We start from the raw sequence: 54,025 nt of genomic DNA, 5'->3' as shown, positions 1-54,025 counted from the left end.
TTGCGCTCGGATTTCGGCCATGCAGTCCAGAAGTCCTCAAACCGTCCACAGCCCCCGCTGGGGGTTGGGGGTTTCTTTCTCTTCTTCTCTTCTCTACTCTTCTCTTCTCTGTCGTCACGCTGTGACGTCACAGTGACGTCACGCGCTTCGTCACTCTCTGCGTCACTTTTCGTCACGCTGGCCTGTTCCTGTTTCTTGCGCTCCCGGTACTCCTTGGTTCGCTCTGCACCTGACTTCGAAGTTAGCGAGCGCTCCTTCTGCGGGCTGTTGTGTTCGTCGAAGTTTACGAAGCGAACACCATCTCCGCCGGGCAACTCCTGCAGCCAGTCGACCGCTAGCAAGGCGCGACCGAAACCCGGAACACCGGCCGAAATATCGAAGTCGTGTGACGACGCGTGACGAATCACGCCGTCACGTCCCGCCGTGTCATTGACCGCTGACCAGGTCGGAACAAGGGCCCCGACGACGATGCGTGTGACGACCTCAATGTCACGCGTCGTCACGTGTGACGTCACGCTTTCGTCACACGTGTCACAGCCTCGCAGCCCACCGATCCACTCCCTGAACCCGTGATCGGCCAGCAGCACCCGCGCCATCCTGACCACCTTCGGGTTGGTGACCAGGCTGCTGCGCATCTTGATCCAGTCGGCCATCAGCGCAGACCCCTCTCGGCGTCCATGCGGGCGATCGTCTCTGGCGTGCGCATCAGCACCAGCTGGCGCACCACCTTGAAGGCCTCGCGCGCCGGCTCGTTTCGCCCGCACAAGTGATGGAACTCGACCAGATCGCCCTGGGCCTTGATGGCCGCTTCGAGTTGGTCGGGCGTGTGGTTCTCGGCGTTGGCCAGGATGTAATCGGCCTGGGGCGCGAGGATCTGGTCGCGCCGCGGCGTGGCGGCGTTTGTGGGGAACGTCCAGTCGCTCATGCCGGCCTCCCGATCACGCGGCGCAGGGCCTGCACCTCCTCGCGCAGCAACCGGTTCTCGCGCTCGACGTCGGTTTCGCGCCGGCGCAGGCTGTTGAGGTCGTAGCCACGCTGGTACAGCATCCACAGCACCGGGGCGTCGTTGCCGCAGCGATCCATCAGGGCGTTGAACTTGGACCATTGCACGCCCTCCTGGCCGCTGAGCCAGCGTGAGAACTGGGCCTTGTCGACCCCAAGGTCCTGCTGCAGGGTCTTGTCGAGCGAGTAGCCGCCTAGCTCGGCACAGAGTTCGATCGCGCCGCCCAGGCTCTGCTTGCGCATCACCTCCTCGGGCCGCACGTCGACGGGAATGGAGAGTTGGTTCATTGAGCCTCGCAACTTTGTTGAGAGCGGTTGAGCACCTTGGGGAAGCCCAGCGGAACGACGATTCGCGGCATGACGAATCGCCCTTCTCTGGTGGTGTGGTCAGGCCCCGGCGGCGGCGGCCTGGGGTGTTGCGCTGGCGGCTGCGGGTTCTGCCTGCATACGCAGGACGTCCCAGGCGACATCGGGGCGCAGGCGCTCGCAGCGGACGCCGGTCTCGCGCTCGATCGCCGGGCAGTGCTCGGCAGGGACACGTCCGCGGGACTTCCACATGCTCGGAGCGCTCGCCGCGACGTTGATGCGGGCGGCCAGCGCGGCAACGCTCCCGGCCTTCTGGATGGCTTCGTCAAGGGCTTCCATGTCGATCCTTGGTTATCACGTTCGTGATTGTGCATTGAACACCAACGTGATGCAAGTCCCCGGCCTAATCACGGTCGTGAACACGCTTGCAGAACGACTGAGGTGGGCCCGCGATCAGCGGGGGTTGACGCAGGGCCAGCTGGCGAAGCGGGCCGGCGTGTCCCAGGGAACCATCGGCAACGCCGAGTCCGGGATCAGGGACAAGCCGCGCGAGCTACTCAAGATCGCCCGCGCACTGCAGGCGTCTCCGGACTGGCTGGAGTCGGGCCGTGGGGATTGGCAGGCCGAGGAGGTGAACTTCGAGGAGGTGGCGATGAAGCGCCGCGTGCCGCTCATCTCTTGGGTGCGCGCCGGCCTATGGGGCGCCGTGGAGGATCACTTCCACCCCGGAGACGCCGACGAATGGGCCGAGGCCTACGACACTCGCCCCGGTGAGAACGCTTTCGCCCTTCGCGTGACTGGCGACAGCATGACCAGCCCCATACCGGGAGACCGCACCTTCCCCGAGGGCACGATCATCATCGTGGACCCCGGCAAGGCAGCCGGTGCGGGGGATTTCGTGATCGCGAAGGACGTGGCCACCCAGAAGGCCACCTTCAAGCGGCTTGTGTCCGATGGCGGCCGGTGGTTCCTCAAACCGTTGAATCCTTCATACCCGACCGTCGAGATCGACGACCCGAACATCCGGGTTGTCGGTAAAGTGGTTGAGTACCAAATGCGGGGCAAGTTGTAAGCAGAAGGGGGCCAGACCATGCGCTGGATGTTGATTCTGATCATTACCGCTCTGGCGGCGACCCAGTCGTGGGCCCAGGCCGTGCAACTGGACGCTGACCGACAAGAGCGCGTGGCCAAAGTACTGACCCTGGCGAATCAATCGCCAGGCGACCCGAAAGCTGCGCTCGCCGCGAAGGATGCCTACCTGCAGTCACTCGCCCCCGAGTTGGCCCTACAGACCGAGTTGGACATTCTCGAAATGGCGGTCAGGGATGGCGTGGTAGATCGACAAGGGCCAGTCTTCTCGCGCGAGAACTTGCGACTGGTTGACAAGTACGGCGCCCGCAGCGATCCAAACCACGATGCCATCCGCGACTATTGGGCCTACCGCGTCATGATCGATACCCAGCTGTCAAAGGGGTCTATCGCTCCGGAAGAGCACGAATACTTGGCTTCGAAAAAGCACATGGAGATGCGCCGGCACATGGATGAGACGGCGAACCGCGAACGGGCCTCAGTGCTGGAAGCCGAACAGCGCATGCGCCAGGAGCGCGACCAGCAAGCGGCGCAGGCAGCAGCCTACGAGCGCGAGGTGGAGTTGCAACGTACCCAGATCATGGTTGACTCGATGCGGCGCAGCCTGCAGAGCATTCAACGTCCGGCGCCCACGATCTGCCGATCGGTCAGGACCGGCTACAGCACGCAGACCATCTGCAACTAGCGACACCTCGACGACCTATCAGCCCGCCTTGAGCGGGCTTTTTTGCGCCTGCCGTTCGTCGGCTCTAATCACGTTCGTGTTGACGCACTGAATCACGTTCGTGATACTTCATCCATCGCAACCCACCCGATGGAGGAAGCAGATGGACACCCAAGAAGACGACCGCGGCATGCAGATGCTGGCCGGCCTGATCGTGTGTGTCGGCACCCTGGGCGTGCTGGCTGTCATCGCCCTGGCCTCGAGGCTCGCATGAACCGCTGGCTCGACAGTGAGGACGTCGCCCCCATGACCGCGGCCGCGATTGCCGTCGCCGCCGTCATCGCCCTGGCCTTCGGGGGCTGGCTGCCGTGATCACCCTGCGCCTCTTCCGCTTCTACCGACGCGGCGGCCTGCCCTTCTGGGCGGCCCTGCGCCGCGCCATTGCCGTCGCCCGGCGCCCCTACTGACCACCACCACCGAGAGGACTCATGAGTACCGCACTTGTAACCCTGACCGCCAAGCTGGCGAAGCGCCTGGACCTGGGCGACGGCTCCAGCCTGGTCGAAACCCTCAAGGCCACGGCCTTCCGCCAGCGCGGCAACGAGGTCGTGACCGACGCGCAGATGGAGGCTCTGCTGATCGTCGCCGAGCAGTACCGGCTCAACCCGTTCACCAAGGAACTGTTCGCGTTCAGCGACAAGGGGGCCATCGTGCCCGTGGTGTCGGTGGACGGCTGGTCGCGAATCATCAACGAGCACTCGCAGTTCGACGGCCTGGAGTTCCGCTATTCCGAGGACATCGTGACGCCAGCCCGCGGCAAGCCCTGCCCCGAGTGGTGTGAGGTCACGCTGTACCGCAAGGATCGCAGCCGCCCGACCGTGGTGCGTGAATACCTCGATGAGGTCTACCAGGCGCCGCGCGGCCAGAACGGCGGATACGACGGCCCGTGGCAGACCCACACCAAGCGGTTCCTGCGACACAAGACGCTGATCCAGGGCGCGCGCATCGCCTTCGGCTTCGCCGGCATCTATGACGAGGACGAGGCTCGCAGAATCATCGACGCCGGCCTGATCGACGCGGCCACCGGGGAGGTGGTTCAGCCGCAAAAGCAGCCGGTGGTGAATGCCCTGCCGGCCCTGCCCGCCGAGAAGTTCCGCAAGCAGATGCCCGCCTGGTCGAAGCCGATCAAGGACGGCACCCACTCGGTGGACGACCTTCTGGCGTTCCTGGACGCGAAATACACCCTGAGCGACGAGCAGCGCGCCGAGGTCGAGAAGTTGCGCCAGCGGCCCGATCAGCCGGCCGCCGAGGAAGCGGAAGGAGCCGCGGCATGAAACTGCACAACGTCATCCAGGGCAGCGAGCAGTGGCTCGCGCTGCGCGCCGGCTTCTTCACCGCCAGCGACGCGCCTGCCATGATGGGCGTCAGCCCCTACGCCACCCGCGCCGACCTGCTGCGCCGCAAGCACACCGGCATCGTGGAGGAGGTCGATGAGGCGACGCAGCGCCGCTTTGACGCTGGCCACCAGACCGAGGCCGCATTCCGGCCCATCGCCGAGGAGATCCTCGACGGCGAGGATCTGGCCGCCGTCACCGGTTCGATCGAGATCGACGGCATGCAGTTGCTGGCCAGCTTCGACGGCCTGACCTTCGACCGCTCCACGGGCTACGAACACAAGCTGTTCAACGCCTCGCTGGCGCGCACGATCGAAGCCGACGGCGAGCCAGGCCCGGCCTACTACTGGCAGATGGAGCACCAGCTGCTGGTCTCCGGCGCGCAGCGCATCCTGTTCGTCACCAGCGATGGCTCGCGCGACTGCATGGCGCACTGCTTCTACGAGAGCAAGCCCGAGCGCCGCGCCAAGCTGATTGCCGGATGGAAGCAGTTCGCAGAGGACCTCGCCGCCTACGAGCCCGAGCCGGCACCCGCCGCCCAAGCCGTGGGCCGCACGCCGGATAACCTGCCAGCGCTCCACATCGAGATCCGGGGCGAGGTGCGCGCCAGCAACCTTGTGTCATTCCACGAGCACGCCATGTCGGTGTTGGGCAGCATCAATCGCACGCTCACCACTGATCAGCAGTTCGCCGACGCGGAAAAGGCGGTGAAGTGGTGCGAGCGAGTCGAGAGGGATCTCGACTTCGCCAAGAAGCAGGCGCTCAGCCAGACCGCCAGCATCGAGCAGCTGTTCCGCACGATCGACGACGTGAAGGCCGAGACGCGCACCGTGCGCCTAGAGCTGTTCAACCTGGTCAAGGCACGCAAGGAAGCCATCCGCGAGGAGATCGTGGCCGACGGCATCAAGCGCCTGCGCGACCACGTGCAAAAGCTCAACACCAGCCTGGGCCGCCAGCTGCTTCCGACGATCCCGGCAGACTTCGGCGGCGCGATCAAGGGCAAGAAGACGATCCAGAGCATGCGCGATGCGGTCGACCAGGTGCTGGCCGACGCCAAGCTGCTTGCCAGCGACTTCGGCGCCCGGATCGCACAGAACCTGCGCACGATCGACCAGCACCAGGACCTCGCGCACCTGTTCCCAGACCAGGCGACCCTGGTGCTCAAGATGCCGGAGGACCTGCAGGCGGTGGTGGCCAACCGCGTGGCCGAGCACCAGCGCAAGGAAGCCGAGCGGCTGGAGGCCGAGCGCGAGCGCATCCGCCGCGAAGAGCAGGAACGCGCAGACCGCGAGGCGCGCGAGCGCCAGGCCGCCGCTGATGCCGAAGTTGAGCGACAGGCCAAGGCCGCCATTGCCGCGGCCGCTACCCCCGCCCCAGCTGTTGTGGCTCAGCCTCAGCCGTCAACGCCGGTAGTGGCTCAGAAGCCGGCCGTGGTGAGCGACAACGCGGCGCGCATCAAGCTGGGCCAGATCAACGACCGGCTCGCACCACTGTCCATCACCGCCGACGGTCTGGCCGAGTTGGGTTTCGAGCCCGTGGCCACCGAACGCGCCAGCAAGCTGTACCGCGAAACCGACTTTCAGGCCATCTGCGCGGCCATCGTCGAGCGCGTGCGCATGGCCGCAGCACTGCAGGCCGCCTGACCAGTTTCCCCGGGCCGATCGCGCTGGTGCATCTCCTCCTCCCTCCCTGAAACCTTGCCAGCGACGCGGCCCCTTTTCTTTCCCCCACCACCTGGAGTTCCCCATGACCACGAACCCACCCGCCATCACCCTCTCCCCTTGCGAGTCGTCGCAGATCGTCGCCTTCGGCTATGACCCGGCCACCCAGACGCTGGCCATCCAGTTCCCAGGCCGCGGTGTGAAAGCCGGCGACACCTACCACTACGCCGAGGTGCCACCGAAGGTCTACCAGGACATGGTGGACGCCGAGAGCAAGGGCAAGTTCTTCGGCTCGCAGATCCGCGGCCGCTACGCCTACGCGAAGCAGCCCGATCCGGAGACCGGCATCGCCTTCGGCCTGGCCACCGCTCAGGAACCCAAGTACACGTGCGCCACCGCCACCGGCCGCCTCACCGTGCGCGCAACCGGCAAGCCCATCCCAGACGATGAGCCGGTGTTCGTGCTGCGCGCGCAGGACGTGCACGCCGTCAACGCCCTGCTGGGCTACTCGGTGCTGCTGGACAACCCCGAGCACCGCGCAGCGGTCGAGCAGCGCATCAAGGACTTCGAAGCCTTCCGCGACGCGAACCCCGACCGCATGAAGTTCCCCGACACGGCCGCCGCCTGATCACCCACCCACCACCGGAGAAACGTCCATGCGCCTCGAGTTCATCGGCAAGACCAAAGCCACCTTCACCGCCATCGACATCCAGTCGCTCAAGATGGGCCAGACCGATGTGGTGCCCGCCGTGTGCGTGCACCTCAAGATCACCCAGGCCAACAGCACGCTCAAGATGCTGGACAAGAACCTGCTGGGCATGCTGTTCCAGAAGGGCGCAGCGCCGAACCAGCAGGCCCTGGACGGCATCCCGGTGGTGTCGGACTGGCCGGCGCTCTCCAACATCGCCGAGCGCCTGGGCGCCTTGAACTGGGACGGCGAGCAGACCGGCGCCACGCTCAAGATCTACCAGGGCGTGACCGGTGACCAGGACATCACCCTGCAGGACTGCACGGTGCGCAAGGTCAAGATCGACCCGAAGGAAGGCGGCGCGGTGGACTACCACCTGCAGGTCTGGACGTCGGACGTCGACCAAGACGTGATCGGAGCGCTGGGCGTGCTCAAGAGCCTGGACCGCGATATCGAGCTCATCGCCGCCGAGCCGGTCAAGCAGAAGAAGATCGACGACAAGGGCGAGAAGAACACGCCAGAGAAGGCCCTGGCCGGCGCGGTGGGGGGCTGACCTTGACCTACGAGGAGTTCCTGCGCGGCAAGGTGAAGCTGGCCAGCTTCAACGGGTTCGACGTGCCCACGGATGCCGTGAACCCTGCGCTCAAGCCGCACACCCGCGACATCGTGCGCTGGGCCGTGAAGGGCGGCAACCGCGCTGTGTTCGCGAGCTTCGGCCTGCACAAGACAGCCACTCAGCTTGAGATCCTGCGAATCATCGGCCAGCACCGCCCAGGCCTGCGCCTGCAGGTCCTGCCGTTGGGCGTGCGCCAGGAGTTCTTCCGCGAGGTGGCCGAGCGCTTCATAGGCGACTTCGCCATGGACCTGCGATTCATCCGCAGCGACAGCGAGATCGCCGACGAGCGCACGGTCTACCTGACCAACTACGAGAGCGTGCGCGAGGGCAAGGTCACGCCGGGCCTGTTCCGCGCCACCAGCTTGGATGAGGCGAGCATCCTGCGAAGCTTTGGCAGCAAGACCTACCAGGAGTTCCTGCCAGCCTTCGCGCCGGTCGAGTTCAAGTTCGTAGCCACGGCCACGCCGGACCCGAACCGCTACAAGGAGCTGATCCACTACGCTGGCTACCTCGGCGTGATGGACACCGGTCAGGCCCTGACCCGCTTCTTCCAGCGCGACAGCGAGAAGGCCGGCAACCTGACGCTGTACCCGCACAAAGAGCAGGAGTTCTGGCTTTGGGTGGCGAGCTGGGCGGTGTTCATCACCAAGCCCAGCGACCTAGGCCACAGCGACGATGGATACATCCTGCCCGAGCTCGACGTGCGCTGGCATGAGGTACCCAGCGACTACGCTGCCGCTGGCAACGAGAAGAACGGCCAGGGCCTGCTGATCCCCGACGTGGCCATGGGCCTGTCCGCCGCGGCGCGCGAGAAGCGAGACAGCCTGCCGGCGCGGGTGGCCATGGTGCGCGACCTGGTGGCTGCGGATCCTGCCGACCACTTCGTCATCTGGCACGACCTCGAAGACGAGCGCCACGCTCTGCAGGATTCCATCCCCGAGGCGGTGAGCGTGTGGGGTTCTCAGGACCTGGACGAGCGCGAGCAGCGCATCATCGATTTCAGCGACGGCCGCCACCGGGTGCTGTCCACCAAGCCAGTGATCGCCGGCAGCGGCTGCAACTTCCAGCGGCACTGCCACCGCGAGGTGTTCGCCGGCATCGGCTTCAAGTTCAACGACTTCATCCAGGCCGTGCACCGCACGTTCCGCTTCGGGCAGACCAAGCGCGTGCGCATCGACATCGTGCACACAGAAGCCGAACGCGAGATCAAGGCCGACCTGCTGGCCAAGTGGCGCCGCCACGACGAGCAGCAGCAACGCATGGCCGAACTGGTGCGCGCCTACGGCCTGGACCAGCTGGCCATGCAGGACACGCTGGCCAGGACCATCGGCGTGCAGCGCCAGGTGGTGCGCGGCGAGCGCTTCGAGGTGGCGAACAACGACTGTGTGCTCGAGGCGCGCGAGCAGGCCGAGAACTCGGTCGATCTGATCGTCACCAGCATCCCGTTCGCCAACCACTACGAGTACACGCCCAGCTACAACGACTTCGGCCACACCGAGGGCAACGATCACTTCTGGGCGCAGATGGACTTTCTCACGCCCGAGCTGCTGCGGATCCTGCGGCCCGGCCGGATCTATGCCTGCCACGTGAAGGACCGGATCAACTTCGGCAACGTGACCGGTGCCGGCATCCCGACCGTGAGCCCTTTCCACGCCGAAGCGCTGTTCCATGGGCTCAAGCACGGCTTCGACTACATGGGCATGGTGACGGTGGTCACCGACGTGGTGCGGGAGAACAACCAGACCTACCGCCTGGGCTACACCGAGATGCGCAAGGACGGCACCAAGATGGGTGTCGGCTCGCCCGAGTACATCCTGCTGTTCCACAAGCCCCAGAGCGACCGCAGCCGCGGCTACGCTGATGAGCCCGTGCGCAAGACCATCGAGGACTACAGCCTGGCGCGCTGGCAGGTCGATGCGCACGCCTTCTGGCGCTCCAGCGGCAACCGTCTGCTGACCGCCGAGGAGATGGCGGCCATGGGTCCGGCCAAGCTGGCCAAGTACTTCACCGAGGACAGCCTGCGCCGGGTGTACGACTACCAGCACCACGTGAGCATCGGCGAGCAGCTGCAGGAGCGCAACGCCCTGCCGTCGACGTTCATGAGCTTGGCGCCGGGCAGCCACCACCCGGACGTGTGGCACGACATCAACCGCATGCGCACGCTCAACGGCGAGCAGACCACGCGCGCGGTCGAGAAGCACGTCTGCCCGCTGCAGTTCGACATCGTGGACCGCCTGATCGAGCGCTACAGCAACCCAGGGGAGACGGTCTACGACCCGTTCCATGGCCTGGGCACGGTGGGCGTGCGCGCCATCAAGCTGGGGCGCAGGGCCCGGGGTTCCGAGCTGAGCGCCGCCTACTTCGCCGACCAAGTGCACTACCTGCGCGCCGCCGAGCGCGAGATGGCCATGCCCTCCCTGTTCGACAGCATCGAAGCCGAGCCGGAGGCCGCATGACACCCGCAGTCGGAACCTTCCTGCGCCCGGTCGGCTTGGCACCGATGTACGCCTATTGCGGAGAGGTGTGCCATGTCTGGCCACCGAGCGAAGACGATATCCGCGAGGTGATCAGGATGCGCCGGCACGCCATGGATCGGCAACACCAACCATTTGACGACGGCCACCGCGGCGAGTTCTTCCTGTCCGGCCTCCGCAGTGTGCGCGACGGTGTGTGGAAGGACGAAAACCCATGGTGGGGAAGCCCGCGCTACTGGGTGCAGATGCAGAACGAACAACCCGGACAACTGGAGCTTTTCTGATGACCGACAGCATCGACACCAGCGAGCGCGAGGCCGAAGACCCGCGCGAACCGATCAGCCTGCCCGTGCGCGAGATGCGCGACGAGCCGGTACCGCACCAGCCTGCTGACCCGCTGCGCGCGGCGCTGCAGCTCGCGCTCGAAGCCACGCCCGAGGAACTACCGGCGGCGCTCAACGCGCTGCGCGAGCAGCTGGGCATGGAGGTGTGGGAGCCGGTGGCCGCGCGCTACGACTTCGACGGCTACGGCTGGCTCTACATCGACGAGGGCAGCGGCAGCGACTGGATGACCAGGAAGGCCGGCGCCGAACTGGTGTACGTGCCGCGCGGAGGTGCTGCATGCTGACCAACCTCAGCCCCATCTGCGAGCTGGCCACCTGCCAGCACCAGGCTTGCAAGAACGCCGGCGGCTGCAAGGGCGTGGAGTGGCGCGAGCGCTTCGCCGCCGACAGCCTGACCAACCGCGCGCAGCGGCTCATGGCCGACGCCGCGGATCTCGGCTTCGTGATCACGATCGAGCAGCGCCCGCTGCAGCCGCTGGCCATGGGCAACTACGAGAGCGTGCTCGGCATCAGGAGGGCGCGACATGGCCGCTGATTCGAAGATCGAATGGACCGACCACACGTTCAACCCGTGGATCGGCTGCACCAAGGTCAGCCCGGCCTGCGACCACTGCTACGCCGAGGTCAGCACACCGTCGCGCACGCTGGGCGTGGTGTGGGGGCCGGGCCAGCCGAGGCGCCGTACGTCGCCAGGAAACTGGCTGCAGCCGCTGCGCTGGAACGCCCAGGCCGACGCCTTCCGGGCCCAGCACGGCCGCCGCCAGCGCGTGTTCTGCGCGAGCCTGGCCGACGTGTTCGACAACGAAGTGCCGGACTTCTGGCGCGCCGACCTGTTCGACCTGATCGAAGCCACGCCGAACCTGGACTGGCTGCTGCTGACGAAACGCATCGGGAACGTGCCCGACATGATGCGCCGCATCCTGCGGCCGGGCACGCTGCCGCCGCACGTCTGGCTGGGCGCCACCATCTGCAACCAGCCAGAGGCTGACCGCGACATCACCAAGCTGCTGGCCGTCGATGCGCGCGTGCGCTTCCTGAGCATGGAGCCGCTGCTGGGGCCGGTGGACTTGGGCGCGATCCCGTGGCGCGGACTTCGCACCGATGTTCTGCGTGGATGGAGCAGCCCTGAGCACGGGCTGCATTGGGTCATCGTCGGCGGCGAGAGCGGCCCCCAGGCGCGGCCGATGCACCCTGAGTGGGCGCGCAGCCTGCGCGATCAGTGCCAGGCCGCGGGCGTGCCGTTCCTGTTCAAGCAGTGGGGCGAGTGGCTGCCGCTGTCGCACCAGACGGGCGGCGCGGACCCTGAGCAGCGCCAGTGCCATGTCTGGCCCGACGGCCGCGCCTACGACGGCGAGCGCGAGGAAATGACACCAGCCTGCGCTCAATTGTCACGCGTCGGCAAAAAGGCCGCCGGGCGCGAGCTGGACGGCCGCACGTGGGACGAGGTGCCGGGATGAGGAACATGAGCTTCGCCCTCACCGTCGACCAGATCATGGACGGCAGTAAGGACGTGACGCGCCGACTGGGCTGGCTGCAGCTCAAGCCGGGCGACCTGATCCGCCCGGTGAGGAAGTGCATGGGCCTGCGGCCGGGCGAGAAGATCCAAGTCCTGCGCGACCCGCTGCGCATCGTGAGCGTGCGCCGCGAGCCCCTGGACATGATGACCACCGACACCGAGTACGGCTTCGAGGAGGTGCGTCGCGAGGGCTTCGCCTGGCACCCCGTCTACCGCTTCCCGAGCACTTGGGTGGCGATGTTCTGCGCCACGCACAAAGGCTGCACGCCCAGCACGATCGTGACCCGGATCGAGTTCGCCTACGGAGAACTTCCATGAGCCGCCGCTTCCGCTGGACCCGCGAGCGCTACTACCGCGCCCATCACCTGAGTCGCCTTCTGCTGCGCCTGAACGGCTACAGCTACGAGCCGCCATCTCTGGTGCAGCGGTTGATGGACCTGTACGCGCTTCACCCGAGCAACGGCGATCCGCTGACCGTTCCCATCGGATGGCGATACGACCGATGCGACATCCCGTTCTGAAAGGCAGCCAATGTTGACCGGCATGACCCGCTCCGCCAGCCTCTCGAAGTGCGGCGCTTACCGTTGGACCCTTACCCGTACGTGGGACGGCCGCCCGAAGCTGCTGGTGTGCATGTTCAACCCCAGCACGGCCAACCACCTCGAGGACGATCCGACCATCACCCTGCTCTGCCAGATCGCCAGCCACAACGGCTACGGCGGCATCGTGGTGGTGAACGGCATCCCGCTGCGCAGCCCGAAGCCGGCCGAGGCCATCGACATGGTCAACACCTGGGACAAGCGCCAGGCCTGGTACGAGCGCGACGCCCTGCACTTCAACCTGGCCGAGATCCAGAAGCAGGTAGAGCGCGCCGGCGCGGTGCTGCTGGCATGGGGCGCACTGGCCGGCCGCTGCTACTTCTGGTTCGACAACGTGCTGGAAGAGATCGAGGCCGCGCTGCCGGATGGCGTGCCGCTCTACTGCCTGGGCAAGACCGCCGGCGGCTACCCGAAACACCCGCTCGCGCGCGGCAAGCACAAGGTGCGCAAGGACGCGCCGCTGATCCCATGGAGGAGTGCGTGACCGAAACCCTCGACTCCGCTGCCTGCGCCGAGCTGCTGCTCTGCTCGGTCGACCAGGTCGAAGAGTTGGCCCGCGCCGGCGAGATCCCGGGCGTGAAGATCGGCCGCGGCTGGCTGTTCGTGCGCGCCGACCTGCTGGCCTACCTGGCCGAGCGCGGCCGCAGGGAAGCCGAGGAGCGGCGCGCGGCCCGCTCTCCTTCCGCGCCCACGCCGATCAAGCGCGCGAAGCCCCAGCGCCGCGCCGCCCCGGCGCTGCCGGTTCCTCACTGACCCACAGCCGCTGCGCGAGATCCGAGCCCCGGAAGCTCGCGTACCGCTGGGCCATGGTCGAGTTGGCCGTCCAGCCCATGATGCGGTTGACCTCCTCGAGGCGGAACATCCACTGCCCGCGCGCATCCTTGAGCTCGAGCCAGCGGCATGTGGCCTCGTGCCGCAGATCGTGCTCGCGCAGGTCCCGGCACCCCGCGTACTCGAAGGCGATCCGGTAGCGCGCAGAGAGACGGCCCGAGCACTTCGCCAGCGGGATGCCGTCATCCTCATCGAGGAACGGGAACAGGTAGGCCGCGGGCAGCAGGTGGCGCGTGGCCAGGTAGTCCACCAGCGCACGGTGCACCTCCGGGCGCATGGGCACCTCGCGGAACGTGACCTTGCCGCGCCACTGCTTGCTGTTCTGCACGTGCAGCACCTTGCCCTCCAGGTCGACCTGGCTGCGCCGCAGAGTGTAGGCCTCACGTAGCCGCAGCCCCGAGTTCACGATCAGCAGGAACATGGTCAGCAGCGCATTGCCGCCGATCAGCATCAGCCCGCGCTCGCGGTCGGGCCGCTGCCAGCCGGAGAGCGCGCGCACGATGGCCTCCTCCTCGCCCGGCTTGAGCCTGCGATCGCGCGCCACGTCGCGCTTGACCTTCTTGTCGGCGGCCACAACCAGCTTCTGGTCGACGTCGTTGTAGGCGCTGTAGCCCTTGGGTAGCAGGCGCACGGGGTTCTGCATCACCACGTCGGGGTTGTGCCGCAGGAACTCGTCGATCGCGCGGCCCAGGGCCTGGATGCGGTGCCGGATGCTGTTCGGCGAGAGGTTGCGCCCGACCTTCAGCGACTGGACATAGCTGGCCAGCCAGGCGTAGTTCGCGTCTCGCAACTTCACGGCGCCGACCTCGCGGATCAGGGCGCTCAGCGTGATCTGCTGGCTTGGCGCGGCGTGGCCGCTGTTGGCCCACAGGCGGACCAGGTAGCCCAGCGACTCGCCGCGCTCCACGGGCTTGAGCAGCTCTGCGGGCGGCTCGATGCCGGCCAGCTTCATCAGGCGCCACTGCTCGGCGTAGGCGTTGGCCTCGGCCTCGGTGTCGAAGGTGAAGTACCTGCGCCCCTGTGGCAGCGACGGGTGACGCAACCCGATCTCCCACTTCCCCGAGGGCTTCATGCGCGCTCTGGCCATTGCCTGTCTCCAACTCGTTTAGACGGCAATGTAATCGAATCCCCGGCGTCTCAGCCGCCAATTCGTGGCGGCTTGAGGCAACTCCTGAGCCAATCGAGGCGGTCAATCGTTGGCGGTGCTATTGCAAGCCTTTGATTTTCAAAGGGTTGTGCAAATAGGTTAATTGAATTGAGCCGCTACAAGATCGAGCTGATCCAGCGCGACCACGAGGCCGGCGGCCAGGGCCTTCGCTGAGGCCTTCTGCCCAGCTGCCCTTGCATCCGATGCTGCAAAAACAAAGCCCGCTCAAGAGCGGGCTTTTTGCTGATTGCCACAGGTATCAGCGCGCGATCACCACCTCAACGCGGCGTGCCTCGGCATCGGCGCCACTGCCGGTGGTCACTTCCGGCTTCTTCAGCTCCAGGCTGGTCTCGGCCACCCCCGCCCCCACCAGGGCGTCGCGCACCGCGAAAGCACGCTGCTTGGCCAGCTCGGCGTTGAACGCCGGATCGCCAGTGGCGTCGTGAAAGCCCGAAATCACCAGACGGGCACCACCCTTGGCGGCTTCGATAGCCTCGGCCAGGGCGCCCAGTGCGCCGGCGGCCAGGTCGGCCTTGCCGGTGGCGAAATAGAACTTCACCACGCCGTTGTCAACCACCACGCTGGCGTCGCTGGCCGACGCCGGTGCCGGTGCCGTGGTGGCCGCCGGCGCGGCCATGGCGGGCTTGCCATCGGCTTTGGGCGCTTTGCCACCCCGAGCAGAAAACACCCCCAGCCCCAACACGCCGCCAATGATCAGCACGATGAGGGCAATGAGCACCACGGCGACGACGCGCTGCTCGGGTTCGTTATCCTGTGTGGCCATGCGAAGAACTCCTGGGAATTGCGTGAACAAGCGAATTTGGCATTGTAGGCAAGCGGCGTGACCCCATGAGACGCCCCACCACCTGGAACCCGGCCGAACGCGATGGTGCGGCCATGATGCAAGAAGCCCTGGCCGATTGGCGTGCCCAGGGCCCGCGCGCCGACCTCTGGTTGTTCGCCTACGCCTCGCTGGTGTGGCGCCCAGAGTTCGACGCAGCGGAAACCCGCCCGGCGCGCGTACACGGATTTCATCGCTGCCTGCAGATGTGGAGCCGCGTCAACCGCGGCACGCCAGAGTGCCCGGGCCTGGTGTTTGCCCTGTTGCCCGGTGGCAGTTGCGACGGCCTGGCCTTGCGGGTGCCTCACGACCAAGTCGAGGACCTGATGCCACGCCTGTGGGCGCGCGAGATGCCCAACCCGGTCTACGACCCCAAATGGTTGCGTGCCCGAACGCCCCAGGGCGAGGTGAGCGCGCTGGCGTTCACCCTGTCGCGGCGCAGCCCGAGCTACACCGGCGTGCTGCCCGCCGAACGCTACCAGGACATCTTTCAGCGCTCATGTGGCAAGTTCGGCACCACGCTGGACTACGCCCGGCTCACCCTGCACGGCCTGAAGGACCATGGCATCCACGACCATGCGCTGGAGCGCTTGCTGCGGCTGGCCAGTTGATTTGCTGGGCAGCGCCAAACGAACGCGCACTAAACTGCCGCCATGAACATCGCCGACCTGCGCAAGAGCTACGAGAAGGCCGAACTGAGCGAAGACGCCTCGCACGCCGATCCGCTGCGCCAGTTCGAGCAGTGGCTCAACGAGGCCATTGCGGCCCAGGTGCCCGAACCCAATGCCATGACGCTGGCCACGGTGGGCTGCGATCTGCGACCGAGCACGCGAGTGGTGCTGATCAAGGGCTATGACGCGCGCGGCATCGTCTGGTACACGAACTACCAAAGCCGCAAAGGCCAGGAGCTGGCGGGCAATCCGTTTGCGGCACTGCAGTTCCACTGGGTCGAGCTCGAGCGCGTGGTGCGCATCGAAGGCGTCGTCGAGAAGACCAGCGACGAAGAAAGCGACGCCTACTTCCACAGCCGCCCGCTGGACAGCCGCATTGGCGCCTGGGCCAGCCCCCAGAGCGAAGTGATCGACAGCCGGGCGGTGCTGGTGGCCAACGCAGCCAAGTACGGCGCGCAGTTCCTCCTCAAGCCGCCGCGCCCGCCCCACTGGGGTGGCTACCGGCTGGTGCCGCAAGCCTGGCAGTTCTGGCAAGGTCGCAAGAGCCGCCTGCACGACCGCTTGCGCTACCGCCTTGAAGACACCTCCTGGGTTCGCGAGCGGCTGGCGCCCTGAACCCACCGCTTGCCTATGCCGAATCGGCCACCCGCTCGATGCGTTGATCGGCAACGGCCGCCAGCCATTTGGGTGGCACCAGCGACGGGTTGATCTCGGCCAGGGGTACCAGCACAAACGCCCGCTCGTGCATGCGCGGATGCGGCACCGTCAGGCGGCGCGAGTCGATGCGCTCATCGCCATACAGCAGCAGGTCAAGATCGAGCGTGCGCGGCGCATTGCGATAGGGCCGTGCGCGCCCCGCGGCATCCTCGATCGCCTGCATGGCCGTCAGCAGCGCGGGGGGACTCAGGGTGGTGGAAATCTCGGCCACCGCGTTGATGAAATCGGGTCCGCTGGCCTGGAAAGGCGCCGTGCGGTACATCGACGATTGACGCAATACCCGAAGGCCCGGTGTCCAGCCCAGGTGTTCCAGCGCGCCCCTGACCGCCATCAGGGGATCGCCCAGATTGGCGCCGATTCCGATGTAGGCGGTGACCTCAGTCGTCACGGCCTCCCCCTTCAGGGGAGTCAGTGGCGGCACCGCCATCCACACTCGGCGTGCCTCCACCGGGTTTGCGCCGGCGACGGCGGCGCTTCTTGGCGGGCGCAGCGCCTTCGTCAGCAGAAGCCGGGTCGGCGGGCGCATCGTCGCCGCCAGACGGTTCGGCCGTGTCCACGGCACGCCAGCGCGGGTCTTCTTCGCTCTGCGCGCCCGGGTGGTCCGGATCGCCGCGCTTGACGCGGCGCACCTTGGGTGCGCCACGCCCGGCTGTGCGTTGCGCGTCCACCATGTCGTGGCGCCTGTCGTCGCTGGCGGTGCTGAAGGTCTCCCACCAGTGCGCCAGTTCCTCCTCGATCTCGCCGGTCTGCGCGCGCAGGCGCAAGAAGTCGAAGCCGGCGCGAAATCGCGGCTGCTCCACCAGCGTGAACACACCGCTGCCGGTGCGTTTTTCGAACCGCGGCTGCATGAGCCAGATCTCGCGCATGTCCGCACCCAGCTTGCCGCGACCGGACACATCGCCGATGCGCGCATCGAAGGCTTCGTCGATCGCGTCCTGCAGGGCGGCAAACGCTGGCACCGGCTTGCGGTCGGGGCGGGACTCAAGGCGGCGCTCCCAACCGCGTCGTACGTCGCTCCAGAGCACACAGGCGAGCAGGAAGCTGGGCGCCACCGGCTTGCCTTCACCCACCCGGCGATCGGTGTCCTGCAGGGCCAGTTGAACCAATGGGTCGTCGGTGCGCTGCACCAGCAAATCGAGCAGTGGATAGATGCCGCGATCCAGGCCCAGGGCCTTGAGCTGTGCCACGCTGGACAGCGCGTGTCCGGTTTGCACCAGCTTGAGCATCTCGTCGAACATGCGGCTTTGGGGGATGTCCTGCAGCAGCGATCTGGCCGCCTGCAGGGGCTCGCGGGTCTTGGCATCGAGCTTGAACCCCAGCGGCGCCAGCTTGGCCAGGAAGCGCACCGCGCGCAGGATGCGCACCGGGTCTTCGCGGTAGCGCGTCGGCACGTCACCGATCATGCGCAGCACCTTCTTCTGCGCGTCGCGGATGCCGTGGTGGAAATCGACCACCGTCTGCGACTCCGGGTCGTAGTACATGGCGTTGATCGAGAAGTCGCGGCGCGCCGCGTCCTGCTCGATCGGCCCCCAGACGTTGTCGCGCAGCACACGCCCGCTGGCGTCCACCGCGTGGGTCATGCGCGAGAGCTCGCCCTTGCTGGTGCGCTCGTTGCCCGCCACCTGCTCGGCGTCGGCGCTGTCGAGGTAAGCGCGAAACGTCGATACCTCGATCACCTCGTGCTCACGCCCCCGCCCATACACCACGTGCACGATGCGAAAGCGCCGACCGATGATGAAGGCGCGGCGGAACAGGCCCTTGACCTGTTCGGGCGTGGCGCTGGTGGCAACGTCGAAATCCTTGGGGCGCAGGCCGAGCAGCAGGTCGCGCACCGCGCCACCCACGATATAGGCCTCGTAGCCGGCCTGCTTGAGCGTGTGCACCACGTCCAGTGCGCGCTGGTCCACCAGCTTGGGGTTGATGCCGTGCACGCTGGCTGGCACGTCCTCGCGCTTGCCGAAACGCGAAGCGCCCCGCCGCGCGCTGGACTTGCCCAGCAGCTTGTCGATGAATTTCTTGATCATTCGAATAGGTTGAGAATGCGCCAGCCGCGTTCTTGCGCAAGGGTGGCGAGGCGCTCGTCGGGGTTGGTGGCCACCGGTTCGTGCACCTTTTCGAGCAGCGGCAGATCGTTCATCGAGTCGCTGTAGAAGGTGCTGTGCGCCAGGTCGGCCCAGTGAAGGCCGCGTTGGGCCAGCCATTGTTCCACACGCGCCACCTTGCCCTCCCGAAACGAGGGCACGCCCGAAATGGCACCGGTCAGCTCACCCTGCGCATCGGTTTCGAGGTCGATGGCGATGAGGTGCTCGACGCCAAAGGCCTGTGCGATCGGCCGCGTGACGAAGGCGTTGGTGGCGGTGACGATGACCACGGTATCGCCAGCGTCCTGGTGGCGCCGCACCAGCGCGCGTGCCACATCGGTCATGGCCGGGCGGATCACCTCGGCCATGAAGCGCTCGTGCGCGCGCCACCCCTCGGCCAGACCACGTTCGCGCACCGCCCCGGTGGCAAAGCGTACGTAGTCGTGGATGTCGAGCGTGCCGGCCTTGTAGGCGGCGTAGTAGCCGTCATTGGCGCGGCGGAAGTCGTCAGCGTCGCGCCATCCCAGGCGCACGGTGAATTCACCCCAGGCGTGATCGGAATCGAGCGGGATCAGCGTGTGGTCGAGGTCGAAAAGGGCCAGTTGCATGCGGTGTGTCGGCTCACTCGTCTTCGAGCATGGACTTGATGAGCGGAATGGTGATGGCGCGTTGGGTGCGCAGGGCGTAGCCGTCCAGGCGCTCAAGCAGCAGCATGAGACTGGAGAGGTCGCGGGAGAAGCGGTGCAGCATGAAATCCATCACCTCGTCGCCCAGGAACACGCCGCGCTCGTCGGCCGCGCGGCGCAACACGGAGCGGCGTTCGGCCTCGCCCAGGGCCTTGAGGTGGTGCACATGGCCCCACCCCAGGCGGGTGCGCAAGTCCTCGCGCAGCAGCAGGTCCGCGGGCGGCCGATCGGCGGTGGCCAGCACCCAGCGCGCCGGGCCATGCGCCGGACTCTGGGCATTGACGAACCAGTTGAAGGCGTTCGCCTGCTGGGCCGCGGTGTACAGATGCACGTCGTCGAGCAGCACGGCTTCCCAGCGCTCGTCGAAGTCGGGCGGATCGAAGGTGGTGGCGTCCATCCAGCCCACCGGCGCGCTGTGTTCACGCAGCGCCTCGCGCACCGCGCGCAGCAAATGGGTCTTGCCACTGCCACTTTCGCCCCAGAGGAAGGTCGGCACGGGCGAGCGCGTCGGGTTGCCGCACCACAGCCGCAGGTGATCGACCACCGCCTCGTTGCCAACCGCCACGAAGTTGTCCAGCGTGGGCACGGGCGCCAACCCGATGTCCAGCGCCAACTGCTTCATGGGCGGAGGGTTCGGGTTCACGACTCTCCTCTGTCGGGCTGCGCGCCCTGCAGGTACAGGTCGCTGGCCAGGTAACCCCGGCGCGCGCGGCGAATGGCCACCAGCAGCACGGCGCTGGCGGGCAAGGCGATCAGCACGCCGACGAAGCCGAAGAGATGGCCGAACGCCAGCAGCGCAAAAATCACCGCAATCGGGTGCAGGCCGATCGCCTCGCCGACCAGGCGCGGCGTGAGGAAGAAGCTTTCGATGAGCTGCCCGAGCAGGTAGACGCCCACCACCAGGGCCACGCCCAGCACCGACTGGAACTCGAGCACCGCCGCGAACACGGCCATCACCATGCCCAGGCCGAAACCCAGGTAGGGCACGAACACCGCGAGGCCCGTGAACACGCCGATCGGCAGGGCCAGGTTGAGGCCAGTGAGCGCCAGCGCCACCGCGTAGTACACGGCCAGCGCGCCCATCACCAGCAACTGCCCGCGCAGGTACTGGCCCAGCACCTGATCGGTCTCGTCCAGAAAACTCTGCACGCTCGCTTGCCAACGGGGCGGAATCAGGCCCTTGATGCGCCCGACCATCGCGTCCCAGTCGATCAGCAGGTAGAACGCCACGATCGGGGTCAGGAACAGGTTGCCGAACAAGGCGGCCACGGCGCTGCCGCCGATGCGCAGCGACGACAACAGGCCCGCCAGCAGCTCGTCGCCGCGACCGCTGATGAGCTGGGTGAGCCAGGCGCGCACCTGCGCCACGTCGACCTGCAGGTTCACGCCCAGCCGTTGCGCCCAGGGCTTGAGCCCGGCGTTGAGCTTGTCCAGCAGCGCCGGCACCTGCTCGCGCAGCAAGGGCACCTGCTGGGTGATGACCGGCACGATGAGCAACAGCACAGCGGCCATCACGAGCATGAGCAAGGTGATGGCCAGGCCGGCGCCCAGCCAGCGCGGCAGCCCGCGGCGCACCCAACGCTCGACCAGCGGCTGCAAGGCGTAGGCCATGACCGCCGCCAGGATGAAGGGCATGAGCACCGGCGCCAGCAGCGTCAGCAGGCCCCAGGCCAGGACGGCCAGGACGGCCCAGGCGGCGGCTCGGGTTTGCGTGGGGGTGAAGGTCATGGGTGGTGGGCCGGTCGGTGGAACGGGCCGCGCGCCGTCGGGGTCGCGGTGACGGCCCGTAAAATCCGCCCCGGATTCTATCGGTCGACCCACGGGCACCGCCGGACCCCTTCCTGCACTTCCCCGCACTTTTCCCGCCCCCTTCTCTGCCCCTGTTGCCGGTTGCGCCGGCCCCGCCCCATGAGCACCACCCCCCTGTCCTACAAAGACGCCGGCGTTGACATCGACGCTGGCGACGCCCTGGTCGAGCGCATCAAGCCGCTGGCAAAGAAAACCATGCGCGAGGGTGTGCTGGCGGGCATCGGCGGCTTCGGCGCCCTGTTCGAGGTACCCAAGCGCTACCAGGAGCCGGTGCTGGTCAGCGGCACCGACGGTGTGGGCACCAAGCTCAAGCTGGCCTTCGAATGGAACATGCACGACACCGTCGGCATCGATCTGGTGGCCATGAGCGTCAACGACGTGCTGGTCCAGGGGGCCGAGCCGCTGTTCTTCCTCGACTACTTCGCCTGCGGCAAGCTGCATGTCGACACGGCCGCGGCCGTGGTGGGCGGCATTGCCAAGGGCTGCGAGCTCTCCGGCTGCGCGCTCATCGGCGGCGAGACCGCCGAGATGCCGGGCATGTACCCCGACGGCGAATACGACCTGGCGGGCTTTTGCGTGGGCGCGGTCGAAAAATCCAGGATCCTGACCGGCCGCGACGTCGCCGAGGGCGATGTGGTCCTGGGCCTGGCCTCGCACGGGGTGCATTCCAACGGTTTTTCGCTGGTGCGCAAATGCATCGAGCGCGCGGGCGCGAACCTGCCCGCCACGCTGGACGGCATGCCGTTTCGCGAAGCAGTGATGAAGCCGACCCGCCTGTACGTGAAGAACGTGCTGACGGCGCTGGCCCAGCACCCGATCAAGGCGCTGGCCCACATCACCGGCGGCGGCCTGCTCGAGAACATCCCCCGTGTGCTGCCCGATGCGCTGGCCGCACACCTCACCAAGGGCAGCTGGCCGCAAAGCGAGCTGTTCGGCTGGCTGCAAGCCACGGCGGGCATCGACGACGTCGAGATGAACCGCACCTTCAACAACGGCATTGGCATGGTGTTGGTGATTGCCGCCGATCAGGCCGAGGCCTGTGCTGCCACCCTGCGCAGCCTGGGCGAGACGGTGCATGCCATTGGTCGCATTGCGCCCCGGGGCAGCGGCGCCGCCGTCACTGTGGGCTGAACCCGCGCGGCGCGACCTCAGACCTTCACGTCAGACCATCGCCTCGGGCATCACCAGGCGCAGCCCGGGCGTGCCATCGAGCACGCCCTGCAGCAAGGCCTGGGCGATGGCCTCGGGCGGCACCAGGCGGTAGCGCCGGGGCAGCACCGGCCCGAGCCAGCGCGTCAGCGCGATACCCACGCGCTCCGCCGGGCGCGACTCCACCCGCTCGCCTCCGATCAGGCCTGGGCGCACCAGCGTCAACGAAGGGTAGCCCAGCGCCAGCAGATCGCGCTCGACCTCGCCCTTGGTGCGCGAATAGAAGACCCGCGACTGCAGATCGGCCCCCAGCGCCGAATTGAACGCATAGGCCTGCGCGCCGTGGCGCTGCGCCAGTTGCGCCACCAGCAAGGGGTAGTCGTGGTCCACGCGATGAAAAGCCGCGCGCGAGCCGGCGGTCTTCATGGTGGTGCCGATGGTGCAGATCACGCCTTGCACCGCCCACCACTCGGCCAGCTCGGGCAAACGCTCGTAGTCAACCTGCGGATTGAGCAGCTTGGGGTGGCTGGGCAGCGCACGCCGCGTGGGCGCCACCACCTGGGTCACCTGCGGGTGCGCCAGCGCCTGGCGTAGCGCATGACTGCCCACCAGCCCGGTGGCCCCGGCGATCAGCAGCCGCATCATGAATTGAGCGCTCGGCGCAACTCCTGCAGGCGGCGCTCGATGGTTTCGCGCTCCAGCGCGTCGTCGGTGTGATCGACAAAGGTCTCCAGGTCGAGCACCGCCTGGCGCACGTCCCCGGCGCCCGCCCAGGCCAGACCGCGGTCGCGGTACTCGACCCAGGCTTCGGGCATCAGCACGATCAGGCGGTCCTGCACCGCAACCAGGCGCGTCCAGTCTTCCTGTGTGCGGTGGATCTCCTTGAGGTTGCGCAGCATGCGCGCGAGGATCTCGCGCGGCTGGGCCGCCTGCAGGTACAGCCCCACCGGCACGTCGAAATCGTCGACCAGGCCGTTGCGCCGCTTGTAGGGCTCCAGCCGCTCCGACAAGTCTTCGCGGCTGAGCGACTGGCCCGAGAACGGGTCGATCACCACCTGCCCGTTCGGCAGGTTCACCTTGATCATGAAATGGCCCGGGAAGTTGACACCCCTGGCCTTGAGCCCCAGCCCCTGAGCCAGTTCCAGCCACAGCACGGCCAGCGTGATGGGAATGCCGCGCCGGGTGAGCAACACGGCGTTCAGATAGCTGTTGTCGGGGTCGTAGTAGTTGTTGACGTTGCCGCCAAACCCCATGTCGCGGAAGAAGAACTGGTTGAGCACCCGCAATCGCTGCAGCGCACCGGCATCCGTCGGGCAACGCCGTCTGACCCGCGCCAGCATCTGGTCGACGTCGCCCAGCACCTGCTGCACGTCCAGATCGGGGTACTCGTCCTGTGCAATCGCCACCGCCGCCTCGAACAAAGGCAAGGCGTCGTCGTCGCGAACCAGGGACGCGAAGTAGCCCAGAGGGGTGGGAGCGCTGAAGTCGAGGCTGTAGGCCATGGCGTTGGGCGGCACGGGCCGCGCGGCGCCTATTGTCGGACGAACTGGCGCAAGTTCAAGCCCGAAACCACCAAGGCGCCGAAGTACAGCGCCGCCGCAGCCACCACGCTGACAGCCAAAAGGCCGACCCGGGTCAAGGCGCCACCGCCAAAAGCCACCCAGTTGATCTGGTTGGTGAGCCAGGTCAGCAGCACGGCCAGCAAGGCGCTCGCCGCCAGGACCTGCAGCAGGAACCGTGTCCAGCCCGGCGCCGGGCGATAGGCACCCCGCCGCCTCAAGCCCACCAGGAGCAGCGTGGCATTGACCAAAGCCCCCAGGCCGATCGCCAGTGCCAGACCAGCATGAGCCAGGTGAGGCACCAGCACCAGATTGAGCACCTGGGTCAGCACCAGCACACCGATGGCGATCTTCACGGGCGTGCGAATGTCCTGGCACGCATAAAACCCCGGCGCCAGCACCTTGATGGCGATGAGGCCGATCAGGCCAGTGCCATAACCCATGAGGGCCAGCGCCGTCTGGCGGACGTCGCCCGCACCGAATTTGCCGTACTGGTACAGCACCGCCACCAGGGGTTGGGCAAAGGTCAGCAACGCCACCGCACACGGCACGGCCAGCAGCACCACCAGCCGCAGACCCCAGTCGAGCAAGGCGCTGTAGCGATCGCTGTCGCTGGCGGCCTGGGCCGCAGCCAGTTGCGGCAGCAGCACCACACCCAGCGCTACGCCCAGCAAGGCGGTGGGAAACTCCATCAAACGGTCGGCATAGGTAAGCCAGCTCACACTGCCCACCGCCAGGTGGGACGCAATCTGGGTGTTGATCAGCAGCGAGAGCTGGGCCACGCTCACGCCCAGCAAAGCCGGCCCCATCAGCGTGGTGACCCGGCGTGTGCCCGGGTGCGCCCAGGCCGCCTTCAGCGCCGCCCAGCTCAAACCCACCCGTGGCCACAGGCCGATGCGTCGCAGCGCCGGCACCTGCACGCCCAGCTGCAGCAGGCCACCCAGCATGACCCCGCCCGCCATGGCGTACATCGGCTCGATGCCCAGCGAGGCGAACCAGGGCGCGCCAAACCATGCCGCGGCAATCATGGCCACGTTGAGCAGGACCGGGGTGGCCGCGGGCACGGCAAAGCGCTTCCAAGTGTTGAGGATGCCCGCCGCCAGAGCCACGAAAGACATGAAGCCGATGTAGGGGAACATCCAGCGCGTCATGACCACCGCGGCCTCGAAACCCTGGGGCGACTGCTGCAGGCCTGCCGCCATCGCATACACCAGCACCGGCGCACCCAGCACACCCAACACGCAGGTGACCAAAAGCGCCCACGCCAGCACGGTCGCGATCTGGTCGATCAGAGCCTTGGTGGCTTCGTCGCCCTCCTTTTCGCGGGTGCCGGCCAGCACTGGCACGAAGGCCTGGCTGAAGGCACCTTCGGCAAACAGGCGTCGCAGCAGGTTGGGGATGCGAAAGGCGACGTTGAAGGCGTCGGTGAGTGCGCTGGCGCCGAAAGTGGCCGCCACCAGCAACTCGCGCACCAAGCCGGTGATGCGTGAAGCCAGCGTCAGCAGCGACACCAGGGAGGCGGATTTGAACAGCGACACGGGGGCGAGTGTAAGCGCGCCCTAACCCCGTTCAGCGACCCAGCCCGATGCCAAAGATGGTCCGGGCTATAATCGCGGGCTTTGCTGGCAACATCCACAAACACCGAAGGAACACCACCATGGCCACCAAGCCGAAGAAAAAGAACCCCCGCCTGGCGTCCGGTCGCAAACGCGCCCGCCAGGACGTCAAACTCAACGCCGCCAACAGCTCGCTGCGTTCCAAGTACCGCACCGCGGTGAAGAACGTCGAGAAGGCCGTCGTCGCTGGCGACAAAGCCAAGGCCACCGAGCTGTTCGCCAAGATGCAAGCCGTTGTCGACACGATCGCCGACAAGGGCATCTTCCACAAGAACAAGGCCGCTCGCGACAAGAGCCGCCTGTCCGCAAAGGTCAAGGGCCTGGCTGCCGCAGCCTGAGCCCACACCTCAGCCGCCCGGGCCCGCACAGGGCCTGCCGTTTGAATCGGGTGCGCTGCCAGCAAAGCAGAAAAGCCGTCGCAAGACGGCTTTTTTGTTGCCCCGACGGTCAGGGGCCGTCCACGCAAAGTGATCAGGTTCAGCGCTTGGGTGGCTCAGGGAGCAGGCAGGCGTCCGCCACCTGCAGTTCGTTGTCGCGCGCGAAGTTCATGCAGAAATCCCAGGCCATGGGCTCTGCCTCGCGCAGGTCGCTGTGCACCACCACGCACTTGATGCCGTTGATGACGTTGGGCACGCACCAGGGCGAGTAGCTCAGGTGGCTGCCCGGGGTCGAGCCGCCGGGGCGAAAGCCACTCATCACGCCCGCCAGACGTTCGGCCCAGTCGCTCGGGCGGAACGTGCGTCCATCGCGGGTGATGCCCTGGATGAAGACTTGCTTGGGCGGGGTTGCTGCCATCGGGTGGAGGGTAAGCCGGAAGGTCACCGGCCTGTGCAGGAATCGGACCACCTCGCTGCCGGGATCGCCGGGCGGGGGCGCGAGAATTCTATCTTATATAAGACTGGTGGATACCCTGAGTCCCTCCCACCCCACTCGGCGGCGATCGCTCTGATGCCTTCTTGTCATCGGTGGCATACACAACGTGTGCCTACAATCGCGCTTCAGCGGCTCCCCTGATCCCAGGCGTTGAGCCGATTTCTTTTTCTGGCCCGCTTCCGGAGTCTTTGCATGAACGCCGCGCTCAAGCCCGTCGCCTCACCCCACGTGATGAACACCTACGGCCGCGTGCCGATCGCGCTGTCGCACGGGCGAGGATGCCGGGTCTGGGACATCAACGGCAAGGAATACCTCGACGGGCTGGCCGGCATCGCCGTCAACACGCTGGGCCACGCCCACCCCAAGCTGGTGCCCGCGCTGCAGGACCAGATCGCCAAGCTCATCCACTGCAGCAACTACTACCACGTGCCCGACCAGGAACGCCTGGCGCAGATGCTGGTGGAGCGCTCGGGCATGACCAACGTCTTTTTCTGCAGCACCGGGCTGGAAGCCAACGAGGCGGCGCTCAAGCTGGCGCGCAAGTACGGGCACGACAAAGGCATTGAACGCCCCGAGATCGTGGTCTATGAAAAGGCCTTCCACGGCCGCTCGATCGCCACCCTGTCGGCCACCGGCAACCCCAAGGTGCAGGCCGGCTTCGGCCCGCTGGTCGAGGGCTTCGTGCGCGTGCCGGTCAACGACATCGAAACCCTGAAGCAGGCCACCGCCAACAACCCGAACGTGGTCGCCGTGTTCTTCGAGACCATCCAGGGCGAAGGCGGCGTCAACCCGATGCGCGCGCAATACCTCAAGGACGTGCGCGCCCTGTGCGATGAGCGCGACTGGCTGCTCATGATCGACGAGGTTCAATGCGGCATGGGCCGCACCGGCAAGTGGTTCGCCCACCAGTGGGCGGGCATCGTGCCCGACGTGATGCCGTTGGCCAAAGGTCTGGGCTCGGGCGTGACCATCGGCGCCGTGGTGGCCGGCCCCAAGGCCGCCAATATCTTCCAGCCGGGCAACCACGGCACCACCTTTGGCGGCAATCCGCTGTCCATGCGCGCGGGCGTCGAGACCATCCGCATCATGGAAGAAGACGGTCTGCTGGCCAATGCCGCGCGCGTGGGCAAGCACCTGCGCGAGGCGCTTGAAAAGGGCCTCGCCGGCCAGGCCGGCCTGAAGGAAATCCGCGGCCAAGGCCTGATGATCGGCATCGAGCTGACCAAGCCCTGTGGCGTGCTGGTGCAGCGTGCGGCCGACGCCGGGCTGCTGCTGTCGGTCACTGCCGACAGCGTGGTGCGCCTGGTGCCGCCACTCATCATCACCACCGAAGAAGCCGACGAACTCGTGGGCATCCTGCTGCCGCTGATCACCGCCTTCCTCGCCGAATGACCGCGCCCATGAGCATCCGCCACTACCTGCAGTTCAAGGACCTGAGCGCCGACGAATACGCCCATCTGTTCGCGCGCGCTGCCTTCATCAAACGCAAGTTCAAGGCGGTCGAAAAGTACCAACCCTTTGCGGACCCCGACCGCACGCTGGCGCTGATCTTCGAGAAGGCCAGCACGCGCACCCGGGTGAGTTTCGAGGCCGGCATGTACCAGATGGGCGGCTCGGTGGTGCACCTGACCACGGGCGACAGCCAGCTCGGCCGCGCCGAGCCGATCGAGGACAGCGCACGGGTGATCAGCCGCATGGTCGATCTGGTGATGATCCGCACCTACGAGCAGGCCAAGATCGAGGCCTTCGCCGCGCATTCGCGCGTGCCCGTCATCAACGGTCTGACAAACGAGTTCCACCCCTGCCAGATCCTGGCCGACCTGTTCACCCTGGTGGAGCACCGCCCCGCCGCCAGCGGCCAACCGCTGGACGCGATCCGCGGCAAGGTGGTGGCCTGGGTGGGCGATGGCAACAACATGGCCAACACCTGGCTGCAGGCGGCCGAGTTGCTCGGGTTCACGGTGCACGTGAGCACCCCCAGTGGCTACGAGGTGAACCCCGAGCTGGCCGGCATCAGCGACCGCAACTGCTTCAAGGTGTTCAAGGACCCGCGCGAAGCCTGTGCCGACGCCGATCTGGTCACCACCGACGTGTGGACCAGCATGGGTTTCGAGGCCGAGAACGAGGTGCGCCGCGCCGCCTTTGCGCAGTGGTGCGTGGACGAGGCCATGATGCAACTGGCCAGGCCGGACGCACTCTTCATGCATTGCCTGCCCGCGCACCGCGGGGAGGAAGTCTCGGCCGAAGTCATCGACGGGCCGCAGAGCGTGGTGTGGGACGAGGCCGAGAACCGCATGCACGCGCAGAAAGCCTTGATGGAGTTCCTGCTGCTGGGGCGCCTCGCCTGAGCCACTGGCGCGGCGCCACCGCGCCGCGCCCGACCATGCAAGCCTTGCTCGACGCGATCGCGCGCATCGAAACCGGCAGCGAACCACGCCGCGTCTTCCACGGCCGTGGCGGGCTGCATCCGGGGTGCGAACACTGGGCGCTGGACGCCTACCCCCCGGTCTGGCTGCTCACGAGCTTCAAGCCGGTGGACGACGCGGACCTGGCCCGCGTGCACGACGCACTCGCGCACCGCTGGGCCGAGGTCGCCCCGGGCGAAACCTTGAACTGGGTGTTCCAGTGCCGCCACGAAGGCCGCACCGACACCCGCCTGATGGCCGGCAGCGTGCCCGAGCCGCATGTGGTCAACGAGCGGGGCGCACGCTTGCGCGTGCATGTGCTGCGCGGCCAGAACCATGGGCTCTTTCTCGACATGGCCGAGGGTCGCCAATGGGTGCGCGAGCACGCCACCGGGTGCAAGGTGCTCAACCTGTTTGCCTACACCGGTGCGTTCTCGGTGGTGGCCTTGCAAGGCGGTGCGCGGCAGGTGGTCAATGTGGACATGAGCGCTGGCGCCATAGCCATCGCGCAACAGAACCATGCGCTCAACGGTTTGAGCGCCGGCGCCGGTTTTCTGGCGCACGACATCTTCAAGACCTGGGGTCGCATCACGCGCAGCGGGCCCTACGGACTGGTCATCGTGGACCCACCGAGCTACCAGAAGGGCAGCTTCGTCGCAACCAAGGACTACCCACGCCTGATGCGCCGCCTGCCCGATCTGCTGGTGCCCGGTGGTCGCTTGCTGTTGTGCCTCAATGCGCCCGAGCTGACGCCCGCGTTCCTGCAGGACACCATGCGTGAGGCAGCGCCCGAGCTGGTGTTCGAGCAGCGCCTGGCCAACCCCGACGCCTTTGCCGATGCCCTGCCCGATCGCGCCCTGAAGGCACTCGTGTATCGCGCGCCCGCGCTCGTGAAGGAGACGGCCCCGTGAGCGCCTGCACCGACTGTGGCGCCTGCTGCGCCAGCTTCCGGGTCGATTTTTCGGTCCACGAAACGGAGGACATGGGCGGTTGCGTGCCCGGCGGGCTGGTGGTCGAGGTCAATGCGAGCATCGCGCGCATGCGCGGCACCGACCACGCCCCGCCGCGCTGCGCGGCCCTCACCGGCCGCGTGGGCCAGCGGGTGGCCTGCGGCATCTACGAGTGGCGGCCCTCGCCGTGTCGCGAGTTTGAAGAGGGCAGCGACGCCTGCGACCGCGCCCGGGCGCGCCACGGCCTGGGGCCGATCGGTCCGGTCGTCAAATAGTTCAGACCTGAAGTTTTTGATCGGGTGTTGGCATTAACCGACACCGCGGGTATTTTTGCGGTGCTACCTTCGCCGCGCCATGAAAAAGCTCTGGGACATTTCCCCCCCCGTGCATGCGGGCGCACCGGTCTTTCCGGGCGACACCGCGTACAGCCAGCAGTGGGTGGCCAGCATCGGACCGGGCTGCCCGGTCAACGTCAGCGCCATCACGCTCTCGCCACACGTGGGCGCGCACGCCGATGCGCCGCTGCACTACGACCCCGCAGGCCTGCCGATCGGTGACGTCGCACTCGACGCCTTCATCGGGCCTTGCCGGGTCGTGCACGCCATTGGTGTGGGCGCGCTGGTCAGGCCAGAGCACCTCGCGCACGCTCTCCACGATTTGCCCCCTCGCGTGCTGGTGCGCACCTATCCACACATGCCACAGGCCGCGTTCGACAACGACCTGCCGGCCTTTGCGCCCGAGACCGTCGAGCTGCTGGCCGATCGCGGCGTGGTGCTGATCGGCATCGACAGCGCCAGCATCGACCCCGCCAGCAGCAAGACGCTCGACAGCCACCAGGTGATCCGTCGACGCGGCCTGCGCGTGCTGGAAAACCTGCTGCTCGACGACATCCCCGAAGGCGACTACGAGCTGATCGCCCTGCCCTTGAAACTGACCACGGCCGACGCCTCGCCCGTGCGTGCCATCCTGCGATCCCTGACATGAACCTGGACCTCGACCATTGCCGCGCGCTCGACGCGCAAGATCCCTTGCGCAGCCTGCGCGATCAGTTCGACATCCCTGCCGACACCATCTACCTCGATGGCAACTCGCTGGGCGTCATGCCGCGCAGCGCGCCTGCGCGCGTGGCCGAGGTGGTGACGCAGGAATGGGGCCGCGACCTGATTCGCAGCTGGAACACCGCCGGCTGGTTCGAGATGCCGCGCAAGGTGGGCGACCAGATCGCGCAACTGATTGGCGCTGCGCCCGGTACCACGGTGGCCACCGACAGCACCAGCATCAACCTGTTCAAGGTGCTCAGCGCCGCGCTCAACATCAGCGCACGCCGCAGTCCGGGCCGCTGGCGCATCCTCAGCGAGCGCAGCAACTTCCCCACCGACCTCTACATCGCCGAGGCCCTGTGCAAGGACAAGGGATGGGAACTGGTGCTGGTCGAGCCCGAGGAAATTCCGCAGGCCCTGCAGGACGAAAAGCTCGCCATCGTCATGCTCACCCATGTGAACTACCGCACCGGCGCCATGCACGACATGACCAGCGTGACGAAGGCGGTGCACGACGCGGGCGCACTGATGGTCTGGGACCTGGCCCACAGCGCTGGCGCCGTGCCGGTGGACCTCACCGGGGCGGACGCCGACTTCGCGGTGGGCTGTGGCTACAAGTACCTCAACGGCGGGCCCGGTGCGCCGGCCTTCGTGTGGGTGCATCCACGTCATGCGGACCAGTGCTGGCAGCCCCTGGCCGGCTGGTGGGGACACGAGCGCCCGTTCGCCTTCACACCCGACTACCAGCCCGCCGGCGGCATCGTGCGCTACCAGTGCGGCACGCAACCCATGATCAGCCTGGCCGCGCTCGAGTGCGGCGTACAGACCGTGCTGGCGGTCGGTCCGCTCGGCGGTATGGCCGCGCTGCGTGCCAAGTCGCTGGCGCTCACAGACCTCTTCATCCAGCTGGTCGAGGCACGCTGCGCCGGTCAAGGCCTGTCATTGGTGACACCGCGCGAGCACGCACAACGCGGTTCGCAGGTCTGCCTGGCCAGGGCAGAAGGCGCCTACGCCATCGTGCAGGCCCTGATCGCGCGCGGTGTCATCGGCGACTACCGCGCGGGCGATGGCCAGCACCACGCCGACATCCTGCGATTCGGTTTCACGCCGCTCTATCTGGGCTTCGAAGACGTCTGGCATGCGGTCGAGCACCTGCGTCAGGTGCTGGCGTCTGGCGAGTGGCAGCGCCCGGAGTTCAACCAGCAACACGCGGTGACCTGACCATGGACGAGAACCAACGCCCCGAAGACGTGGTGCGCGAAGAGCGTGCCCAGCTCGATTTCAGCCGCGACATGAGCTATGGCGACTACCTGCAGCTCGACGCCATCCTGAGTGCGCAAAAGCCCTTGTCGCCCGCGCACGACGAGATGCTCTTCATCGTGCAGCACCAGACCAGCGAACTGTGGATGAAGCTGATGCTGCACGAGCTGCGCGCCGCCATTGCACACGTGGCACGCGACGAACTGCAACCGGCCTTCAAGATGCTCGCGCGCGTGAGCCGCATCATGGAGCAGCTGGTGCATGCCTGGGATGTGCTCGCGACCATGACGCCGCCCGAGTACTCTGCGCTGCGTCCGTACCTCGCGCGTTCAAGCGGCTTCCAGAGTCACCAATACCGCTGCATCGAATTTGCAATGGGCAACAAGAACGCCGCGATGCTGCAGCCCCACGCGCACCACCCCGATCGCATGCAAGCCGTGCGCGCGGCGTACGAATCGCCCTCGCTGTACGACGAGTGCCTGCGGTTGCTGTCACGCCGCGGCTTGCCGGTGCCCGAGAGCCATACCGAGCGCGACTGGACCCAGGCCTACGAGGCCAGCGACGCCGTCGAGCAGGCCTGGTTGCAGGTGTACCGCGCGCCGCAGCAGCACTGGGACCTGTACCAGCTGGGCGAAGAACTCACCGATCTGGAAGACGCCTTCCGGCTCTGGCGCTTCCGCCATGTGACGACGGTGGAACGCGTGATCGGCTTCAAGCGCGGCACCGGTGGCACGGGCGGCGTGAGCTACCTGCGCAAGATGCTCGACGTGGTGCTGTTCCCCGAGATCTGGCGACTGCGCACCGACCTCTGATCGACTCGTCGGCGTTCTACCCAGCGTTACCTGCGTCGCCGCGACGCCCGGCTTCGTAGCGCTGTTTCACGCGGTTGAATTCGGCCTCGCCCAGGCCCGCGCGCAGCTCCACCATCAATGGCCGAACCCAACGCGCGGCGGCCTCCGCGCCGATCAGGTCGGACAAGGTAACCCATGCCGTGGCCAGCCTGCCGTAGGCCAGCACACGTTCACCGAGTTGCACATGCACGGCAGCGGCCTGGCTGGCGCAGGCCAGGTAGGCCATGGGGTCGCGCACGTCGAGTGCCCCTTCGCTCGCGTGTTCCAGACGTTGCAAGGCATCGCTCAGGTGGCCAAGGTCCAGCGCGATGCGCGCGCCCAGCAGTCCGCGCTGTGCCGCCGCTGCACCGCTGGCCGGTACCAGCCGGCACAGTCCCAGCCACAGGGCTTCCGCGCGTTGCGTATCGTGCCCAACGAGGGCGGCACTTGCGGCCAGGCGTGCCTCCTGCGCATCGGCCAGCAGGCCTTGCGCCGACAGCAAGCCGGCCGCGCGCAGAAAGCCGGCCACGGCCGCATCCACGTCCTTGGCCTCCAGGGCAAATCGGGCCTGCGTGAGCAAGGTGAGCGACACGTCGTTGGGCACGTTCGGCCCAGCACCGACCGGGTGATGGATAGGTGGCGGAACGGTGTCGTCTTGGTCTGGCACTTGCTGCTCCCGAAACCCGTTGCCAGCGAGCGAGCGCTACCTTAGCGCCTTGACGTGCCGCTGCCATGGCATCAAGCGCCCAACCACCCCACACCTGAGGGATAGCGCCAACCAATGCCCCACAAAAAAACCCCGGTCAGACCGGGGCTCGCAGACAGTGGGGCGTGCGTCAGCTAGGCCGGATGTTGTTGCGCCGGATGACCTCGGCCATGGCGTCGGTGTCTTGCTTGATGCGACGCGCCAGTCCTTCGGGCGAGGTGCCCGCCACCGACCAGCCCTGATTGAGGATGCGCTCACGGATTTCGGGTCGGCGCACGATCTCGGTGAGCAAGCCGGACAGGCGTTGCACATGGGCCTTGGGCATGCTGTTGGGCGCGGCCACGGCGTTCCAGATCTCGAGTGCGAAGTCTTTCAGACCGGCTTCGGCCAGACTGGGCACTTCGGGCACCACGCCACTGCGGCCAGCCGAGGTCACGCCAATGGCGCGCAACTTGCCACCACGCACTTGCGCCATGGCCAGGCCGGGCGGCAGCAGCGACATCTGGATCTGCCCGCCAATCATGGCGGTGATGACTTGCGGATTGCCCGGGTAGGGCACGTGCACCGCCTGCAGGCCGGCGCGGCTCTTGAGCAGCTCCATGCCCAGGTGGGCCACGGTGCCGATGCCCGGCGTGCCGTAGTTCCATTGCGAGCCCGCGGCCTTGGCCGCGTCGAGGAAGGCGCGGCCATCGGCCGGTGCGCTCAAGGGCGCCGTCAGGATCATGGGCGCCACCGCCAGCAAGGACACCGGGGTGAGATCGGTCAGCGGGTCGTATGGCGTGGCCGGGTTGAGGATCTTGGCGATGGTCATGTTGCCGTTGATCATCAAACCGATGGTGTGGTTGTCGTCGGCGCGCGCCACCTGGGCGGCGGCGATGTTGCCGCCGGCGCCAGGCCGGTTCTCGATCACCACCGGCTGACCCAGCGCCTGCTGAAGCGGCTCGGCAATGGTGCGGGCCATCAGGTCGGGCGAGGAGCCACCGGGGAAGCCCACCACGATCTTCAGCGGCCGCTCGGGCCAGGTGCCTTGCGCCAGCGCAGGCATCACGGTGGCGGCGGCCAGGGCGGCGCCGCTGGCAAGGGCGTGGCGGCGGTTCATCGGGGGCAGGGTCATGGCATGTCTCCAGACATTGAATTGTTGAATGGCTCAGGGCGTTCCCGGGCCGCGGTACAGCCAGGCATTGTCCATCAGACGCTCGCCCAGCAACGCCATGGCGGCATTGCGCGCCCAGCGCAACGGGCCTCTCGCGTGGAACACGACGCCGTTGCGGCGCGAGCGACTTTGCACCTTGGCGTTGCGCGCCCAACGCAAGGCGGCGTAACGCGCCAAACGCTGAGGCCAGTCCGGTGTTGCAGGGTCGGCCACCAAGCGGCCCAGCACCCATGCGTCCTCCAGCGCCATGGCCGCCCCTTGCGCGAGATAGGGGCGCATGGGATGTGCCGCGTCGCCGAGCAAGGCGATGCGCTCGCTCGCCATGGCGTGCGGCCCATTCAGCGGTGCGCGATCGTGCAGCACCCAGCGTGTCCAGGTGGACACCGCATCGAGCCAGGCCGACAGCGCCGGATGCACCGAGCCCAAGGCCACCTGCAACTCGATGCCCGCGGCGGGCTCGGACCAGCTCTGCGCGTTCAGCGCGGCCGGGGCGCGCCCACTCGCCACCGCCACCACATTGAAGGCTTCACCGCGCCGCACCGGGTAGTGCACCACGTGCAGGTGCGGCCCCAGCCAGACCTGCACGCGCGGCGTGCGCAAGGCCTCGGGCAAGGCGCCGGCTGGAATCAGCCCACGGTAGGCGATGTGCCCGGTGGCTTGCGGCGGCAAGGTGTCGGCCACGGCGTGGCGCACGCGACTCCAGAGACCGTCGGCGCCCACCACCGCGCTGGCAATCAGGGTCTCGCCGGTGTCGAGCGCGACCTTGACCGTGTCGCTGCGCTCGGTCACGCCCGCCACGCGGGTGGCCAGGTGCCACTGAATGCCCGTCTGCACCTGAGCCGCGTGCAACAGCAAGGCATGCAGATCGGCGCGGTGCAAACAGGCATACGGTTGTCCGTGGCGCTGAACGATGTCGCTGCCGAGTCGCAGGTGCCCCAGCTCGCGACCGTCAGCCGCATCGCGCACGCACAAATCCTCGGGCCAGGCAGCCACCGCGTCGAGTGCGTCGCGCAGGCCCCAGTCGGCCAGCACTCGCACTGCGTTGGGACCCAGTTGGAGGCCGGCCCCGACCTCGCCAAATGCCTGGGCTTGCTCGACCACCATGCTCGGAACGCCCTGGCGCGCGAGCGCGATCGTCGCGCCCAGGCCACCAATGCCTCCCCCCGCCACCAAAACGTGTTGACTCATGCGCCGATGGTATCGGCGCGGTGGTTCACCCTCAGGGCCGGTTCACAGAATGCGGTTGAACCACAGCAACGACAGCGCGGCGGCACACAGCGTGAGCACCGAGGCCACCAGCGCCAGCAGGCCGGCGAGCTCGGTCTCCTTCTTCTCGACCGTGAGCTTGCTGCTCAGTGACTGATAAACCTGCTTGAGGTTCTCGGCCGTGCCGGCGTAGTAGTACTCGCCCTTGGTGGTGCGCGCCACGTCCTTGAGCGTGTCCTCATCGAGCCGCACGCGCATGGACCAGCCTTCGAAGCCGATGATCTCGCCCTCCACCGTGCCCACGCCCACGGTGTAGACCCGCACGCCGCGATCGGCCGCCATCTTGGCCGCTTCGGCCGTATCGACACCCGTGGTGCGCTGGCCGTCGGTGAGCAAGATGATGGCCGCCGAGCCGTAGGAGCCGGCCTCGACCGGTTTGAAGGGCTTTTCCTCCTCGCGCGGCTGATCCAGCGAACGCCCCCGCGGCGCGAACGGGTCGGGGTTGCGGCTGTAGGTCATGTCGCTGAGGCTGATGCGCTGCTCGGGGAACAGCTCCGACAAGGCCACCACGATCGCGCTGCCGATGGCCGTGGCGCGCTGCAGCTGGAACTTGTCGATGGCCGCGTTGAGGTCTTCACGGCTGAGGGTGACGGGCTGCACCACCTGCGCCGCGCCGGCAAAGGCCACGATGCCCACCTTCACGTGACGCGGCAGGTCGGCCAGAAAGGCCTTGGCCGCGTTCTGCGAGGCCACCAGGCGGTTGGGTTGCACGTCTTCGGCGCGCATGCTGCCCGACACATCCATGGCCAGGATGATGGTCTGCTGGGTGGACGGCAGCGTGATCACCGCCATCGGACGCGCCGCGGCCAGCAGCATGGCGGCAAAGGCCAGCAACAGCAGCAACGGTGGCACGTGCCGACGCCAGCCCACACTGCGGCCCATGGCTTCGCGCACCAGCGACAGGTTGGCATAGCGCAACGCCGTGCGTTTGCGACGGCTCAGCAGCCACACGTACAGCAGCACCAGCAGCGGCAAGGCCAGCAACAGCCACAGGAACTGCGGCCACAGAAAGGTCACGGGCACTGCGGTCATGCGCGGGCTCCTTCACGTTGGCGCCGGGGCAGTTGCGTGGGCACCGGGCGTGCGCCCGGGTTGTGCCGCACGCGCTGCTTGCGCATGTCCACGAAGCGCAGCACGGCGTCTGCGAGGTCGTCGTCGGTGGCCAGCTCCAGCGTGTCGACGCCGGCGCGCGCCAGGCTGTCGCGCAACTGCGCTTCGCGCTGCGCAGCGATGCGCGCAAAGCGCTGGCGAAAGCCGCGGTCGTGCGTGTCCACCATCAGCTGCTCGCCGGTCTCAGCGTCGCGGATCGGGATCAGCCCGAGGTCGGGCAGCTCAAGTTCGAGCGGGTCGATCAGCCGCACCGCCACCACGTCGTGACGCCGGGCCAGCTCGCCCAGCGGTTGCTCCCAGCCAGGCTGGCTGATGAAGTCGGACACCACGAACACGGTGCTGCGCTGGCGCACGCTGAATTGCGCGCTGCGCAGCAGGTCACCCAGCCGGGTGGCGCCTTCGCCCTTGCCCTCGCCCTTGCCCTCGCCTCCGGATGCCTGCGCGTGCGCCGCAGGCGGCTGCATCACCATCTGCATGAGCTGCAACACCTGGGTGCGTCCACCGCGCGCCGGCAGCACCGCCTCCACCCGCGCGCGGCCACGCGAGCCGTAGACCATGGCCCCCACCCGATTGCCATGGCGAGCAATGAGCCGCGCCAGCACCGCGGTGAACTGCAGCAGCAGCTCGCTCTTGCGCTGGTCACCGGAGCCGAAGTCCACCGACGGACTGAGGTCGAGCAGGAACCACGCGGCCATCTCGCGGTCCTCGGTGAACACGCGCACATGCGGCTGCTGAAGGCGAGCGGTGACGTTCCAGTCGATGTGGCGCACGTCGTCGTGCAACTGGTACTCGCGCAGATCGGCCAGATCGAGCCCGGTGCCGCGCAGCAAGGTCTTGTGATCGCCCTGCAGCAAACCGTCGAGGCGGCGCAGCACGGTCCACTCCAGTCGGCGCAGCAGGGCTTCCGCGCGCTGCACGGTGGGCGCGCCCGCGGCAGCGACGCTCTGTGGGTCGTCCCGTTTGCCGAACAGCCGCGCGAACATCTGTGGCTCCCTCAGGCCGCGCGCTTCTCGGCCTCCAGCGGCCGTGCCGGTGGCGGAACCTGCTTCATGATGCGTGCGATCAAGGCATCGCTGGTCAGGCCTTCGGACATCCCTTCGTAGGACAGCACCACACGGTGGCGCAACACGTCGGGCACCAGATCGACCATGTCCTCAGGCAGGGCGTAGCTGCGTCCGCGCAGCATGGCCAGGGCACGCGCGCCTTCGACGAGGCCGATGGTGGCGCGCGGGCTGGCGCCAAAGGTAATGAGTCGGCCCATGTCTTTCAGGCCGTGCTTGTCGGGCGTGCGCGTGGCCGACACCAGCTTCACCGCGTACTGCACCAGCGAGGGGTCGACGTAGACCTCGCGACACAGCGCCTGCAAGCCAGCCAGTTGCTCGGTGGTGGCCACCGCGTTCACCTGGATGGCCGGTCCGGTGACGCGTTCGACGATGACGTATTCCTCTTCGTCGCTCGGGTAGTCGACCATCACCTTCATCATGAAGCGATCGACCTGTGCCTCGGGCAGCGGGTAAGTGCCTTCGGTCTCGATCGGGTTCTGCGTGGCCATCACCAGAAAAGGCTTGGGCACCTTGTGCGTTTCGCCGGCAATCGTCACCTGCCGCTCCTGCATCACTTCCAGCAGTGCACTTTGCACCTTGGCCGGTGCGCGGTTGATCTCATCGGCCAGCAGCAGGTTGGCAAACACCGGGCCCAGCGAGGTGCTGAAGTCGCCCGTCTTCTGGTTGTAGATGCGCGTGCCAACCAGGTCGGCCGGCACCAGGTCGGGCGTGAACTGGATGCGCTTGAAGCGCCCGTGCACCACATCGGCCAGCGTCTTGACCGTCAGCGTCTTGGCCAGGCCCGGCACGCCCTCGACGAGCAAGTGGCCCTGCGCCAGCATGGCCACCATGACGCGCTCCAGAAAGCGGTCCTGACCAACCACCACGCGTTTGACCTCGTAGAGGATCTGCTCCATGAGCTGGGCGGTCTCGGGGGCGTTGGATTCGCTCATCGAATACTCCGGGTGAAAACTCAGAACGGGGGCAATCCGGCAGCGGCCGCGGCGCTTTCGATCGGCACTGCAAAACCGATGCCAACGAAGGTGCGTGCGCTGGTGGGGTTGAGGATGCCGGTGACGATGCCGATCACCTCGCCATCCATGGTGACCAGTGGCCCGCCGGAGTTGCCTGGGTTGGCCGCTGCGTCGAACTGGATCAGGTTGCCGATGACCTGCTTGCCCTCGGGCGACTTGAACTCGCGATCGAAGCCCGAGATCACGCCCGCGGACACCGACGGCCCGATGCCGAACGGGAACCCCACCGCCACCACGCCGTCGCCAGCCACCAGGTCTTGCGTCGAACGCATGGTGGCCGCAGGCAGGTCGTCGGGGATGGTGTGGGCCTGCAGCACGGCCAGATCGTTCTCGGGCTTGGCGCCGGTCACGCTGGCGGCGGATTCGCTGCCGTCGTAGAAGGTGATCTTGAGCCGGTCGGCGCCGTTGACCACGTGCAGGTTGGTCAGGATGACGCCCTTGTCGACGATCACCACGCCGGTGCCCACACCCTGTTCGACCTCTTTGCCCTTCTCGTCCTTGCCGTAGGACAGCACGCGCACCACCGACGGCATGATCTTGTCGGCCGCCATGGCCGAGGGCGACGGCAGGCTCTGCGTGGTCAGGGTGCGCAGCACCGCGGCGTCGATGTCCTTTTGCGTGAGGGCCGCCGCGCGGCTGTGCTGCAGTTGCCAGGCCGTGGCGATCAGCGCTGCCGACAACAGCGCCACCGCCATCCACAACAGCCGCTGCTGCGTGAACTGGCGCGCCACGGCGGCTCGCCAGCGGCGGGGTGGCCGCGCGGCGGGTGCATCACTGCTCACCGTCTCGGCGCCTTCGGCGGGTTCGGCAATGGGCCGGGCCGTGCGCCTTGACGGGCTGTACTTCGCTGACTGGCGCATGGCGACCCCCGAAGAAACACTGCCCGATGCGCCCGTCGCTCTGGCGGCGGCGGGCTGAGGCACATGATGCCCGGATACCCCGCCCCCCTCAAGCGGTCAACAATTGCCGAAGGACATACGGCAGGATTCCGCCGCCCAGGTAGTAGTCCACCTCGACCGGCGTATCGATACGCAGCGTGAGCGGCACTTCGGTGCGTCGGCCATCGGCGTGGGTGATGACCAGCCTGGCCTCGCTCTGCGGTTTGAGTTCGGGGTGGGGCACCACGTCCACCCGCTCATCGCCACGCAGACCCAGCGACTCCCACGAATCGCCCGGCTTGAACTGCAGTGGCAGCACGCCCATGCCCACCAGGTTGCTGCGGTGGATGCGCTCGAAGCTGCGCGCGATGACCGCCTTGATGCCCAGCAACTGCGTGCCCTTGGCCGCCCAGTCGCGGCTGGAGCCCGTGCCGTACTCCTCGCCAGCGAAGATGACCGTGGGCACGCCGTCGGCCACATAGCGCATGGCGGCGTCGTAGATGGGCAGCTTCTCCCCGCTGGGCTGGTGCAGCGTGAGCCCGCCCTCTTCGCGCGAGCCGTCGGCGCGCGGCGGGATCATCAGGTTCTTGATGCGCACGTTGGCGAAGGTGCCGCGCATCATCACCTCGTGGTGGCCGCGGCGCGCGCCATAGCTGTTGAAGTCGGCCGGCAGCACCTTGTTCGCCTGCAGCCACTGCCCGGCCGGCGAGGTGGCCTTGATGTTGCCCGCGGGCGAGATGTGGTCGGTGGTGATGGAGTCGCCAAACAGCGCCATCACCCGCGCACCGCGCACGCTCACGTCGCGCCCCGCGGCATCGGCGGCCAGCGCAAAGCCATCGAAGAACGGTGGCTCGGCGATGTAGGTGCTGCCGGGCCAGTCGTAGGTGGTGCCGGTGGTGCCGGGGATGCGCTCCCACAGCGCGCCGGGCTCGGTCTTCACGCGGGCGTAGTTGTCGCGGTAGGCCTTGCCGTGCATGGCGCTCTTCATCAGCGCGTGCACCTCGTCGCTGCTGGGCCAGATGTCGCCCAGGTAGACCGGTTGGCCGCCTTTGCCGACACCCACGGGCTCGGTCATGAGGTCCCGGGTCACGTTGCCGGCAATCGCATAGGCCACCACCAGCGGCGGACTGGCCAGAAAGTTGGCCTTCAGATTGGGGTGGATGCGCGCCTCGAAGTTGCGGTTGCCCGAGAGCACCGCGGCGCACACCAGATCGTTGTCGGTGATGACCGCGTTGAGCTCGGGCGTGAGGTCACCCGCGTTGCCAATGCAGGTGGTGCAGCCGTAGCCGGCCAGTGCAAAACCCAGCTTCTCCAGGTAGGGCAGCAAGCCGGTGTTGCTCAGGTACTCGGTGACGATGCGCGAGCCGGGTGCCAGCGAGGTTTTGATATGGCGCTTGACGCTCAGCCCTTTCTCGACCGCCTTCTTGGCCAGCAGGCCCGCCGCCAGCAACACGCCCGGGTTGCTGGTGTTGGTGCAACTGGTGATGGCGGCAATGAGCACGTCGCCGTTGCGCACGTCGATGCCGTTGCTGGTCTTGAACGACTGGTCCAGGCGCTGCGGTGCCTGCTTGAAGCCGCCCTTTTCCATAGGTGCGGCAAACAGCTCGCTGAAACGGTGCGCCACGTCGCCGATCTCGATGCGGTCCTGCGGGCGCTTGGGGCCAGCCAGGCTGGGCGCGACCTTGCCCAGGTCGAGCGTGATGGTCTGTGAGTAATCGATCTCGCCGCGCGCGGGCACACCGAACAGCCCCTGCGCCTTGAAGTAGGCCTCGAAGGCATCGATCTCGGCGCTGGTGCGCCCGGTGCCCTTGAAGTAGTCGAGCGTCTTGCCGTCCACCGGAAAGAAGCCCATGGTGGCGCCGTATTCGGGCGCCATGTTGGCAATGGTGGCGCGGTCGGGCAAGGTCAGCGAGGCCGTGCCCTCGCCAAAGAACTCGACGAACTTGCCCACCACCTTGTGCTGGCGCAGGATCTCGGTCACGGTGAGCACCAGGTCGGTGGCGGTCACGCCCTCGCGCAGGCGCCCGGTCAGCTCAAAGCCCACCACGTCGGGCGTGAGGAAGTACACCGGCTGGCCCAGCATGGCGGCCTCGGCCTCGATGCCCCCCACCCCCCAGGCCACCACGCCAATGCCGTTGATCATGGTGGTGTGGCTGTCGGTGCCCACCAGCGTGTCGGGGTAGTACAGGCCGCCTCGCAGGTGCACGCCGCGCGCCAGGTACTCCAGGTTCACCTGGTGCACGATGCCAAAGCCCGGTGGCACCACGCCAAAGGTGTCAAAGGCCTGCATGCCCCACTTCATGAAGCCGTAGCGCTCGCGGTTGCGCTGAAACTCCAGCTTCATGTTCAGGTCGAGCGCGTTCTTGCTGCCGTAGTGGTCGACCATCACCGAGTGGTCCACCACCAGATCCACCGGCACCAGCGGCTCGATGCGCTTGGGGTCTTTGCCCAGCCGCTCGGCCGTGCTGCGCATGGCGGCCAGGTCGGCCAGCAAGGGCACACCGGTGAAGTCCTGCAGCACCACGCGCGCCACGGTGAAAGGAATTTCTTCGGTGCGCGGGGCGCCGGGGCGCCAGTTGGCCAGTTGCGCCACGTGCTCGCGCGTCACGCGTTCGCCGTCGCAGTGGCGCAGCACGCTCTCGAGCACGATGCGGATGGACTGGGGCAGCCGCTTGACGTTGGGAAAGTCGCGCGCCAGCGCGGGCAGCGAATACAGCCGGCCGGTCTTGCCCGGCGCGGGCGCAAAGGTCTTGACGGTGTGGGCGAAGGGGTGCGCAAAGCTCGTGGGGGCATCCATGCGGTGGCTCCGGTGCGGTAACGGGTGATGGGGCATTCTGCCGAGCCACCCCCCGACCGCACAGGCGTCATGGAATGCCGCACGGGCGCACTCAGGCAGCCGCCAGCGCGCTGGGGCGGCGCCAGCCCAGAAACTCCAGGTCGGCCAGCGCCAGCACCGCCACCGCCAGCACAGTGAGGTAGGCCTGGCCCAGCGGTGTCACCGGCAGGTGCCCGCCCCAGGCCAGCGCCAGGCAGCCCAGGCTCCACAGCGTGTTGCCCACGATCAGCGCCATCAAGGCGCCACGCGCGGGCACCACCTGCCGGGCCAGGATGGTGGCAAAGGCAGCAAACGCCAGCACGGCCCAGCCCGAGGCGCTGACCAGCGCCGCCGGCAAGCCCAGCCAGCCGGCCAGCGAATCGGCCAGGGCCAGGTGCAGCACCGCGGCGCCCAGACCCGAGAGGGCATCCAGCGCCAGCACGCGGCGCAGGGCAGTGGTGGACAGAGACAGGTTAGACAGGTTCATGAGGATCTCCAGATGGCGTTGAACAGGCTGGCCATCGTGGTCGGACCGCTGCACCGGGTCCATGACGTGGGAGGTCATGGGCGTTGGGCGTTGGGCTGCCACGGGCTTGACCGTTCAACGCTCAACCCTCAATGCAGAACGGCCATCGGCAAAGCCATGACCCCAGAGGTCATGGCCTTGCCGACGCCCCGCCCTACCATGCGCCCATGCATGCCCGCCACACCACCCCCACCGCCTTCGGCGACCACCTGCGGCAATGGCGCCGGCACCGCCGGCTCAGCCAGCTCGAGCTTGCGCTGCAGGCCGATGTGTCGACCCGCCACCTGAGCTGCGTGGAGACCGGGCGCGCCAGCCCCAGCCGCGAGATGGTGATGCGCCTGTGCGAACGCCTGCAGTTGCCACCGCGCGAGCGCAACGCGCTGCTGGTGGCCGCGGGCTACGCGCCCATGTACCGCGAGCGCGCCCTCGACGACCCGGCCATGGCCGCCGCGCGCACCGCCGTGCAGCGCATCCTGGACGCACACGAGCCCTGGCCCGCCCTGGCCATGGACCGGCACTGGAACCTGGTGATGCACAACCGCCTGGTGCCCCTGCTGCTGCAAGGCGTGGCGCCCGCGCTGCTGCAGCCACCGGTGAACGTGCTGCGCCTGAGCCTGCACCCCCAGGGCCTGGCGCCTCGCATCCACAACCTGGCGCAGTGGCGCGAGCACCTGCTGGAGCGCCTGCAGCAGCAGATCGCCGCTACCGGCGACAGCGCCCTGGCCGTACTGGCCGAGGAACTGCGGGCTTTGCCAACGTCACACAGCCCCCACGCCCCCGCCCTGCCCGGCGAGCACCCTGGCGTGCTCATGCCCTTTCGCTTCGACACCCCGCTGGGCGTGCTCAACCTGGTGAGCACCACCACCGTCTTCGGCACCGCGGTGGACATCACCCTGCAAGAGCTGGCGCTGGAAACCTTCCTGCCAGCCGATGAGCCGACGGCCGAACGGCTGAGGGCATTGGCGGGGTAGCGCCGGCGGAGCGCTGGAACCAGCGCAAAGGCGCCGTTACCCACAGCAGCCTCAGCAACGCCAAGACGCGATCGCCGCGCTCTCACCATGACAGCAGACGAACTTGAGACCCTTTGCCACCGAGCCTGTTTGTCACTCGGATTGGATGATCCACATGCATTGGGTAAAGGCCACACCATCACACATCGAGGTGTGCACCTGGAAGTGCAACATCTCGCTCCACGCGCGCACTTTCTGCTACTGGCCGAGATCGGGTTGTTTGAGGGTCAGCAACGCGCACAAGTGCATGAGCGCCTCTTGTCCTTGCAACTTGGTACTGCCGATCACCCCAACCTGCGCTTCGGCTTTCACCCAGTGCGACAGACAACGCTGCTGTGCCTGACCGCTGTACCACCAGTGGCAATCGATTCGGCGCCAACCTGGCTGGCAGGGCTGATGAACAAGACCGCCGACCAGGTGGACACGTGGCGGCAAGAGCTGCGCCATCCGGTCCTTTCAAACCCCGACAGCCAGTGGCACGCAGGCCGACCGTTGACACCAGCCGCTTGGGCTTAAACCTCGGCACCCCAAAACATTCATCCCCAAGAGCGCCCCATGAATCGCACAAAAATACAAATCAACCCGCAGCTTATTACCGAGCTGAAAGCCCGTCAAAAATCATTTAAAAATGAACTCAACAGGAGTTCGGGAGATTCAACGGAAATCGACGGCTCCCAAAACCAAATCAGAGTAGTCAAAAATACAAGTAACTTGCAATCATCTCAATCAGAACTTGGTTTAACTACCCCCGAGTTTGAGAGCGATGACGACTCTTCATATGACCACTCTCTACCGAAGGAATCTCTCGGTGGCAGTGCTGTAAAAATCTCGTCTGCGCACCCTGCACACAAATCTTCAGGTTTGAACAACGATACAGGCGAGATGGACTCAGGTCGTATTGCGGACCATTCCAATGAAGAGGATGAGACGGAGAGCACAGCTAAAGCGTCTCAGCCGCCTGCTCCAGGGGCTTCGGGTCCTGTCGAAAAATTGAACGCACCAGGCAAAGGCACGGTTGGCGGCGAAATCGCACCCTCCGGCGCATCACCCGAAGACGTGAAAATTGCCGCCAAGCTGCCTACGACCATCGAATCGTCAACCAAACTGATGGTGTTCTTTACGAGCATGATCGACTTGGTAGAAATGCTAAAGACGCAATATGGACTGAAAGATCAAGACGTCGCCTCACTACTGCAGATATTTGACGGTGCACGAAGCAAATGCCAGAGCCAGATAGCGTCCTGCTCCCAGAAACTGGAGTCGCTGACTCCTGAACTGGTGGCGGCGATCGGGCTTGCGAACCAAGCCATCCCCGACAAACTGGTTGATCAAAAGACTCGGCAGATCACCTTCAATCCGAAGACCTCCAGCCCCCCCCGCGCCCCAATTGAAGAGCAAGCCATAGAAAAGGAACTAAACCAGATTCGCAATCAGGCGGACAAGAAGAAACTGGAAAATGGTTTGAAGATTGCCAGGAAAATTGATCAAGAGCCGGATTTCACGACATCTACTGACGAAGACGAAGCCGAAGAATCCATCGTTGATCAAATTTCCCGCAATCCAGCTTCAACCAGCAGAATCGCGGTTACGACGGAAAGCTCCTCATCGCCGGAATCGGCCGAGCAGCAATCACTACCAAAAATTGCACCAGTCAACGTTGACTCATTGGCATCAACCTTTTCACAAGCCCACGCGCCCGAGCGCCTGACCACAGCCGACGAAGCAGCGAAAAAATACCAAGCGCTGACCAATGAAGCTGACAAGCGAAAATTCTTGGCTGATCTGCAGAGAGAAATTGATGCAACCAACAAAACACTTCAGCAAGAGCTGGCCGATCTAAACAAACTCAAAGAACGGCATGAGCAGCGTCAAGGGCAAATCGACGAGCTTGAAAAAAGAACAGAAAGCTACAGACTGCTGAATCGCGCCAGCATCAAGCTAACCGTTGAACATCAAAACCTCACCAACCTCACTAATGCGCAATTTCCTGCAAAGACGCCTGAGACAAAAGGCAAGATAAAACGCTTGTTTGCACAGAAGTTTCAATTCATCCGCCCAAAAGCAGGTTCGCCGATGTCCAAACCCTCGCCGACCAATCCGAGCGCATTGAACAAGAAAGGATATGGGTCATCGTCACAATCGAGTGTGAGCGGACCAGTGCCTCACGGTGTCGAAGGCGATCAATTGGTTAGCCTGGATAATGACCAAACTTCCGAATCCCAGTAAAACCACCAAATCCAGACTGACCTACCGCGTCTCAAAGAAGGGATGAAGGTTGTACCCAGGGTGAATACTGGTGATCGCGAGCAAGCGGCGAAGCTAGACAGGAGTTGTGGGAGTGGCGCACTGCATCCAGATCGTTTCGCCATGACATGGGTAGAAAACTCTTCGGGGAAAGTGCTTCAGGACAAAACAGCAGCAACGCCACTTACTCATATACCGAGAGGCATGCTGAGTTTTGAAGATGAATCCAATAGGTGTCTGCAAAGCTAGGGGGTGCCCTCGAGAATCCTCGGCATTACTGCATTGCCACGCAATGTTCAAACGCGACAAGGATCTCTTTAATAGAGCAATGACGCAACCGTGGCTTGCGGTACATCGAGCAATCGACCCGACTGCGCTTCCCGAATGACAAGGGCGCTCCCTAAGCGGGAGCGCCCTTGATCAATTCACGCCCTGGCGGAGTTGGCAGGGCCGATGGCGCCGGCCTACGTTCAGCGGGTTACGCCGTCACACCCTTGGCCACCTCAGCGTATTCCTCGATCTGGTCGAAGTTCATGTAGCGGTACACGCTGGCGGCGTCTTTGTTGATGATGCCCATGGCTTCGTGGTACTCGGCCACGGTGGGAATCTTGCCCAGCTTGGACGCAATGGCCGCCAGTTCGGCCGAGGCCAGGAACACGTTGGTGTTCTTGCCCAGGCGGTTGGGGAAGTTGCGGGTGCTGGTGCTGACCACGGTGGCGCCTTCGCGCACCTGGGCCTGGTTGCCCATGCACAGGCTGCAACCGGGCATTTCGGTGCGGGCACCGGCGGTGCCGAAGGCGGCGTAGTGGCCTTCCTTGATGAGCTCGTTCTGGTCCATCTTGGTGGGCGGGGCCACCCACAGCTTGACCGGGATATCGCGCTGGCCGCCGAGCAGCTTGGCTGCGGCGCGGAAGTGGCCGATGTTGGTCATGCACGAGCCGATGAAGGCCTCGTCGATCGGGGTGCCGGCCACGTCGGACAGCAGCTTGGCGTCGTCCGGGTCGTTGGGGCAGCAAAGCACGGGCTCTTTGAGGTCGTTGAGGTCGATCTCGATGACGGCGGCGTACTCGGCGTCCTTGTCGGCTTCGAGCAGCTCGGGCTTGGCCAGCCAGGCCTCGACCTTCTCGATGCGGCGCTGCAGGGTTTTGGCGTCGGCGTAGCCGTCGGCGATCATGTTCTTCATGAGCACGATGTTCGAGGTGAGGTACTCGATGATGGGCTCTTTGTTGAGCTTGATCGTGCAGCCGGCGGCCGAGCGCTCGGCGCTGGCGTCGCTCAGTTCAAACGCTTGCTCCACCTTGAGGTCGGGCAGGCCTTCGATCTCGAGGATGCGGCCGGAGAAGATGTTCTTCTTGCCGGCCTTGGCCACGGTGAGCAGGCCGGCCTTGATGGCGGCGTAGGGAATGGCGTGCACCAGGTCGCGCAGGGTCACGCCCGGCTGCATCTGGCCCTTGAAGCGCACCAGCACCGACTCGGGCATGTCCAGTGGCATGACGCCGGTGGCGGCGCCGAAGGCCACCAGGCCGGAGCCGGCCGGGAAGCTGATGCCGATGGGGAAGCGGGTGTGCGAGTCACCGCCGGTGCCTACGGTGTCGGGCAGCAGCAGGCGGTTGAGCCAGCTGTGGATCACGCCGTCGCCCGGGCGCAGGGCCACGCCGCCGCGGTTGCTGATGAAGGCGGGCAGCTCGCGGTGGGTTTTGACGTCCACCGGCTTGGGGTAGGCCGCGGTGTGGCAGAAGCTCTGCATCACCAGGTCGGCGCTGAAGCCCAGGCAGGCCAGGTCCTTCAACTCGTCGCGGGTCATGGGGCCGGTGGTGTCCTGGCTGCCCACGGTGGTCATCTTGGGCTCGCAGTAGGTACCGGGGCGCACGCCCTGACCTTCGGGCAGGCCGACGGCGCGGCCGACCATCTTCTGCGCCAGCGTGAAGCCGGCCTTGCTCTCGGCCGGGGCCTGCGGCAGGCGGAACACGGTGCTGGCGGGCAGGCCCAGAAACTCGCGCGCCTTGGCGGTGAGGCTGCGGCCGATGATGAGGTTGATGCGGCCGCCGGCACGCACTTCGTCGAGCAGCACGTCGCTCTTGAGCGCGAACGAGGCCACTTCGGCGCCGTTCTTGAGCAGCTTGCCGTCGTAGGGCAGCACGTCGATGACGTCGCCCATCTCGAGCTTGCTCACGTCCACTTCGATCGGCAGCGAGCCGGAGTCTTCCTGGGTGTTGAAGAAGATGGGCGCGATCTTGCCGCCCAGGGTGACACCGCCGAAGCGCTTGTTGGGGACGAAGGGGATGTCCTGGCCGGTGGCCCAGATCACCGAGTTGGTGGCCGATTTGCGGCTGGAGCCGGTGCCGACCACGTCGCCCACGTAGGCCACGAGATTGCCCTTCTTCTTGAGGTCTTCGATGAACTGCATCGGACCGCGCTTGCCGTCTTCCTCGGGCTTGAAGGCCGCGTCGGGACGCGTGTTCTTGAGCATGGCCAGGTAGTGCAGCGGAATGTCCGGGCGGCTCCAGGCGTCGGGTGCGGGCGAGAGGTCGTCGGTGTTGGTCTCACCGGGCACCTTGAAGACGGTGACGGTGATCTTTTTCTCGACCTCGGGGCGGCTGGTGAACCACTCGGCGTCGGCCCAGCTTTGCATCACCTCTTTGGCCTTGGCGTTGCCGGCCTTGGCCTTGTCGGCCACGTCGTTGAAGAAGTCGAACATCAGCAGCGTCTTCTTCAGCGCGTCGGCGGCCACGGCGGCGACCTCGGCGTCGTCGAGCAACTCGATGAGGGGGTGCACGTTGTAGCCGCCCACCATGGTGCCCAGCAGTTCGGTGGCCTTGGCTTTGCTGACCAGGCCGACCTGGATGTCGCCGTGCGCCACGGCGGCCAGGAAGCTGGCCTTGACCTTGGCGGCGTCGTCAACGCCCGGGGGCACGCGGTGGGTGAGCAGGTCCATGAGGAAGGCGTCCTCACCGGCCGGGGGGGCCTTGATCAGTTCGATCAGGTCGGCCACCTGCCTGGCGTCAAGCGGCAGCGGCGGGATGCCCAGGGCGGCGCGTTCGGCGGCGTGGGCGCGGTAGTCGGCGAGGAAGTTGGACATGGTCTTCTCCAGACAGCGTGGGTGATTCGGGAAATCAGGGCGTGGCAAGCAAGGTTTGCACCGGCGACGGCAGGTGGCGGCCGGTGCGGCGGGCGCGTTCAAGCACCTGCCAGAAGTAGCGGTAGCTGGCGCGGTCGTGCAAGCGGCCACCCACTTGCACCGGCGCCCAGGCAGCGGCGGCGGCGCGTTCGATGACGGTGGCGGCTTCGTCGACCTCGTCGGCCGCGGGCGCAAAGGCCGCGACGATGGGGCGGATCTGATCGGGGTGGATGCTCCACATGCGGGTGAAGCCGAGCTCTTGCGCAGCGCGCCGGGCGGCGGACTGCAGGGCCGCGAGGTCTTTGAACTCGGTGACCACGCCGTGCGCGGGCACCTTGCCGTGGGCATGGCAGGCGCTGGCGATCTCGAGCTTGGCGCGCAACACCAGCGGGTGGCTGAACTGGCCGGCCGACGTCATGCCGGCCGCAGGGATGGCCCCGCCGTGCGCCGAGACGAAGTCCATGAGGCCAAAGCTCAGGCTCTGAATGCGCGGGTGCGCGGCGATGTCAAAGGCGCGGTGCACCGATGCCGGCGACTCGATGAGCGCGTGCAGCGGCAGCTCGGGCGCGCTCGCCGCCGTCAGCGCGGCCGCAGCGCGGTCCACGTCGGCCACCGTCTCGACCTTGGGCAGCATGACGTGCACCAGCCGGGCGCCAGCACGGCCGACGATCTGTGCCACGTCGGCCTCGAAGGCCGGGTGGTCAACGGCGTGCACCCGCACGGCCACACGTGCGCCGGGCGCAGCGGCCAGTGCGAGTTCGGTGACCAGCGCGGCGTGCTCGGCCTCGCCCCCCACCGGAGCACCGTCTTCGCAGTCAAGGGTGACGTCGAACACACACGCGCCGAACTCGGCCGTGAGCTCGGCCTGCAAGGCCAGGCTCTTGCGCATGCGCACCTCCACGCCGCTGTAGTGGTCGCACACCGGCAGCGAGCCGGTGCGGGCCTGGGCGTCGAGGAGGATGTCGCGTGGGTTCATCGATGACGAATGACTGCGCTGCGCTTCGATGACGGATGACAAACACCGGCTGGTCATCTGTCATCTGTCATGGGTCATGGCCTCAAAGCAGGTGCTTGACGCCGTCCTGCTCGCCGACGAGTTCGGCCAGGGTCTTGTCGATGCACTTCTGGCTGAACTCGTCGATGGCCAGGCCTTCGACGATCTTGTACTTGCCGTTTTCGGTGGTGACCGGGAAGCCGAACATCACGTCCTTGGGGATGCCGTACTCGCCGTTGGAAGGCACGCCCATGGTGACCCACTTGCCGTTGGAGCCCAGGGCCCAGTCGCGCATGTGGTCGATGGCGGCGTTGGCGGCCGAGGCGGCAGAGGACAGACCGCGCGCTTCGATGATGGCGGCGCCGCGCTTGCCCACGGTGGGCAGGAACACGGTTTCGTTCCAGACCTGGTCGTTGATCAGGTCCTTGACGGCCTTGCCGCCAATGGTGGCGAAGCGGTAGTCGGCGTACATGGTGGGCGAGTGGTTGCCCCACACGGTGAGCTTCTCGATCTCGCCGACCTTGCCACCGGTCTTGGCGGCGATCTGGCTGGCGGCGCGGTTGTGGTCCAGGCGCAGCATGGCGGTGAAGTTCTCGCGCGGCAGGCTGGGCGCGCTCTTCATGGCGATGTAGGCGTTGGTGTTGGCGGGGTTGCCGACCACCAGCACCTTCACGTCGCGGCTGGCCACGGCGTTCAGGGCCTTGCCCTGGGCGGTGAAGATCTGGGCGTTGGCGGCCAGCAGGTCAGCGCGCTCCATGCCGGGGCCGCGCGGACGGGCACCCACGAGCAGGGCGTAGTCGGTGTCCTTGAACGCGGTCATCGGGTCGGCGTGGGCTTCCATGCCGGCCAGCAGAGGGAAGGCGCAGTCTTCGAGTTCCATCATCACGCCCTTGAGCGCCTTCTGGGCCTTCTCGTCCGGGATCTCCAGCAGTTGCAGGATCACCGGCTGGTCCTTGCCGAGCATTTCGCCGGAGGCGATGCGGAACAGCAGGGCGTAGCCGATCTGGCCGGCGGCGCCGGTGACGGCGACGCGAACGGGCTTCTTGGTCATGGTGGGAGCTCCAGGAGTGGGTGTGGGAATGCGGTGGAACCGGGGCCGCCGGACCTGCGCACTGCCTCCTGGGCGGTGGCGGGCGGGGGCTTCGGAACAGCCGGCGAGTGTACCCGCGTAAACCCTGAACGGTCAATTTGTCTTATGTCTTATATAAGATATGATTGCCCACCGTCGCGCCCTTGCCGACACCGTCCGACGATGGCCACCACGCCCACCCCCTCCGACCCGATCACGCCCGGCGAAGGCAGCTTTGCCCCGGGCTCGGTGGCGCCCGCCTTCAGCCCGCTGTACCAGCAGATCAAGGGCCTCATCCTGCGCAGCCTGCAGGCCGGCGAATGGAAGCCCGGCGACATGATCCCGAGCGAGCTCGACCTCGCGGCGCGCTACAAGGTGAGCCAGGGCACGGTGCGCAAGGCCATCGACGAACTGGCCACCGACAACCTGGTGGTGCGCCGCCAGGGCAAGGGCACCTTCGTGGCGACCCACGCCGAGCAGCACATCCAGTTCCGCTTTCTGCGCCTGCTGCCCGACCAGGGCACGCTGGACGAGCAAGGCCTGGCCGAGCGCCGCATCATCGACTGCCGTCGGCTGCGCGCCTCGGCCGAGGTGGCCCGCCAGCTGGGACTGCGCACGGGAGATGCGGTGCTGCAGGTGAGGCGCGTGCTGGCGTTTGGCGGCACGCCCACCATCCTTGAGGAAATCTGGCTGCCCGGCACGCCGTTCAAAGGGCTGACGCTGGACACCCTGGCCAGCGACAAAGGCCCGATGTACGCGCTGTTCGAATCGCAATTCGGCGTGCGCATGGTGCGCGCGTCCGAGAAGATCAAGGCCGTGGGTGCCGATGCCGATGCGGCCGGGCTGCTGGCCGTTGCCGAGGGCCACCCCCTGCTCAGCGTGGAGCGGCTCTCGTACACCTACAACGACACGCCCATGGAGCTGCGCCGGGGCCTGTACCGCACCGACACGCGGCACTACCGCAACGAGCTGAGCTGATGCGTCGCATGCCGTTTTGCCTGCCGAGCGATGCGCTCGGCTTCCGAGTAGGCGACACGTCAGCCTGCTGCGTTGCAATAGAATTTGCCCGCCCTCGGTAACCAGTTACCACCGCGTTACCAACTCCCTCCCCGCCTGAGCGCCTTTCCCACGAAAGCCCATCCCATGCCCGAGTTGACCTCCAAGCGGCCCGAGTTCCGCAACATCAACGCGTTCAAGGATCTCACCACTTACCGCCTGCCCGCCGCAGGTTGGGTGTCGATCCTGCACCGCGTCAGCGGCCTGCTGATGTTTCTGCTGCTGCCCCTGATCGTGTGGCTGTTCGACACCTCGGTGTCGTCCGAGATCTCGCACGAGCGCTTTGTCTCCGCCTTCGCCGGCGGCCTGGGCTTTGTGCCCGGCTGGCTGCTCAAGCTGGTGGTGCTGGCGCTGATGTGGGCCTACCTGCACCACTTCATTGCCGGCGTGCGCCATCTGTTGATGGACGCCACCCACGCCGTGACCAAGCAGTTCGGCAAGACGTCGGCCATGGTCACGCTGGTGCTGAGCATCGGCCTGACCCTGGTGCTGGGCGCCAAGCTGTTCGGCCTGTACTGATTCCCGCGAGGTAGATCCCATGTCCGTCAACTACGGTTCCAAGCGCGTCGTCACCGGCGCCCACTACGGCCTGCGCGACTGGCTCGCCCAGCGCATCACGGCCGCCCTCATGGCGCTGTTCACCCTGGTGGTGCTCGCCCGCGTGCTGTTCACCAGCGGCCCGCTCGGCTACGAAGGCTGGGCCGCCGTCTTTGCCCCGCAATGGATGAAGGCACTCACCTTCGCCATGTTCCTCGCCCTGGCCTACCACGCGTGGGTCGGCGTGCGCGACATCTGGATGGACTACGTCAAGCCGGCCAGCCTGCGCCTCGTGCTGCACGTGTTCACCATCGTCTGGTTGCTCGCCTGCCTGGGCTGGGCGGTTCAAGTTCTCTGGAGAGTCTGACGCCATGTCTGCCAACGCATCCCTTCCCAAGCGTCAGTTCGACGTCGTCATCGTCGGTGCCGGTGGCTCCGGCATGCGCGCCTCGCTGCAACTGGCGCGCGCCGGCCTCAAGGTGGCCGTGCTGTCCAAAGTCTTCCCCACGCGCTCGCACACCGTGGCCGCGCAGGGTGGCATCGGTGCCTCGCTCGGCAACATGAGCGAAGACAACTGGCACTACCACTTCTACGACACCATCAAGGGCTCCGACTGGCTGGGCGACCAGGACGCCATCGAGTTCATGT

General features: G+C 66.7%; 60 protein-coding genes (1 of these 60 cut by a window edge). 33 read left to right on the top strand and 27 right to left on the bottom strand.

The window, feature by feature from the left end; genetic code table 11:
* The 4 genes from KF871_RS10790 to KF871_RS10775 form a co-directional block, all read right to left on the bottom strand.
* A protein-coding gene (locus KF871_RS10790) for a hypothetical protein (RefSeq protein ID WP_291141877.1) crosses the window boundary here: on the bottom strand, nucleotides 1–653 show its 5' portion. It extends 220 nt beyond the left edge of the window; the window shows 653 of its 873 coding nt (coding positions 1–653); its start codon is at nucleotides 651–653; its stop codon lies off the left edge, out of view.
* Nucleotides 653–925 (bottom strand): hypothetical protein, encoded by a 273-nt coding sequence (locus tag KF871_RS10785; RefSeq protein ID WP_291141875.1) that lies wholly within the window; start codon nucleotides 923–925, stop codon nucleotides 653–655. The genes KF871_RS10790 and KF871_RS10785 overlap by 1 nt, the downstream gene beginning before the upstream one ends.
* A complete protein-coding gene (locus tag KF871_RS10780; RefSeq protein WP_291141872.1) occupies nucleotides 922–1,290 on the bottom strand; it encodes a hypothetical protein in 369 nt (122 codons plus the stop codon). Before KF871_RS10780 ends, KF871_RS10785 begins: the two co-directional genes overlap by 4 nt.
* A gap of 99 nt (nucleotides 1,291–1,389) precedes the next feature.
* Nucleotides 1,390–1,647, bottom strand: a complete 258-nt coding sequence (locus KF871_RS10775) for a YdaS family helix-turn-helix protein (RefSeq protein ID WP_291141870.1) — start codon at nucleotides 1,645–1,647, stop codon at nucleotides 1,390–1,392.
* Between KF871_RS10775 and KF871_RS10770 the strand changes: the two genes are divergently transcribed.
* The 15 genes from KF871_RS10770 (at nucleotide 1,646) to KF871_RS10700 (ending at nucleotide 13,106) form a co-directional block, all read left to right on the top strand.
* Nucleotides 1,646–2,380 (top strand): S24 family peptidase, encoded by a 735-nt coding sequence (locus tag KF871_RS10770; RefSeq protein ID WP_291141867.1) that lies wholly within the window; start codon nucleotides 1,646–1,648, stop codon nucleotides 2,378–2,380. The genes KF871_RS10775 and KF871_RS10770 overlap by 2 nt on opposite strands.
* Nucleotides 2,381–2,398: 18 nt before the next feature.
* Complete coding sequence (locus KF871_RS10765; protein ID WP_291141866.1) at nucleotides 2,399–3,082, top strand: hypothetical protein; 684 nt, start codon at nucleotides 2,399–2,401, stop codon at nucleotides 3,080–3,082.
* A 467-nt stretch (nucleotides 3,083–3,549) separates the two neighbouring features.
* Complete coding sequence (locus KF871_RS10760; protein WP_291141864.1) at nucleotides 3,550–4,395, top strand: recombinase RecT; 846 nt, start codon at nucleotides 3,550–3,552, stop codon at nucleotides 4,393–4,395.
* Nucleotides 4,392–6,098, top strand: a complete 1,707-nt coding sequence (locus tag KF871_RS10755) for a YqaJ viral recombinase family protein (protein ID WP_291141861.1) — start codon at nucleotides 4,392–4,394, stop codon at nucleotides 6,096–6,098. The genes KF871_RS10760 and KF871_RS10755 overlap by 4 nt, the downstream gene beginning before the upstream one ends.
* A 103-nt stretch (nucleotides 6,099–6,201) precedes the next feature.
* Nucleotides 6,202–6,744, top strand: a complete 543-nt coding sequence (locus KF871_RS10750; RefSeq protein WP_291141858.1) for a KTSC domain-containing protein — start codon at nucleotides 6,202–6,204, stop codon at nucleotides 6,742–6,744.
* Between the two features lie 28 nt (nucleotides 6,745–6,772).
* Nucleotides 6,773–7,357, top strand: a complete 585-nt coding sequence (locus tag KF871_RS10745) for a hypothetical protein (RefSeq protein WP_291141855.1) — start codon at nucleotides 6,773–6,775, stop codon at nucleotides 7,355–7,357.
* A gap of 2 nt (nucleotides 7,358–7,359) precedes the next feature.
* A complete protein-coding gene (locus KF871_RS10740; protein WP_291141851.1) occupies nucleotides 7,360–9,876 on the top strand; it encodes a DNA methyltransferase in 2,517 nt (838 codons plus the stop codon).
* Nucleotides 9,873–10,178 (top strand): hypothetical protein, encoded by a 306-nt coding sequence (locus KF871_RS10735; RefSeq protein ID WP_291141848.1) that lies wholly within the window; start codon nucleotides 9,873–9,875, stop codon nucleotides 10,176–10,178. Before KF871_RS10740 ends, KF871_RS10735 begins: the two co-directional genes overlap by 4 nt.
* Nucleotides 10,178–10,522, top strand: a complete 345-nt coding sequence (locus tag KF871_RS10730; RefSeq protein WP_291141846.1) for a hypothetical protein — start codon at nucleotides 10,178–10,180, stop codon at nucleotides 10,520–10,522. The genes KF871_RS10735 and KF871_RS10730 overlap by 1 nt, the downstream gene beginning before the upstream one ends.
* Complete coding sequence (locus KF871_RS10725; RefSeq protein WP_291141844.1) at nucleotides 10,516–10,773, top strand: hypothetical protein; 258 nt, start codon at nucleotides 10,516–10,518, stop codon at nucleotides 10,771–10,773. Before KF871_RS10730 ends, KF871_RS10725 begins: the two co-directional genes overlap by 7 nt.
* Entirely contained in the window at nucleotides 10,763–11,695 is a 933-nt protein-coding gene (locus tag KF871_RS10720; protein ID WP_291141841.1) for a phage Gp37/Gp68 family protein, read from the top strand. Before KF871_RS10725 ends, KF871_RS10720 begins: the two co-directional genes overlap by 11 nt.
* Before the next feature lie 5 nt (nucleotides 11,696–11,700).
* The gene (locus KF871_RS10715) at nucleotides 11,701–12,072 is read left to right on the top strand and encodes a hypothetical protein (RefSeq protein ID WP_291141839.1); all 372 of its coding nucleotides are present in this window, start codon (nucleotides 11,701–11,703) and stop codon (nucleotides 12,070–12,072) included.
* Nucleotides 12,069–12,275 carry a hypothetical protein gene (locus tag KF871_RS10710; protein ID WP_291141836.1) on the top strand — a complete coding sequence of 69 codons (207 nt, stop codon included), beginning with the start codon at nucleotides 12,069–12,071 and terminating at the stop codon, nucleotides 12,273–12,275. Before KF871_RS10715 ends, KF871_RS10710 begins: the two co-directional genes overlap by 4 nt.
* Before the next feature lie 22 nt (nucleotides 12,276–12,297).
* A complete protein-coding gene (locus KF871_RS10705) occupies nucleotides 12,298–12,837 on the top strand; it encodes a DUF1643 domain-containing protein (protein ID WP_291141833.1) in 540 nt (179 codons plus the stop codon).
* Nucleotides 12,834–13,106, top strand: coding sequence for a helix-turn-helix domain-containing protein (locus KF871_RS10700; protein ID WP_291141830.1), 273 nt, complete (start codon nucleotides 12,834–12,836; stop codon nucleotides 13,104–13,106). The genes KF871_RS10705 and KF871_RS10700 overlap by 4 nt, the downstream gene beginning before the upstream one ends.
* On the opposite strand, the gene KF871_RS10695 is transcribed toward KF871_RS10700, so the two are convergent.
* Nucleotides 13,051–14,256, bottom strand: coding sequence for a tyrosine-type recombinase/integrase (locus KF871_RS10695; RefSeq protein WP_291141827.1), 1,206 nt, complete (start codon nucleotides 14,254–14,256; stop codon nucleotides 13,051–13,053). The genes KF871_RS10700 and KF871_RS10695 overlap by 56 nt on opposite strands.
* A gap of 334 nt (nucleotides 14,257–14,590) precedes the next feature.
* Nucleotides 14,591–15,115, bottom strand: a complete 525-nt coding sequence (locus tag KF871_RS10690; RefSeq protein WP_291141824.1) for an OmpA family protein — start codon at nucleotides 15,113–15,115, stop codon at nucleotides 14,591–14,593.
* A 65-nt stretch (nucleotides 15,116–15,180) separates the two neighbouring features.
* Here KF871_RS10690 and KF871_RS10685 point away from each other — a divergent pair, with 65 nt between their 5' ends.
* A complete protein-coding gene (locus tag KF871_RS10685) occupies nucleotides 15,181–15,783 on the top strand; it encodes a gamma-glutamylcyclotransferase (protein WP_291141821.1) in 603 nt (200 codons plus the stop codon).
* Between the two features lie 42 nt (nucleotides 15,784–15,825).
* Complete coding sequence (gene pdxH / locus KF871_RS10680) at nucleotides 15,826–16,458, top strand: pyridoxamine 5'-phosphate oxidase (RefSeq protein ID WP_291141819.1); 633 nt, start codon at nucleotides 15,826–15,828, stop codon at nucleotides 16,456–16,458.
* 13 nt (nucleotides 16,459–16,471) lie between these two features.
* On the opposite strand, the gene folK is transcribed toward pdxH, so the two are convergent.
* From folK to KF871_RS10655, 5 genes are read right to left on the bottom strand one after another with little or no spacing between them, the layout of a single operon-like run.
* On the bottom strand, nucleotides 16,472–16,987 hold the full coding sequence (folK, locus tag KF871_RS10675) for a 2-amino-4-hydroxy-6-hydroxymethyldihydropteridine diphosphokinase (protein WP_291141816.1): 516 nt from the start codon (nucleotides 16,985–16,987) through the stop codon (nucleotides 16,472–16,474).
* A complete protein-coding gene (gene pcnB, locus KF871_RS10670; protein WP_291141813.1) occupies nucleotides 16,938–18,584 on the bottom strand; it encodes a polynucleotide adenylyltransferase PcnB in 1,647 nt (548 codons plus the stop codon). Before pcnB ends, folK begins: the two co-directional genes overlap by 50 nt.
* Nucleotides 18,581–19,249, bottom strand: coding sequence for an HAD family phosphatase (locus KF871_RS10665; RefSeq protein ID WP_291141810.1), 669 nt, complete (start codon nucleotides 19,247–19,249; stop codon nucleotides 18,581–18,583). Before KF871_RS10665 ends, pcnB begins: the two co-directional genes overlap by 4 nt.
* A gap of 13 nt (nucleotides 19,250–19,262) precedes the next feature.
* Complete coding sequence (hda, locus tag KF871_RS10660; RefSeq protein ID WP_291142168.1) at nucleotides 19,263–19,949, bottom strand: DnaA regulatory inactivator Hda; 687 nt, start codon at nucleotides 19,947–19,949, stop codon at nucleotides 19,263–19,265.
* A 17-nt stretch (nucleotides 19,950–19,966) separates the two neighbouring features.
* Complete coding sequence (locus KF871_RS10655) at nucleotides 19,967–21,055, bottom strand: AI-2E family transporter (RefSeq protein WP_291141807.1); 1,089 nt, start codon at nucleotides 21,053–21,055, stop codon at nucleotides 19,967–19,969.
* A gap of 180 nt (nucleotides 21,056–21,235) precedes the next feature.
* On the opposite strand from KF871_RS10655, the gene purM reads away from it, so the two are divergent.
* On the top strand, nucleotides 21,236–22,267 hold the full coding sequence (gene purM, locus KF871_RS10650; RefSeq protein ID WP_291141804.1) for a phosphoribosylformylglycinamidine cyclo-ligase: 1,032 nt from the start codon (nucleotides 21,236–21,238) through the stop codon (nucleotides 22,265–22,267).
* 30 nt (nucleotides 22,268–22,297) lie between these two features.
* Here the strand turns inward: purM and KF871_RS10645 are convergent, their stop codons facing one another.
* Genes KF871_RS10645 through murJ form a run of 3 tightly spaced genes read right to left on the bottom strand, consistent with a single transcriptional unit; the run spans nucleotide 22,298 to nucleotide 25,382 of the window.
* Entirely contained in the window at nucleotides 22,298–22,927 is a 630-nt protein-coding gene (locus KF871_RS10645) for an NAD-dependent epimerase/dehydratase family protein (protein WP_291142166.1), read from the bottom strand.
* Nucleotides 22,927–23,787, bottom strand: coding sequence for a tetratricopeptide repeat protein (locus tag KF871_RS10640; protein ID WP_291141801.1), 861 nt, complete (start codon nucleotides 23,785–23,787; stop codon nucleotides 22,927–22,929). Before KF871_RS10640 ends, KF871_RS10645 begins: the two co-directional genes overlap by 1 nt.
* A 29-nt stretch (nucleotides 23,788–23,816) precedes the next feature.
* Nucleotides 23,817–25,382 (bottom strand): murein biosynthesis integral membrane protein MurJ, encoded by a 1,566-nt coding sequence (murJ, locus tag KF871_RS10635; protein ID WP_291141798.1) that lies wholly within the window; start codon nucleotides 25,380–25,382, stop codon nucleotides 23,817–23,819.
* Nucleotides 25,383–25,501: 119 nt separating this feature from the next.
* Here murJ and rpsT point away from each other — a divergent pair, with 119 nt between their 5' ends.
* Nucleotides 25,502–25,798, top strand: coding sequence for a 30S ribosomal protein S20 (gene rpsT / locus KF871_RS10630; RefSeq protein ID WP_070397575.1), 297 nt, complete (start codon nucleotides 25,502–25,504; stop codon nucleotides 25,796–25,798).
* A 139-nt stretch (nucleotides 25,799–25,937) separates the two neighbouring features.
* Here rpsT and KF871_RS10625 read toward each other — a convergent pair whose 3' ends face one another.
* On the bottom strand, nucleotides 25,938–26,255 hold the full coding sequence (locus KF871_RS10625; protein WP_291141793.1) for a DUF3579 domain-containing protein: 318 nt from the start codon (nucleotides 26,253–26,255) through the stop codon (nucleotides 25,938–25,940).
* Nucleotides 26,256–26,525: 270 nt separating this feature from the next.
* On the opposite strand from KF871_RS10625, the gene KF871_RS10620 reads away from it, so the two are divergent.
* The 7 genes from KF871_RS10620 to kynA all read left to right on the top strand — a co-directional run bounded on the left by KF871_RS10620 (nucleotide 26,526) and on the right by kynA (nucleotide 32,800).
* Complete coding sequence (locus tag KF871_RS10620; RefSeq protein ID WP_291141790.1) at nucleotides 26,526–27,725, top strand: aspartate aminotransferase family protein; 1,200 nt, start codon at nucleotides 26,526–26,528, stop codon at nucleotides 27,723–27,725.
* The gene (gene argF / locus KF871_RS10615) at nucleotides 27,722–28,681 is read left to right on the top strand and encodes an ornithine carbamoyltransferase (RefSeq protein WP_291141787.1); all 960 of its coding nucleotides are present in this window, start codon (nucleotides 27,722–27,724) and stop codon (nucleotides 28,679–28,681) included. The genes KF871_RS10620 and argF overlap by 4 nt, the downstream gene beginning before the upstream one ends.
* Nucleotides 28,682–28,716: 35 nt before the next feature.
* The gene (locus KF871_RS10610; RefSeq protein WP_291141784.1) at nucleotides 28,717–29,649 is read left to right on the top strand and encodes a class I SAM-dependent methyltransferase; all 933 of its coding nucleotides are present in this window, start codon (nucleotides 28,717–28,719) and stop codon (nucleotides 29,647–29,649) included.
* Nucleotides 29,646–29,963 carry a YkgJ family cysteine cluster protein gene (locus tag KF871_RS10605; RefSeq protein WP_291141781.1) on the top strand — a complete coding sequence of 106 codons (318 nt, stop codon included), beginning with the start codon at nucleotides 29,646–29,648 and terminating at the stop codon, nucleotides 29,961–29,963. Before KF871_RS10610 ends, KF871_RS10605 begins: the two co-directional genes overlap by 4 nt.
* Before the next feature lie 79 nt (nucleotides 29,964–30,042).
* Nucleotides 30,043–30,672: an arylformamidase gene (gene kynB / locus KF871_RS10600; protein WP_291141778.1), complete on the top strand. Its 630-nt coding sequence runs from the start codon at nucleotides 30,043–30,045 to the stop codon at nucleotides 30,670–30,672.
* Nucleotides 30,669–31,949: a kynureninase gene (kynU, locus tag KF871_RS10595; RefSeq protein WP_291141776.1), complete on the top strand. Its 1,281-nt coding sequence runs from the start codon at nucleotides 30,669–30,671 to the stop codon at nucleotides 31,947–31,949. The genes kynB and kynU overlap by 4 nt, the downstream gene beginning before the upstream one ends.
* Before the next feature lie 2 nt (nucleotides 31,950–31,951).
* Nucleotides 31,952–32,800, top strand: coding sequence for a tryptophan 2,3-dioxygenase (gene kynA, locus KF871_RS10590; protein ID WP_291141774.1), 849 nt, complete (start codon nucleotides 31,952–31,954; stop codon nucleotides 32,798–32,800).
* 16 nt (nucleotides 32,801–32,816) lie between these two features.
* Here the strand turns inward: kynA and KF871_RS10585 are convergent, their stop codons facing one another.
* The 9 genes from KF871_RS10585 to KF871_RS10545 all read right to left on the bottom strand — a co-directional run bounded on the left by KF871_RS10585 (nucleotide 32,817) and on the right by KF871_RS10545 (nucleotide 43,388).
* Nucleotides 32,817–33,422: a hypothetical protein gene (locus tag KF871_RS10585; RefSeq protein WP_291141771.1), complete on the bottom strand. Its 606-nt coding sequence runs from the start codon at nucleotides 33,420–33,422 to the stop codon at nucleotides 32,817–32,819.
* Nucleotides 33,423–33,654: 232 nt separating this feature from the next.
* Entirely contained in the window at nucleotides 33,655–34,638 is a 984-nt protein-coding gene (locus tag KF871_RS10580) for a tripartite tricarboxylate transporter substrate binding protein (RefSeq protein WP_291141769.1), read from the bottom strand.
* Nucleotides 34,639–34,671: 33 nt separating this feature from the next.
* Nucleotides 34,672–35,865: an FAD-dependent monooxygenase gene (locus KF871_RS10575; RefSeq protein WP_291141767.1), complete on the bottom strand. Its 1,194-nt coding sequence runs from the start codon at nucleotides 35,863–35,865 to the stop codon at nucleotides 34,672–34,674.
* 42 nt (nucleotides 35,866–35,907) lie between these two features.
* Nucleotides 35,908–36,960: a VWA domain-containing protein gene (locus KF871_RS10570; RefSeq protein WP_291142163.1), complete on the bottom strand. Its 1,053-nt coding sequence runs from the start codon at nucleotides 36,958–36,960 to the stop codon at nucleotides 35,908–35,910.
* An 11-nt stretch (nucleotides 36,961–36,971) separates the two neighbouring features.
* Nucleotides 36,972–38,036 carry a DUF58 domain-containing protein gene (locus KF871_RS10565; protein WP_291141765.1) on the bottom strand — a complete coding sequence of 355 codons (1,065 nt, stop codon included), beginning with the start codon at nucleotides 38,034–38,036 and terminating at the stop codon, nucleotides 36,972–36,974.
* An 11-nt stretch (nucleotides 38,037–38,047) separates the two neighbouring features.
* Nucleotides 38,048–39,049 carry a MoxR family ATPase gene (locus tag KF871_RS10560; RefSeq protein ID WP_291141762.1) on the bottom strand — a complete coding sequence of 334 codons (1,002 nt, stop codon included), beginning with the start codon at nucleotides 39,047–39,049 and terminating at the stop codon, nucleotides 38,048–38,050.
* A gap of 20 nt (nucleotides 39,050–39,069) precedes the next feature.
* A complete protein-coding gene (locus KF871_RS10555) occupies nucleotides 39,070–39,990 on the bottom strand; it encodes a trypsin-like peptidase domain-containing protein (RefSeq protein ID WP_291141760.1) in 921 nt (306 codons plus the stop codon).
* 88 nt (nucleotides 39,991–40,078) lie between these two features.
* The gene (gene acnA / locus KF871_RS10550) at nucleotides 40,079–42,805 is read right to left on the bottom strand and encodes an aconitate hydratase AcnA (protein ID WP_291141757.1); all 2,727 of its coding nucleotides are present in this window, start codon (nucleotides 42,803–42,805) and stop codon (nucleotides 40,079–40,081) included.
* A gap of 91 nt (nucleotides 42,806–42,896) precedes the next feature.
* Nucleotides 42,897–43,388, bottom strand: a complete 492-nt coding sequence (locus tag KF871_RS10545; RefSeq protein WP_291141754.1) for a hypothetical protein — start codon at nucleotides 43,386–43,388, stop codon at nucleotides 42,897–42,899.
* A 128-nt stretch (nucleotides 43,389–43,516) separates the two neighbouring features.
* On the opposite strand from KF871_RS10545, the gene KF871_RS10540 reads away from it, so the two are divergent.
* The 3 genes from KF871_RS10540 to KF871_RS10530 all read left to right on the top strand — a co-directional run bounded on the left by KF871_RS10540 (nucleotide 43,517) and on the right by KF871_RS10530 (nucleotide 46,585).
* Entirely contained in the window at nucleotides 43,517–44,320 is an 804-nt protein-coding gene (locus tag KF871_RS10540) for a helix-turn-helix transcriptional regulator (RefSeq protein ID WP_291141751.1), read from the top strand.
* Between the two features lie 87 nt (nucleotides 44,321–44,407).
* The gene (locus KF871_RS10535; RefSeq protein ID WP_291141749.1) at nucleotides 44,408–44,875 is read left to right on the top strand and encodes a hypothetical protein; all 468 of its coding nucleotides are present in this window, start codon (nucleotides 44,408–44,410) and stop codon (nucleotides 44,873–44,875) included.
* A 39-nt stretch (nucleotides 44,876–44,914) separates the two neighbouring features.
* Nucleotides 44,915–46,585: a hypothetical protein gene (locus KF871_RS10530; protein WP_291141746.1), complete on the top strand. Its 1,671-nt coding sequence runs from the start codon at nucleotides 44,915–44,917 to the stop codon at nucleotides 46,583–46,585.
* Nucleotides 46,586–47,081: 496 nt separating this feature from the next.
* On the opposite strand, the gene acnB is transcribed toward KF871_RS10530, so the two are convergent.
* The 3 genes from acnB to KF871_RS10515 are packed head-to-tail and all read right to left on the bottom strand — an operon-like array spanning nucleotide 47,082 to nucleotide 51,766.
* Nucleotides 47,082–49,682, bottom strand: a complete 2,601-nt coding sequence (acnB, locus tag KF871_RS10525; protein ID WP_291141743.1) for a bifunctional aconitate hydratase 2/2-methylisocitrate dehydratase — start codon at nucleotides 49,680–49,682, stop codon at nucleotides 47,082–47,084.
* A gap of 34 nt (nucleotides 49,683–49,716) precedes the next feature.
* Entirely contained in the window at nucleotides 49,717–50,754 is a 1,038-nt protein-coding gene (locus tag KF871_RS10520) for an aldolase/citrate lyase family protein (RefSeq protein WP_291141740.1), read from the bottom strand.
* A gap of 25 nt (nucleotides 50,755–50,779) precedes the next feature.
* The gene (locus KF871_RS10515) at nucleotides 50,780–51,766 is read right to left on the bottom strand and encodes a malate dehydrogenase (protein ID WP_291141738.1); all 987 of its coding nucleotides are present in this window, start codon (nucleotides 51,764–51,766) and stop codon (nucleotides 50,780–50,782) included.
* A gap of 201 nt (nucleotides 51,767–51,967) precedes the next feature.
* Between KF871_RS10515 and KF871_RS10510 the strand changes: the two genes are divergently transcribed.
* The 4 genes from KF871_RS10510 to KF871_RS10495 form a co-directional block, all read left to right on the top strand.
* Entirely contained in the window at nucleotides 51,968–52,762 is a 795-nt protein-coding gene (locus KF871_RS10510; RefSeq protein WP_291141736.1) for a GntR family transcriptional regulator, read from the top strand.
* Between the two features lie 165 nt (nucleotides 52,763–52,927).
* Nucleotides 52,928–53,359, top strand: a complete 432-nt coding sequence (gene sdhC, locus KF871_RS10505) for a succinate dehydrogenase, cytochrome b556 subunit (RefSeq protein ID WP_291141734.1) — start codon at nucleotides 52,928–52,930, stop codon at nucleotides 53,357–53,359.
* A 19-nt stretch (nucleotides 53,360–53,378) separates the two neighbouring features.
* Complete coding sequence (gene sdhD / locus KF871_RS10500; RefSeq protein WP_291141731.1) at nucleotides 53,379–53,744, top strand: succinate dehydrogenase, hydrophobic membrane anchor protein; 366 nt, start codon at nucleotides 53,379–53,381, stop codon at nucleotides 53,742–53,744.
* A gap of 4 nt (nucleotides 53,745–53,748) precedes the next feature.
* Nucleotides 53,749–54,025: FAD-dependent oxidoreductase (locus KF871_RS10495; RefSeq protein ID WP_291141729.1), on the top strand; the 277-nt coding region annotated here is incomplete at its 3' end.

This window comes from Hydrogenophaga sp. (assembly GCF_019635465.1).
Classification (GTDB): Bacteria; Pseudomonadota; Gammaproteobacteria; order Burkholderiales; family Burkholderiaceae_C; genus Hydrogenophaga.
This window is presented reverse-complemented; position numbering and strand designations above follow the sequence as displayed.

Excerpts from the sequence above, each read along its gene's own strand:
- rpsT (WP_070397575.1), top strand. The coding sequence starts at position 25,502 with ATGGCCACCAAGCCGAAGAAAAAGAACCCCCGCCTGGCGTCCGGTCGC.
- hda (WP_291142168.1), bottom strand. The coding sequence starts at position 19,949 with ATGAAGCAGTTGGCGCTGGACATCGGGTTGGCGCCCGTGCCCACGCTG.
- KF871_RS10580 (WP_291141769.1), bottom strand. The coding sequence starts at position 34,638 with ATGACCCTGCCCCCGATGAACCGCCGCCACGCCCTTGCCAGCGGCGCC.
- sdhD (WP_291141731.1), top strand. The coding sequence starts at position 53,379 with ATGTCCGTCAACTACGGTTCCAAGCGCGTCGTCACCGGCGCCCACTAC.
- KF871_RS10710 (WP_291141836.1), top strand. The coding sequence starts at position 12,069 with ATGAGCCGCCGCTTCCGCTGGACCCGCGAGCGCTACTACCGCGCCCAT.
- KF871_RS10715 (WP_291141839.1), top strand. The coding sequence starts at position 11,701 with ATGAGCTTCGCCCTCACCGTCGACCAGATCATGGACGGCAGTAAGGAC.
- acnA (WP_291141757.1), bottom strand. The coding sequence starts at position 42,805 with ATGGATGCCCCCACGAGCTTTGCGCACCCCTTCGCCCACACCGTCAAG.
- KF871_RS10645 (WP_291142166.1), bottom strand. The coding sequence starts at position 22,927 with ATGCGGCTGCTGATCGCCGGGGCCACCGGGCTGGTGGGCAGTCATGCG.
- KF871_RS10695 (WP_291141827.1), bottom strand. The coding sequence starts at position 14,256 with ATGAAGCCCTCGGGGAAGTGGGAGATCGGGTTGCGTCACCCGTCGCTG.
- KF871_RS10515 (WP_291141738.1), bottom strand. The coding sequence starts at position 51,766 with ATGACCAAGAAGCCCGTTCGCGTCGCCGTCACCGGCGCCGCCGGCCAG.
- folK (WP_291141816.1), bottom strand. The coding sequence starts at position 16,987 with ATGGCGGTGCCGCCACTGACTCCCCTGAAGGGGGAGGCCGTGACGACT.
- KF871_RS10510 (WP_291141736.1), top strand. The coding sequence starts at position 51,968 with ATGGCCACCACGCCCACCCCCTCCGACCCGATCACGCCCGGCGAAGGC.
- KF871_RS10640 (WP_291141801.1), bottom strand. The coding sequence starts at position 23,787 with ATGGCCTACAGCCTCGACTTCAGCGCTCCCACCCCTCTGGGCTACTTC.
- pcnB (WP_291141813.1), bottom strand. The coding sequence starts at position 18,584 with ATGATCAAGAAATTCATCGACAAGCTGCTGGGCAAGTCCAGCGCGCGG.
- purM (WP_291141804.1), top strand. The coding sequence starts at position 21,236 with ATGAGCACCACCCCCCTGTCCTACAAAGACGCCGGCGTTGACATCGAC.
- KF871_RS10620 (WP_291141790.1), top strand. The coding sequence starts at position 26,526 with ATGAACGCCGCGCTCAAGCCCGTCGCCTCACCCCACGTGATGAACACC.
- KF871_RS10745 (WP_291141855.1), top strand. The coding sequence starts at position 6,773 with ATGCGCCTCGAGTTCATCGGCAAGACCAAAGCCACCTTCACCGCCATC.
- KF871_RS10690 (WP_291141824.1), bottom strand. The coding sequence starts at position 15,115 with ATGGCCACACAGGATAACGAACCCGAGCAGCGCGTCGTCGCCGTGGTG.
- KF871_RS10770 (WP_291141867.1), top strand. The coding sequence starts at position 1,646 with ATGTCGATCCTTGGTTATCACGTTCGTGATTGTGCATTGAACACCAAC.
- KF871_RS10520 (WP_291141740.1), bottom strand. The coding sequence starts at position 50,754 with ATGACCAGCCGGTGTTTGTCATCCGTCATCGAAGCGCAGCGCAGTCAT.
- KF871_RS10785 (WP_291141875.1), bottom strand. The coding sequence starts at position 925 with ATGAGCGACTGGACGTTCCCCACAAACGCCGCCACGCCGCGGCGCGAC.
- argF (WP_291141787.1), top strand. The coding sequence starts at position 27,722 with ATGACCGCGCCCATGAGCATCCGCCACTACCTGCAGTTCAAGGACCTG.
- KF871_RS10555 (WP_291141760.1), bottom strand. The coding sequence starts at position 39,990 with ATGCGCCAGTCAGCGAAGTACAGCCCGTCAAGGCGCACGGCCCGGCCC.
- KF871_RS10720 (WP_291141841.1), top strand. The coding sequence starts at position 10,763 with ATGGCCGCTGATTCGAAGATCGAATGGACCGACCACACGTTCAACCCG.
- KF871_RS10705 (WP_291141833.1), top strand. The coding sequence starts at position 12,298 with ATGACCCGCTCCGCCAGCCTCTCGAAGTGCGGCGCTTACCGTTGGACC.
- KF871_RS10665 (WP_291141810.1), bottom strand. The coding sequence starts at position 19,249 with ATGCAACTGGCCCTTTTCGACCTCGACCACACGCTGATCCCGCTCGAT.
- KF871_RS10540 (WP_291141751.1), top strand. The coding sequence starts at position 43,517 with ATGCATGCCCGCCACACCACCCCCACCGCCTTCGGCGACCACCTGCGG.
- KF871_RS10575 (WP_291141767.1), bottom strand. The coding sequence starts at position 35,865 with ATGAGTCAACACGTTTTGGTGGCGGGGGGAGGCATTGGTGGCCTGGGC.
- kynA (WP_291141774.1), top strand. The coding sequence starts at position 31,952 with ATGGACGAGAACCAACGCCCCGAAGACGTGGTGCGCGAAGAGCGTGCC.
- KF871_RS10535 (WP_291141749.1), top strand. The coding sequence starts at position 44,408 with ATGACAGCAGACGAACTTGAGACCCTTTGCCACCGAGCCTGTTTGTCA.
- KF871_RS10750 (WP_291141858.1), top strand. The coding sequence starts at position 6,202 with ATGACCACGAACCCACCCGCCATCACCCTCTCCCCTTGCGAGTCGTCG.
- KF871_RS10725 (WP_291141844.1), top strand. The coding sequence starts at position 10,516 with ATGCTGACCAACCTCAGCCCCATCTGCGAGCTGGCCACCTGCCAGCAC.
- KF871_RS10780 (WP_291141872.1), bottom strand. The coding sequence starts at position 1,290 with ATGAACCAACTCTCCATTCCCGTCGACGTGCGGCCCGAGGAGGTGATG.
- KF871_RS10655 (WP_291141807.1), bottom strand. The coding sequence starts at position 21,055 with ATGACCTTCACCCCCACGCAAACCCGAGCCGCCGCCTGGGCCGTCCTG.
- kynB (WP_291141778.1), top strand. The coding sequence starts at position 30,043 with ATGAAAAAGCTCTGGGACATTTCCCCCCCCGTGCATGCGGGCGCACCG.
- KF871_RS10755 (WP_291141861.1), top strand. The coding sequence starts at position 4,392 with ATGAAACTGCACAACGTCATCCAGGGCAGCGAGCAGTGGCTCGCGCTG.
- KF871_RS10565 (WP_291141765.1), bottom strand. The coding sequence starts at position 38,036 with ATGTTCGCGCGGCTGTTCGGCAAACGGGACGACCCACAGAGCGTCGCT.
- sdhC (WP_291141734.1), top strand. The coding sequence starts at position 52,928 with ATGCCCGAGTTGACCTCCAAGCGGCCCGAGTTCCGCAACATCAACGCG.
- KF871_RS10760 (WP_291141864.1), top strand. The coding sequence starts at position 3,550 with ATGAGTACCGCACTTGTAACCCTGACCGCCAAGCTGGCGAAGCGCCTG.
- KF871_RS10730 (WP_291141846.1), top strand. The coding sequence starts at position 10,178 with ATGACCGACAGCATCGACACCAGCGAGCGCGAGGCCGAAGACCCGCGC.
- KF871_RS10560 (WP_291141762.1), bottom strand. The coding sequence starts at position 39,049 with ATGAGCGAATCCAACGCCCCCGAGACCGCCCAGCTCATGGAGCAGATC.
- KF871_RS10530 (WP_291141746.1), top strand. The coding sequence starts at position 44,915 with ATGAATCGCACAAAAATACAAATCAACCCGCAGCTTATTACCGAGCTG.
- KF871_RS10610 (WP_291141784.1), top strand. The coding sequence starts at position 28,717 with ATGCAAGCCTTGCTCGACGCGATCGCGCGCATCGAAACCGGCAGCGAA.
- KF871_RS10765 (WP_291141866.1), top strand. The coding sequence starts at position 2,399 with ATGCGCTGGATGTTGATTCTGATCATTACCGCTCTGGCGGCGACCCAG.
- KF871_RS10685 (WP_291141821.1), top strand. The coding sequence starts at position 15,181 with ATGAGACGCCCCACCACCTGGAACCCGGCCGAACGCGATGGTGCGGCC.
- KF871_RS10625 (WP_291141793.1), bottom strand. The coding sequence starts at position 26,255 with ATGGCAGCAACCCCGCCCAAGCAAGTCTTCATCCAGGGCATCACCCGC.
- KF871_RS10545 (WP_291141754.1), bottom strand. The coding sequence starts at position 43,388 with ATGACCTCCCACGTCATGGACCCGGTGCAGCGGTCCGACCACGATGGC.
- acnB (WP_291141743.1), bottom strand. The coding sequence starts at position 49,682 with ATGTCCAACTTCCTCGCCGACTACCGCGCCCACGCCGCCGAACGCGCC.
- KF871_RS10735 (WP_291141848.1), top strand. The coding sequence starts at position 9,873 with ATGACACCCGCAGTCGGAACCTTCCTGCGCCCGGTCGGCTTGGCACCG.
- KF871_RS10775 (WP_291141870.1), bottom strand. The coding sequence starts at position 1,647 with ATGGAAGCCCTTGACGAAGCCATCCAGAAGGCCGGGAGCGTTGCCGCG.
- kynU (WP_291141776.1), top strand. The coding sequence starts at position 30,669 with ATGAACCTGGACCTCGACCATTGCCGCGCGCTCGACGCGCAAGATCCC.
- pdxH (WP_291141819.1), top strand. The coding sequence starts at position 15,826 with ATGAACATCGCCGACCTGCGCAAGAGCTACGAGAAGGCCGAACTGAGC.